Source organism: Jiella avicenniae, assembly GCF_021390325.1.
Lineage (GTDB): Bacteria > Pseudomonadota > Alphaproteobacteria > Rhizobiales > Rhizobiaceae > Jiella > Jiella avicenniae.
The window spans coordinates 1-57,671 of record NZ_JAJUWU010000019.1; the positions used below are offsets into that span (position 1 = coordinate 1).

At 68.0% G+C, this 57,671-nt stretch carries 46 protein-coding genes (1 of these 46 running past the window's edge); 32 read left to right on the forward strand and 14 right to left on the reverse strand.

What is annotated here, in order from left to right; all coding sequences use genetic code 11:
- Nucleotides 1-115 precede the first annotated feature (115 nt).
- Entirely contained in the window at nt 116-844 is a 729-nt protein-coding gene (locus LZD57_RS17840; RefSeq protein ID WP_233720843.1) for an IS30 family transposase, read from the forward strand.
- A gap of 1,003 nt (nt 845-1,847) precedes the next feature.
- Here LZD57_RS17840 and LZD57_RS17845 read toward each other — a convergent pair.
- Nucleotides 1,848-2,642 carry an SDR family NAD(P)-dependent oxidoreductase gene (locus LZD57_RS17845; RefSeq protein WP_233720844.1) on the reverse strand — a complete coding sequence of 265 codons (795 nt, stop codon included), beginning with the start codon at nt 2,640-2,642 and terminating at the stop codon, nt 1,848-1,850.
- A 328-nt stretch (nt 2,643-2,970) separates the two neighbouring features.
- Complete coding sequence (gene recQ, locus LZD57_RS17850; RefSeq protein ID WP_233720845.1) at nt 2,971-4,776, reverse strand: DNA helicase RecQ; 1,806 nt, start codon at nt 4,774-4,776, stop codon at nt 2,971-2,973.
- A gap of 258 nt (nt 4,777-5,034) precedes the next feature.
- Here recQ and LZD57_RS17855 point away from each other — a divergent pair, with 258 nt between their 5' ends.
- The 4 genes from LZD57_RS17855 (at nt 5,035) to LZD57_RS17870 (ending at nt 9,912) form a co-directional block, all read left to right on the forward strand.
- A complete protein-coding gene (locus LZD57_RS17855; protein ID WP_233720846.1) occupies nt 5,035-6,171 on the forward strand; it encodes an acyl-CoA dehydrogenase family protein in 1,137 nt (378 codons plus the stop codon).
- Between the two features lie 197 nt (nt 6,172-6,368).
- Nucleotides 6,369-7,805, forward strand: a complete 1,437-nt coding sequence (locus tag LZD57_RS17860; protein ID WP_233720847.1) for a ChaN family lipoprotein — start codon at nt 6,369-6,371, stop codon at nt 7,803-7,805.
- 312 nt (nt 7,806-8,117) lie between these two features.
- A complete protein-coding gene (gene dapD / locus LZD57_RS17865) occupies nt 8,118-8,972 on the forward strand; it encodes a 2,3,4,5-tetrahydropyridine-2,6-dicarboxylate N-succinyltransferase (protein WP_233720848.1) in 855 nt (284 codons plus the stop codon).
- A gap of 151 nt (nt 8,973-9,123) precedes the next feature.
- Nucleotides 9,124-9,912, forward strand: coding sequence for a phosphodiester glycosidase family protein (locus LZD57_RS17870; protein WP_233720849.1), 789 nt, complete (start codon nt 9,124-9,126; stop codon nt 9,910-9,912).
- Nucleotides 9,913-10,060: 148 nt separating this feature from the next.
- Here the strand turns inward: LZD57_RS17870 and LZD57_RS17875 are convergent, their stop codons facing one another.
- Nucleotides 10,061-11,107 (reverse strand): lytic transglycosylase domain-containing protein, encoded by a 1,047-nt coding sequence (locus LZD57_RS17875; RefSeq protein ID WP_233720850.1) that lies wholly within the window; start codon nt 11,105-11,107, stop codon nt 10,061-10,063.
- Between the two features lie 200 nt (nt 11,108-11,307).
- Between LZD57_RS17875 and dapE the strand changes: the two genes are divergently transcribed.
- Both dapE and LZD57_RS17885 read left to right on the forward strand, forming a co-directional pair.
- Nucleotides 11,308-12,516 carry a succinyl-diaminopimelate desuccinylase gene (dapE, locus tag LZD57_RS17880; protein WP_233720994.1) on the forward strand — a complete coding sequence of 403 codons (1,209 nt, stop codon included), beginning with the start codon at nt 11,308-11,310 and terminating at the stop codon, nt 12,514-12,516.
- 4 nt (nt 12,517-12,520) lie between these two features.
- Nucleotides 12,521-13,111: a hypothetical protein gene (locus LZD57_RS17885; protein ID WP_233720851.1), complete on the forward strand. Its 591-nt coding sequence runs from the start codon at nt 12,521-12,523 to the stop codon at nt 13,109-13,111.
- 48 nt (nt 13,112-13,159) lie between these two features.
- Here the strand turns inward: LZD57_RS17885 and LZD57_RS17890 are convergent, their stop codons facing one another.
- The gene (locus tag LZD57_RS17890) at nt 13,160-14,038 is read right to left on the reverse strand and encodes an aldo/keto reductase family oxidoreductase (RefSeq protein ID WP_233720852.1); all 879 of its coding nucleotides are present in this window, start codon (nt 14,036-14,038) and stop codon (nt 13,160-13,162) included.
- Nucleotides 14,039-14,133: 95 nt separating this feature from the next.
- Between LZD57_RS17890 and LZD57_RS17895 the strand changes: the two genes are divergently transcribed.
- Nucleotides 14,134-15,036 (forward strand): LysR family transcriptional regulator, encoded by a 903-nt coding sequence (locus tag LZD57_RS17895; RefSeq protein ID WP_233720853.1) that lies wholly within the window; start codon nt 14,134-14,136, stop codon nt 15,034-15,036.
- 15 nt (nt 15,037-15,051) lie between these two features.
- Here LZD57_RS17895 and truA read toward each other — a convergent pair whose 3' ends face one another.
- From truA to def, 3 genes are all read right to left on the reverse strand, one after another.
- Entirely contained in the window at nt 15,052-15,831 is a 780-nt protein-coding gene (truA, locus tag LZD57_RS17900) for a tRNA pseudouridine(38-40) synthase TruA (protein WP_233720854.1), read from the reverse strand.
- Between the two features lie 329 nt (nt 15,832-16,160).
- The gene (gene fmt / locus LZD57_RS17905) at nt 16,161-17,156 is read right to left on the reverse strand and encodes a methionyl-tRNA formyltransferase (protein WP_233720855.1); all 996 of its coding nucleotides are present in this window, start codon (nt 17,154-17,156) and stop codon (nt 16,161-16,163) included.
- 4 nt (nt 17,157-17,160) lie between these two features.
- Nucleotides 17,161-17,676, reverse strand: a complete 516-nt coding sequence (gene def / locus LZD57_RS17910; protein ID WP_233720996.1) for a peptide deformylase — start codon at nt 17,674-17,676, stop codon at nt 17,161-17,163.
- Between the two features lie 179 nt (nt 17,677-17,855).
- Between def and LZD57_RS17915 the strand changes: the two genes are divergently transcribed.
- From LZD57_RS17915 to LZD57_RS17925, 3 genes are all read left to right on the forward strand, one after another.
- On the forward strand, nt 17,856-19,022 hold the full coding sequence (locus tag LZD57_RS17915) for a DNA recombination protein RmuC (RefSeq protein WP_233720856.1): 1,167 nt from the start codon (nt 17,856-17,858) through the stop codon (nt 19,020-19,022).
- 461 nt (nt 19,023-19,483) lie between these two features.
- On the forward strand, nt 19,484-21,046 hold the full coding sequence (locus LZD57_RS17920; RefSeq protein ID WP_233720857.1) for a serine protease: 1,563 nt from the start codon (nt 19,484-19,486) through the stop codon (nt 21,044-21,046).
- 362 nt (nt 21,047-21,408) lie between these two features.
- Nucleotides 21,409-21,696 (forward strand): hypothetical protein, encoded by a 288-nt coding sequence (locus tag LZD57_RS17925; RefSeq protein ID WP_233720858.1) that lies wholly within the window; start codon nt 21,409-21,411, stop codon nt 21,694-21,696.
- 123 nt (nt 21,697-21,819) lie between these two features.
- Here LZD57_RS17925 and LZD57_RS17930 read toward each other — a convergent pair whose 3' ends face one another.
- Nucleotides 21,820-22,578: a pyrimidine 5'-nucleotidase gene (locus LZD57_RS17930; protein WP_233720859.1), complete on the reverse strand. Its 759-nt coding sequence runs from the start codon at nt 22,576-22,578 to the stop codon at nt 21,820-21,822.
- Nucleotides 22,579-22,627: 49 nt separating this feature from the next.
- Between LZD57_RS17930 and LZD57_RS17935 the strand changes: the two genes are divergently transcribed.
- Nucleotides 22,628-23,527 (forward strand): EamA family transporter, encoded by a 900-nt coding sequence (locus LZD57_RS17935; protein ID WP_233720860.1) that lies wholly within the window; start codon nt 22,628-22,630, stop codon nt 23,525-23,527.
- Between the two features lie 10 nt (nt 23,528-23,537).
- Here LZD57_RS17935 and LZD57_RS17940 read toward each other — a convergent pair whose 3' ends face one another.
- Nucleotides 23,538-24,020 carry a Pycsar system effector family protein gene (locus tag LZD57_RS17940; RefSeq protein ID WP_233720861.1) on the reverse strand — a complete coding sequence of 161 codons (483 nt, stop codon included), beginning with the start codon at nt 24,018-24,020 and terminating at the stop codon, nt 23,538-23,540.
- 205 nt (nt 24,021-24,225) lie between these two features.
- Between LZD57_RS17940 and LZD57_RS17945 the strand changes: the two genes are divergently transcribed.
- On the forward strand, nt 24,226-27,819 hold the full coding sequence (locus tag LZD57_RS17945) for a tetratricopeptide repeat protein (RefSeq protein ID WP_233720862.1): 3,594 nt from the start codon (nt 24,226-24,228) through the stop codon (nt 27,817-27,819).
- Complete coding sequence (locus LZD57_RS17950; RefSeq protein WP_233720863.1) at nt 27,820-29,814, forward strand: CHASE2 domain-containing protein; 1,995 nt, start codon at nt 27,820-27,822, stop codon at nt 29,812-29,814.
- 123 nt (nt 29,815-29,937) lie between these two features.
- On the opposite strand, the gene LZD57_RS17955 is transcribed toward LZD57_RS17950, so the two are convergent.
- The 3 genes from LZD57_RS17955 to LZD57_RS17965 form a co-directional block, all read right to left on the reverse strand.
- Nucleotides 29,938-32,445 carry a cation:proton antiporter gene (locus LZD57_RS17955; RefSeq protein ID WP_233720864.1) on the reverse strand — a complete coding sequence of 836 codons (2,508 nt, stop codon included), beginning with the start codon at nt 32,443-32,445 and terminating at the stop codon, nt 29,938-29,940.
- 115 nt (nt 32,446-32,560) lie between these two features.
- A complete protein-coding gene (locus tag LZD57_RS17960; protein ID WP_233720865.1) occupies nt 32,561-33,571 on the reverse strand; it encodes a P1 family peptidase in 1,011 nt (336 codons plus the stop codon).
- A 10-nt stretch (nt 33,572-33,581) separates the two neighbouring features.
- The gene (locus LZD57_RS17965) at nt 33,582-34,697 is read right to left on the reverse strand and encodes an ABC transporter substrate-binding protein (protein ID WP_233720866.1); all 1,116 of its coding nucleotides are present in this window, start codon (nt 34,695-34,697) and stop codon (nt 33,582-33,584) included.
- A gap of 205 nt (nt 34,698-34,902) precedes the next feature.
- Here LZD57_RS17965 and LZD57_RS17970 point away from each other — a divergent pair, with 205 nt between their 5' ends.
- The 9 genes from LZD57_RS17970 to LZD57_RS24180 all read left to right on the forward strand — a co-directional run bounded on the left by LZD57_RS17970 (nt 34,903) and on the right by LZD57_RS24180 (nt 43,109).
- Nucleotides 34,903-35,406, forward strand: coding sequence for a flavin reductase (locus tag LZD57_RS17970; protein ID WP_338034718.1), 504 nt, complete (start codon nt 34,903-34,905; stop codon nt 35,404-35,406).
- 32 nt (nt 35,407-35,438) lie between these two features.
- A complete protein-coding gene (locus tag LZD57_RS17975) occupies nt 35,439-36,353 on the forward strand; it encodes an AAA family ATPase (protein WP_233720867.1) in 915 nt (304 codons plus the stop codon).
- A 4-nt stretch (nt 36,354-36,357) separates the two neighbouring features.
- Nucleotides 36,358-37,617 (forward strand): vWA domain-containing protein, encoded by a 1,260-nt coding sequence (locus LZD57_RS17980; RefSeq protein ID WP_233720999.1) that lies wholly within the window; start codon nt 36,358-36,360, stop codon nt 37,615-37,617.
- Nucleotides 37,618-37,892: 275 nt separating this feature from the next.
- Nucleotides 37,893-38,222 (forward strand): XdhC family protein, encoded by a 330-nt coding sequence (locus LZD57_RS17985; protein WP_233720868.1) that lies wholly within the window; start codon nt 37,893-37,895, stop codon nt 38,220-38,222.
- Nucleotides 38,222-38,938: an XdhC family protein gene (locus tag LZD57_RS17990; protein WP_233720869.1), complete on the forward strand. Its 717-nt coding sequence runs from the start codon at nt 38,222-38,224 to the stop codon at nt 38,936-38,938. Before LZD57_RS17985 ends, LZD57_RS17990 begins: the two co-directional genes overlap by 1 nt.
- Complete coding sequence (locus LZD57_RS17995; RefSeq protein WP_233720870.1) at nt 38,935-40,545, forward strand: NTP transferase domain-containing protein; 1,611 nt, start codon at nt 38,935-38,937, stop codon at nt 40,543-40,545. Before LZD57_RS17990 ends, LZD57_RS17995 begins: the two co-directional genes overlap by 4 nt.
- Nucleotides 40,546-40,727: 182 nt before the next feature.
- On the forward strand, nt 40,728-41,363 hold the full coding sequence (locus LZD57_RS18000) for a DedA family protein (protein ID WP_233720871.1): 636 nt from the start codon (nt 40,728-40,730) through the stop codon (nt 41,361-41,363).
- 79 nt (nt 41,364-41,442) lie between these two features.
- On the forward strand, nt 41,443-42,054 hold the full coding sequence (locus LZD57_RS18005; RefSeq protein ID WP_233720872.1) for an MOSC domain-containing protein: 612 nt from the start codon (nt 41,443-41,445) through the stop codon (nt 42,052-42,054).
- Nucleotides 42,051-43,109 (forward strand): FUSC family protein, encoded by a 1,059-nt coding sequence (locus LZD57_RS24180; RefSeq protein WP_233720873.1) that lies wholly within the window; start codon nt 42,051-42,053, stop codon nt 43,107-43,109. The genes LZD57_RS18005 and LZD57_RS24180 overlap by 4 nt, the downstream gene beginning before the upstream one ends.
- A 27-nt stretch (nt 43,110-43,136) precedes the next feature.
- On the opposite strand, the gene LZD57_RS18015 is transcribed toward LZD57_RS24180, so the two are convergent.
- Nucleotides 43,137-44,699 carry a gamma-glutamyltransferase gene (locus tag LZD57_RS18015; RefSeq protein WP_233720874.1) on the reverse strand — a complete coding sequence of 521 codons (1,563 nt, stop codon included), beginning with the start codon at nt 44,697-44,699 and terminating at the stop codon, nt 43,137-43,139.
- Between the two features lie 76 nt (nt 44,700-44,775).
- On the reverse strand, nt 44,776-45,537 hold the full coding sequence (locus tag LZD57_RS18020; protein WP_233720875.1) for an IclR family transcriptional regulator: 762 nt from the start codon (nt 45,535-45,537) through the stop codon (nt 44,776-44,778).
- Between the two features lie 151 nt (nt 45,538-45,688).
- On the opposite strand from LZD57_RS18020, the gene LZD57_RS18025 reads away from it, so the two are divergent.
- From LZD57_RS18025 to LZD57_RS18065, 9 genes are all read left to right on the forward strand, one after another.
- Nucleotides 45,689-47,305 carry an ABC transporter substrate-binding protein gene (locus LZD57_RS18025; protein WP_233720876.1) on the forward strand — a complete coding sequence of 539 codons (1,617 nt, stop codon included), beginning with the start codon at nt 45,689-45,691 and terminating at the stop codon, nt 47,303-47,305.
- A gap of 92 nt (nt 47,306-47,397) precedes the next feature.
- Entirely contained in the window at nt 47,398-48,339 is a 942-nt protein-coding gene (locus LZD57_RS18030) for an ABC transporter permease (protein ID WP_233720877.1), read from the forward strand.
- Nucleotides 48,339-49,229, forward strand: coding sequence for an ABC transporter permease (locus tag LZD57_RS18035; protein ID WP_233720878.1), 891 nt, complete (start codon nt 48,339-48,341; stop codon nt 49,227-49,229). The genes LZD57_RS18030 and LZD57_RS18035 overlap by 1 nt, the downstream gene beginning before the upstream one ends.
- Nucleotides 49,229-50,914: an ABC transporter ATP-binding protein gene (locus LZD57_RS18040; RefSeq protein WP_233720879.1), complete on the forward strand. Its 1,686-nt coding sequence runs from the start codon at nt 49,229-49,231 to the stop codon at nt 50,912-50,914. The genes LZD57_RS18035 and LZD57_RS18040 overlap by 1 nt, the downstream gene beginning before the upstream one ends.
- On the forward strand, nt 50,911-52,431 hold the full coding sequence (locus tag LZD57_RS18045; protein WP_233720880.1) for a M81 family metallopeptidase: 1,521 nt from the start codon (nt 50,911-50,913) through the stop codon (nt 52,429-52,431). Before LZD57_RS18040 ends, LZD57_RS18045 begins: the two co-directional genes overlap by 4 nt.
- A 55-nt stretch (nt 52,432-52,486) precedes the next feature.
- Nucleotides 52,487-53,653, forward strand: a complete 1,167-nt coding sequence (locus LZD57_RS18050; protein WP_233720881.1) for a M20 aminoacylase family protein — start codon at nt 52,487-52,489, stop codon at nt 53,651-53,653.
- A 491-nt stretch (nt 53,654-54,144) separates the two neighbouring features.
- Entirely contained in the window at nt 54,145-55,284 is a 1,140-nt protein-coding gene (locus LZD57_RS18055; protein ID WP_255700032.1) for a M20/M25/M40 family metallo-hydrolase, read from the forward strand.
- Nucleotides 55,285-55,318: 34 nt separating this feature from the next.
- Entirely contained in the window at nt 55,319-56,812 is a 1,494-nt protein-coding gene (locus LZD57_RS18060) for an amidase (protein ID WP_233720882.1), read from the forward strand.
- Nucleotides 56,813-57,023: 211 nt separating this feature from the next.
- On the forward strand, nt 57,024-57,671 hold the 5' portion of the coding sequence (locus LZD57_RS18065) for an ABC transporter ATP-binding protein (RefSeq protein ID WP_233720883.1). It continues 345 nt past the right edge of the window; the window shows 648 of its 993 coding nt (coding positions 1-648); it begins with the start codon at nt 57,024-57,026; its stop codon lies off the right edge, out of view.

Below are 57,671 nucleotides of genomic sequence, written 5' to 3' on the forward strand. Positions count from 1 at the left end.
CCGAGGCTCCATTCCGGTTCTTCCCTTTGCCAAGGAGAACCGAATGCAGACCACAACGGACGATAGGATCATCGCCGAGCTGATGGAATAGCTGATCGAGACCGGTCCAGACGGCATGGCAGCCACTTTCGCCGCGATGCTCAATCTGGCCATGCGGATCGAACGCGAGCGCCATCTTGGCGCCCGCGCCTATGAGCGCGCACCCGAGTGGACCGGCTATGCCAACGGGACCAGGCCGAAGACGATCGACACGCCTGCCGGCAGGCTGTCCCTCAAGCTCCCCAAGAGCCGCGGCGGCAACCTCGTGCGTCGGCGCAGGACCTGGCGCCCGATGAAGGCGCGGACCTCTCGCGACACGATCAAGGATCGTCGTTCCATTCACGATCGCCCGGCCGAGATCGAGGATCGTCGCCAGGCAGGCCATTGGGAGGCCGATCTCGTCATCTGCCGGAAAGCCCGGCCAGTTCTCGTCCTCCACGAGCGAAAGACGAGGGTAACGCTCGCAACGCGCCTCACCGGGAAGACCGCGGCCGAGACGATTGCCGCGATGACCGCGGTCTTCCGCCACCTCGCGCCCGGTCTGCGATCCTTAATCACCTTCGACAATAATACGGCTTTCGCCCGCCAGGGGCTGCTGGGCGATCTCTTCAGCATGACGACATGGTTCTGCGACGCCTGTGCCTCCTGGCAGAAGGGTGGCGTCGAGAACGCCAATGGCCGATTGCGACGATGGATCCTGAGATCCCTCGATCTCGACATCATCTCGGATGCCGACCTGCAGGACGCTGTAATCACCCTGAACACGACACCGCGCAAATGCCTCGGCTTCGTTACGCCACTTTAGGCACTCCTCAAGGAGCTTGGCAAAGACGTCCGGATCTGCTTCTCATGAAACTGTTGCGCTTCGCGATGGAATCCACCGGCAGTTCCATAACAGCCTATGCCGCTTGAAACAATTGACTCATTCTTCAAATCTTTAAATCGGCTCGGTATTTCGGAGCTCTTGTCTAGCGAAGATGGCCTTTGCAAAATCGCAGTGGCAAATGTGAGCAACAGCTTGCCGATGGGTACAAAATGGTGGTACACGGAGATGACTGGTTGACGATTGCGGGTCTATATATATCAATGATTTAATGGTCAATTCTGGCGAATCCCTTCCTCTCCGCCACGTCAGATTACCTCGCGAAATCAACCTTTTTCGATAATCCGAAATAGGCTGTTGAACGCGGTTTCGCACACGTGTTCCGGGTGGGTGGGCTCGTCGTGGCAGGGGGCGCTCAGGGGAGGCGCAGCCTGAATCGTTGAAGAGCACGGGCGCCCGGCGACCGTCGGCGCTCGGGTCTCGACAGAGACGGCGGGACCGAGAAACGCCGAGAGCCGTCCGGCACTCGATCAGCTCGCCTGTGAGGACTATGCCCCTTGAATGCGGCAACGCCGATCGTCGCGGCGAGGGCGTTCAGGGCCCCCGGGTCGTTCTGGGGGAGGCGTGGCTTCGGGGTCGCCGGCGGTTGCGGCGCGCCGATCCGGTGCTCGGCTAAGAGATCCGTGGCGTCGCGGGTCCCGAAGGTCCGGCGTGGCGCTCGCAGCGTGAGCCGATGAAGTCGTGGCCGTCGCCGAAAAGCGCGAGGGCGGCGTCGAAGGCGCGAAAATATCGACCGCCGGCAGCCACGTGTCCCGCTCGCGGCGGTTGAAAGCCGCCGAATGACGCGACGCCGGCGGTTGAGGAGCACATCTCGCCCGGTCGCCTCGGCAACGGGACGCGTGCCCGGTCCAACCCCGCTTCCCGGCCGGTGAGGGCGCCCCGGCGCTGCAAGGTCTCGTGCCAGACTGTCGGGGGCGAGGAAGGATCAACCGCCCCGACCCGTCTCCGGTTCGGCCATCCGGCGGTGCATCTGTGCCAGAACGGCATCCGGAATGAGGCCGGAGAAGGTCGACTGGACCTTGTTCATGAAGCCGCTGGCGACCTGCCGTCTGCCCTTCTGCATCGCCTCGTAGCCGGTCTTGGCGACCGCCGCAGGGTCGTCTTTGGAATCGTCCCGACCGATGGAGGTATCGTCCATCTGGGCGCGATGGAAGAACTCCGTGGCGGTCGGCCCCGGCTCAAGGCAGGTGACCGTGACGCCGGTCTCCTTCAGTTCGTCGGCGAGCGCTTCGGAAAAGGAGTCGAGGAACGCCTTGGTGCCGTTGTAGACCGCCTGGAACGAGCCGGGAATGAAGCCGGCGATCGAGCCGGTGATCAGGATGCGGCCGGTATCGCGATCACGCATCTGCCGGCCGACCTTGTGGATCAGCGAGAGGGTGCCGGTGACGTTGACGTCGACGACATCCTTCGCCTCGCCGAAATCCTGTTCGAGGAAAGCCCCGCCGAGACCGCGGCCGGCATTGGCCATCAAAACGTCGACCCGGCGGCCCTCTAGGACCTGCCATAGCGCCGCCACGCCGTGTTCGGTGCCGAGGTCGGCCTTGACCGCCTGGACCCGCGTCCCGATCCGGCCGAGTTTCCGCCCGGCTTCCTCGATCTCGGCTTCGTCCGCGACGACGACGAGCTCGTAGCCGTCCTCTGCGGCGAGTTTGGCGAGTTCGAAGCCGATGCCGCTGGAGGCGCCGGTCACGACCGCGAGTTCTCCTTCATGGGCTGCCATTGTCCAAACTCCTGGCTCGAGTGCGATCGAAGCAATGCGGCGGACGCCGCCGACGATGGATCAACCGGAACCGGCCGGATTCGTTCGGATCGAAGGGATGGGGAAATGCCTAGGTCGGAAGGAGCCGGAGCGAACGGCAAGGCGTTCGAGCCGGCCGTGACCGCGATGGACGCTTCGATCCCGTCCCAGATGGGCATCCGGTTCCCGTGAGGTCGGGGATCGGAGAAGACGCCCGATGGGGTGGTCGATCGCGCGCCGGGGTTCGTCGGGCTTCGCAATCCGCCGAGGCGACGGGGCTTGGGATGCCGCCGTCGAACGACGTGAGCGGTCACTCCGCGTGTTTGGCGATGACCGAGAGGAAGGCCGGGCCGTAACGGTCGAGCTTGGCTTCGCCGACGCCGGGGATGTCGGCCATCTCGCTCCGCGAGCCGGGGCGCGCCGCCGCCAGTTCGATCAGCGTCTTGTCGTGGAAGATCACATAGGGCGGCACGTTCTGCAGACGGGCGATCTCCATGCGCTTCTGGCGCAGCGACTGGAACAGGGCGCGGTCCGCCTCGGGGACGGCGGATTGCTGCGGAGAGCTGCCCGCGACCTTGCCGCGCCGGGCACGGCGGGGCGGCGGCACGCGGAGCATCAGGTCGGGTTTGTCGCGCAGGAACTCGCGGCCGGCGGGCGCGATCGAAAGCCCGCCATGTCCGGCGTGGTCGACCTCGACGAGGCGCAGCGCGATCAGCTGGCGCAGGATCGCCCGCCACAGGCGGCCGTCGTGCTCGGTGCCGATGCCGAAGGTGGAGATCTTGTCGTGGCCGAACTGGGCGATGCGGTCGTTCTCGACGCCGAGGAGAACGTCGACGACATAGGCCTGGCCGAAGCGCTCGCCTGTCCGGTAGATGCAGGAGAGGGCCTTCTGCGCCGCGATCGTGCCGTCGAAGAGCTGCGGCGGCTCCAGGCAGGTGTCGCAATTGCCGCAGGGCTCGCAGTGGTCGCCGAAATAGGACAGCAGCACCTGCCGCCGGCAGCCTGCCGTCTCGGCGAGCCCCAGGAGCGAGTCGAGCTTCTGGCGCTCCGTGCGCTTGCGCTGTTCGGGCGCGTCGGATTCCTCGATGAAGCGGCTTCTGAGCGCGATGTCCTCATGGCCGTAGAGCATCAGCGTGTCGGAGGGCAGGCCGTCGCGACCGGCGCGGCCCGTCTCCTGGTAATAGGCCTCGAGGCTGCCCGGCAGGTCGAGATGGGCGACGAAGCGCACGTCCGGTTTGTCGATGCCCATGCCGAAGGCGATGGTGGCGACCATGACGACCGCCTCGCCATGCTGGAAGCGCAGCTGGTTCGCCTCCTTCTCCGCCTTGTCCATGCCGGCGTGATAGGCGAGCGCATCGTAACCCTCGGCGCGCAGCCAGGCGGCGGTCTCGTCGGTCTTGCGCTTGGAGAGGCAGTAGACGATGCCGCTCTCGCCCTCGTGGCGCCGCAAGAACTCCTTGAGCTGGGCGCGAGGATTGTCCTTTTCCGCGATGGCATAGCGGATGTTGGGGCGGTCGAAACCGGCGATGAAGGCATCGGCCTCGGCGATGCCGAGATGCGCCAGGATCTCGCCCCGCGTCGGCGCGTCGGCCGTCGCGGTCAGCGCCATGCGCGGCGTCGTCGGAAACGCGCGGGCGAGGATGTCGAGCTGGCGGTAGGAGGGGCGGAAATCATGGCCCCACTGGGACAGACAATGGGCCTCGTCGATGGCGATCAGCGACAGTCGCGCCCGGCCGAGCCGCTCGAGGACGCCGCCGCGCAGCAGCGTCTCCGGCGCGACGTAGAGGAGGTCGAGCCCGCCGGTCTCGATCGCCTCCCACAAGTCCCGCCGCTCCTCCGGCGGCAGGTCGGAATTGAGCGCCGCCGCCTTCACGCCGGCCTGCCGCAGGGCCGAAACCTGATCGGCCATCAGCGCCAGGAGCGGGGAGACGATCAGCCCCATGCCGGGCCGGGCGATGGCGGGGATCTGGTAGCAGAGCGACTTCCCGCCGCCCGTCGGCATCAGGACGAAGGCGTTGTTGCCGGCGATCAGGTGCTCGACGATGCGCGCCTGCGGCCCGCGGAACGCATCATAGCCGTAGACGGTCTTCAGGATTTCGAGGGCTTTGGCGGACATCGGGTTTCGCATCGGGAATCACGGGAGCGCCCTCCATATCAGCTACCGCCCGGCGTCGATCAATGGCCGCGATGTCGGCAAGTCGCCCCGGCCACTCCGGCAAGACCCTCAGACCGTCCCGACCGTCTGCTTGAATTTCTCGCGCCCACGCCGTCTGATGGCGGCGATCGTCGCGACGCAGCGAGGGACGAGGTGCAGATGCGGGCCTCGCATCCCGAGGCGAAAAAAAGCGGCGGCATGACAGGGAGGCAGCAGGTCATGGATTTTTCGCTCACCGAGGAGCAGGAGCAGATCTTCCAGATGGCGCGGGACTTCGCCGCCGAGAAGATGGCGCCCCACGCGGCCACGTGGGAAGAGGAGAAGCGCCTGCCGCGCGAGGTGCTGAACGAACTGGCGGCGCTCGGCATGGCGGCGATCAACGTTCGCGACGACCACGGCTCGGGCCTGTCGCGTCTCGACACGGTGCTGATCTTCGAGGCGCTGTCCTATGGCGACCCGTCGGTCTCGGCGTTCCTGTCGATCCACAACATGGTCGCCTGGATGGTCGACGGTTTCGGGTCCGACGGGCAGCGGGCCGAATGGCTGCCGAAGCTTGCTTCGATGCAGGCTGTCGCCAGCTACTGCCTGACCGAGCCCGGCGCGGGCTCGGACGCGGCCGCCCTTCGCACCAGCGCGAGACGAGATGGCGACGGCTACGTCCTCAACGGCACCAAGAGCTTCATCTCGGGTGCCGGCTTTTCCGATCTCTATCTCGTCATGGCGCGAACGGGCGAGGCCGGACCGAAGGGCATTTCCGCCTTTCTTGTCGAAAAGGGGACTCCCGGCCTCTCCTTCGGCGCACAGGAGAAGAAGATGGGCTGGATCGCCCAGCCGACTGCGGAGGTGCGGCTCGAGGACTGCCGGATCGCGGGCGGGAACCGCCTCGGCGAGGAGGGCAGCGGCTTCGTCTATGCCATGATGGGGCTCGACGGCGGCCGCTTGAGCATCTCCGCCTGCGCTCTCGGCGCGGCTCAGGCGGCGCTCGACAAGTCGGTCGCCTTCATGCGGGACCGGCAGGCCTTCGGAAAGTCGCTGACCGAGTTCCAGGCGCTGCAGTTCCGCCTCGCCGACATGGAGACCGAGCTGTCCGCCGCCCGGATCTTCCTGCGCCAGGCCGCCTGGAAGCTCGACCGGAAGGCGCCGGACGCGACGAAGTTCTGCGCCATGGCCAAGCGCTTCGTCACCGACGCGAGCTTTTCGGTCGCCAACATGGCCTTGCAGCTGCACGGCGGATACGGCTACCTCTCGGACTACGGCATCGAAAAGATCGTCCGCGATCTCCGGGTGCATCAGATTCTCGAGGGCACCAACGAGATCATGCGGACGATCGTGGCGAAGGCGCTTCTGGCGAAATGAGCGTGCCGCGCGCCTGCCGTTTCCGCCGAGCGAACGGCCGGACGTTTCGAAACGACGAGGACGAGCGATAAATTTCGCCCCGGTGGCGATTCTGCAATAGTTTTGCCACATGCTGGCGCAATTCGTAACGCTTCGCGACGCAGCGGCCGCAAGGGGAATGGGGCTGCTGCGAAAGCCGAGCTTGGGGGTCGTTCGACTTGAAACGCCAATACTGGATCGTTCCGTCGCTGGCAGCCGTCCTGGGTGGGATCGGCTACGGGGTTGCGCAGAACCTGCCGCCCCGCGATGCGGCCGATCTTCGCTCGTCCGTGCAGACGGCGCCGGCACCCGTGCCGGCCGCATCGGCGGACGAAGACTTTACGCCGCCGACGCTGTCGGACCGGGTTTCGCTCGGCTATCGCCGCAAGGGCGACGAGAATTTCGCCGAGGTGAGGGTGTCGACGGTCGAACCTTTCGTCGACGGCGTCGACCGGCGGCTTGTCGCCTCGGTGGCCGACGGCGCGGTTCCGCCGGTCGCCGCCGCCAGTGCCGCGCTGGCGCCCACGGCGTCCCGCAATCCGGGCTCGAACGGCGCGACGGCCTTTCTGACGAAGGTCGCTGCGGCCGGGGACGCCGCCGCTGCCGCCGACATGAACGCGGCGGAGACGGCCGATGCGATCTCTCCCGCCTTCGAGGCGACACCGCTGTCCAGCCGGCTTCTCGACGCCGACGAGCCGGCCTGGCAATCGCGCTTCTTCGCCGACAACCCGCTCGTCGGCGGCATTTTCCAGGGGGATGGCAACCGGGCGGACGCCGCGTCCCTGATCGGCGCCGCCAGGACGGCCCGCTACGTTCTTCTCGGCGAGACGCACGACAACCCGGATCATCACCGGCTGCAGAGCGACATCGTCGCCGATCTCGCCGACGCGACGGCGGATCTGTCGCTGGTATTCGAGATGATCCCGCCGCGGCTCGGCAGCGCCGTTTCGGCCTTCGGCACGCCGCGCGCCGGCGCCATCGACATGGATTCGCTGGCGGACCGGCTCGAATGGTCGGCAAGGGGCTGGCCGGATTTCTCCATGTACCGTCCGATGTTCGAAACGGCCAGGCGCGAGGGTCTCGCGGTCTTTCCCGGCAATCTCGACCGGGACGTCGTCAGCTCGATCGCCCAGAGCGGCATTTCGGCGCTTTCGCCCGAGATGCGGACGAGACTGTCGCTCGACGCGCCCGCCGATCCCGAGATCGTTGCCGATCTGACGGAAGAAGTTCGCAGCGCCCATTGCGGCCTGATGCCCGAGGGGGCGCTGGCGACCATGGCGGATGCCCAGCGCGCCCGCGACGGCGCGATGGCTGCGGCGATGATCGACGCCGCGCAATCGGGCGACAAGGCGGTTCTGATCGCCGGCTCCGGCCATGTCCGCGACGACCGGGGCGTGCCCTCGATCCTGCAGCGGACCGATCCCGAGGCCGAGACGATCTCCGTGCGGATGCTGGAAGTCGACGGCAAGGACGGCGACCCCGCCGATTACGGGCTCAAGGCCGAGATGCCGGCGCCCTACGACTTCACCATCTTCACCCCCCGCGCCGATCGCGACGATCCCTGCGAGGCGCTCCGCGCTCGCATGGAGAAAAAGGCGGGTACGGTCGCGAACTAGGCCATCGAGCCATCGACCGCCCGCCCATCTTCTTACGTGGTTCTCGCGACGGCGAAGAATCGCGGTCGGGACCGGGTTCCTTCGCTGCCTTCGAACGCGCCTCACCGCTACCCCGCGACAGAGCCGGCTCTGCGTTTTCGGGCTTCCATCGGTCCGAACCCCAGGGCCGCGCCTCCAAAAGCGCCTCGTTCGGCATTCGATTGACCTTGCAGAGCCCGGCAACTAGGGTCCGCGGCGATCCGGACGGCGGCGTTTTCGAGCGCCGACGGTTCCGAATATTCCCGACCTTTGACTGATCAAGGAGCCATGCCGATGACCGGGCAGGACCGCGCCGCCCTCGAACTGACGATCGAACGCGCCTTCGACGAGCGGGACGAGGTTTCCCCGACGACGACCGGCGAGGTGCGCGAGGCCGTCGATGCGGCGCTGGAGCTGCTCGACAGCGGCGAGGCGCGGGTGGCGAGCCGCGAGGCGGACGGTTCCTGGACGGTCCATCAGTGGCTGAAGAAGGCGGTGCTCCTGTCCTTCCGGCTCAACGACATGACGGTGATCGAAGGCGGGCCGGGCGGCGCCACCTGGTGGGACAAGGTGCCGTCGAAATTCGAGGGCTGGGGCGAGAACCGCTTCCGCGAGGCCGGGCTCCGGGCCGTGCCGAACGCCATCGTCCGCCGTTCCGCCCATATCGGCAAGGGCGTCGTCCTGATGCCGTCCTTCGTCAATCTCGGCGCCCGTGTCGACGAGGGCACGATGGTCGACACCTGGGCGACGGTCGGCTCCTGCGCGCAGATCGGCAAGAACGTCCACCTTTCCGGCGGCGTCGGCATCGGCGGCGTGCTGGAGCCGATGCAGGCCGGCCCGACGATCATCGAGGACAACTGCTTCATCGGCGCCCGCTCGGAGGTCGTCGAAGGCTGCATCGTCCGCGAGGGCTCGGTGCTCGGCATGGGCGTCTTCATCGGCCAGTCCACCAAGATCGTCGACCGCACCACCGGCGAAGTCCGCTACGGCGAAGTGCCGCCCTATTCGGTGGTCGTCGCCGGCACCATGCCCGGCAAGCCGATGGACAACGGCGCGCCGGGACCGAGCCTCTATTGCGCCGTCATCGTCAAGCGCGTCGACGAGAAGACGCGGTCGAAGACCTCGATCAACGAGTTGCTGCGGAGCTGATATTGCCGAGATCCTTGTCTCCTGCAGTCATGGTCGAGCCCGCAAGTCTGCCCAGCATCGTCGTTGGCGTGCCTCTGTCCGTCTTGATGATTTGTGGGCCCGGCTTCGTCAAATCGAAACATCATGTCGATCAGACGGAACCTGTCGCAGGATGACGGCTCGGCGGTTCAGATCTCCCAAGCTCTGTTCGATTGTCGCTCTTCCCCTCACCGCCGCCGCCGGCCTGCTCGGCTGGCTAACCTCCGTTCCCGCTCTGCCGAGCGCCCATGCCGGCCTCTGCCGCACCGAGACCGCGGCCGGCGTGGAATACATCGTCTGCGACGTCGCCCTCGACCGCTACGACCTCGCGCTGCGGGCGGTCGATAAGGAGGGCAGGCCCTACGAGACCTTCGAGGCGGCGAAGGCTTCGTTGCCCGGCCGTGAAGTCGCGCTGATCGTGAATGCCGGCATGTATCACGAGGATCGCCGGCCGGTCGGGCTGGCGGTACAGGACGGCAGGGAGCTGCACGGCGCGGTTCTCGGCACCGGCTCGGGCAATTATTCGCTGCGGCCGAACGGCGTCTTCTTCGTCGAGAACGGCCGGGCGGGGGTGATGGAATCGACCCGTTATCTGGACGGCGGGCACGATCCCGACCTCGCGACGCAGTCCGGCCCGATGCTCGTCGTCGACGGCAGGCTGCATCCGCGCTTCATCGAGAACTCCGACAGCCGGCACGTGCGCAACGGCGTCTGCGCGAGCGAGGACGGGCGGGTCGTCACCCTCGTCCTCTCGCGGTCGCCGGTGAATTTCTGGGATTTCGGCACGTTCTTCAAGGACGGGCTCGGCTGCAGGAACGCGCTGTTCTTCGACGGCACGGTGTCGAGCCTTTATTATCCGTCCGGCGGCATCGACTATCGCCGCGATCGGCTGGGACCGATGCTGGTCGTCACCGAGCAGTGACCGGCCATTGCCGGGACCGCGGCTCGCGATTCCGCCAACCTGTGAGCTGGTTCGAAAAGCATGACCGGCCGACAGCCTGGACGGCGGGTCTCCGTTCTCGACCGCCAACCGACGCGGCCTTTCGCGCGTCACCCGGTGGAAGGTTCGATCAGTCGGCGACCGAGGGGCGCAGGGCAGGTGCCGGGACGCTCGCATCGTCGTCGCCGAAGCGGGCGGCGAGATTGGCGTCCCGGGCTGTTTCTGCGTCCGTCTCGGCTTCCGGCGTCGTCTTCGCGCCCGCAACGCGGCCGCCGCGTGCGGCAGCCGCTTCGGACTTGGCCGCCATCTCGCGCATCGTTTTCGGGACGGCGTCGCCCGGGGTCGGGCGGTCGGCCCGCTGCGGGGCGAAGGCGACCGCCTCGACGATGGCGTCGGAGGCTTCGCGCCGCGGCTCGGCACTTCGTCTCGTCTCGAGCTTCGCCGTCTCGATGGTCGCCGGCACCGCGCGGCCGGGCGCGCGCCGGCTGAGGTCGAGTTCGGCCATGTGGGCCTTGACCTTCGAGCAGTAGCTGCGGGCCGCGGCGGTCATCCGGGTCGTGCGGTGGCCGCCCTTGTACTTCATCGCCGTGCCGCAGACGTCGTGGCCGCTCTGCTCCCAGGCGCCCTTCAGATATTTCATCCCGTAGGTGAGGTTGGTGTCGGCATCGAGGAGATCGCTCGCCGAGCCGGAAAAGCCGAGGCTGCGGGCCGTCGCCGGCTTGATCTGCGACAGGCCGTAGACGCCGCGGCCGCGGGCCCGCGGATTGTAGCGGCTTTCGACCCGCACGACGGCGAAGGCGAGGGCGGGTGGGATGCCGTTCTCCTCGGCGTGCGCGACGATCATCCTGTCGATCGCGGCGCTGCCGGAAATCGTCCCCGTTTCGGCCATCTGAGCGGCCTCGCGCCGGGCGATCGCCCGGTCGGCCTTCTCGACGCCCTTGGACGAGACGGCCACTGCAGCGATGGCCTGGCCGTCATCATCGCCATCCTGCGGAGCGGAAGCGTCCTCCTTGCCCGCAAAGGCGACGCCGAGCGGCGAACCGCCGGGGCCGTCGGCGATGCAGCCGGAAACCACCAGGAGACCGGCCAGGGCGGCGAGCGATGCCCCCCGCTGCAGCCAGGGCGAGCGCGTCCCGCGATCGGCCCTCGAACCTTTCCGCCCAATCAGCACAGACATCCCCGCTCGAAGTTTCCCCGTCTGCCGATCTCCCGCCCGATCGCGGCGCAATCGTGGCGCTCAGATGGCGGCTGCCTTACTTTCTTAACGAATCCTCACCGACCCGGCCGACTGTGGCGGGCCGGCATCAGATCGGCTATCTCCGCGCCATGACCGAAGCACAGCATCCTCGCCCCGAGCCTGCGGCGCTCGCCGCCACGATCGACCCGACCGACCCGGCCGCAGTATTGGCCGGCCTCATCCGTTGCCCCTCCGTGACGCCGCGGGACGGCGGCGCGCTGGCGCTACTCGAAGCGCTGTTGGCGGGGCAGGACTTCGCCGTCGATCGACCGGTGTTCTCCGAGGCGGGGACGGAGCCGGTCGAAAACCTCTTCGCAAGGCTGGGCGAGGCCGGGCCGCATCTGGTCTTTGCCGGGCACACCGACGTGGTGCCGCCGGGCGACGTTGCCGACTGGAGCCAGGATCCGTTCGCCGCCGCGATCGTCGGCGGCGAGATGATCGGCAGAGGTGCGGTCGACATGAAAGGCGGGATCGCCGCGTTCCTCGCCGCCGTCGCCAGACATCTGCGCAAGCATGGCGCCCCCCGCGGGCGGCTGTCCTTCCTGATCACCGGCGACGAGGAGGGGCCGGCGGTCAACGGCACGCAGAAGCTGCTCGACTGGGCGAGGGCGCGGGGCGAGCGCTTCGACGCCTGCCTCGTCGGCGAGCCGACCAATCCCGATGCGCTCGGCGACATGATCAAGATCGGCCGGCGCGGCTCGCTGTCCGGCGAGGTGCGGGTGGCGGGCGTCCAGGGCCACGTCGCCTATCCGCATCTCGCCGACAATCCGGTCCGCTCCGCCGTCCAGATCGCCGAAGCGCTGATGGCGACGCCCCTCGACGGGGGAACCGGGGTCTTCCAGCCCTCCAATCTCGAAATCACCGCGATCGAGACCGGCAACGCCTCCGTCAACGTCATCGGCGCCCGCTGCTCGATCTTCTTCAACGTCCGCTTCAACGATCTGTGGACCGTCGATGGCCTGAAGGCCGAGCTCGCCGAACGGGTTGCCGCAGGCGCGGCCTCCGCGCATCTGCGCCCGGGCCGGGAGGCCGCCGGCTATGACCTCGTCTGGCGCGAGCGGCCGTCCGAAGCCTTCTCGACCGGCGGCGGGACGGGCACGAAGGGGGCGGCCCTGACCGAGGCGCTGGTCGCCGCGATCACCGAAAAGACCGGCCGCCGGCCGCAGCTTTCCACCTCTGGCGGAACGTCGGATGCACGATTCATCAAGGATCATTGCCCGGTGATCGAATTCGGGCTTGTCGGAAAGACCATGCACATGTCCAATGAGCGGGTGGCATTGTCCGACCTCGAAGGACTGACGGAAATCTATGAAGCCTTCATCGCCCGCTGGTTCGCCGCCAACGCCTGACCTGATGCCGAGCCTCGACGACGTCGTACGGTTCTTCAACGGCGCCTTCCTGTTGATGGCGGGGAAAGCCGAGGGCCTGAAGCGGCTGGATCTGTCGGCGGACGGCTTCTGGCAGTCCTTTGCCGCCGTCATCGTCGCTTTGCCGCCGCTCGCCCTGTCCTGGCTCGCCTACGAGCTCGGCGGCCATCGTGTCCTCGCGGACGAGCGGAGCGGCATCGTCGTCTATGGCGCCCACGCCTTCGCCGACGTCCTCGCCTGGCTCCTGCCGGTGCTGATCCTGATGCTCGCGGCCAAACGCATCGGCTACTCGAAGAAGATCGTGCCCCTGGTCGTCGCCACCAACTGGGGCGGCGCGCTGCTCGCCTGGGCCGTGACGCCCTACTGGCTGATCGTCATCCTCTTCGGCGCCAGCGAGGTGACGGCCTTTGCCGGGCTGCTCGTCACCATCGCCACGGTCACCCTCACCATGCGCCTGATCTATTTCGCGCTCGCCAAGGACTTCGCCGCCGCCGTCGCCATCACCGTGATGATGATCATCGCCTCGCTGTTGAGCTACGGCGCGGTGATGGACGTGACGGGGGTGCCGCTGGTGTGAGGGCCGACCGACTCCGGTCGGCGTCACCCGCTTGCGCAGATTTCGACGCTAGCCCGCGTCAGCCGTCCCGATGCGATCGAGTTCGGCGATCGCCTCGGCTGGCAGTGCGAGATCGGCCGCAGCGAGATTCTCCCGCAGATGCTCGACCGACGACGTTCCCGGGATGAGCAGGATGTTCGGCGAGCGTTGCAGCAGCCAGGCGAGCGCCACCTGCATCGGCGTCCGCCCGAGCTTCGCCGCAACGGCCGAAAGCGTTTCCGACTGCAGCGGCGAAAAACCGCCGAGCGGGAAGAACGGCACATAGGCGATGCCGTCTTTCGCCAGATCGTCGATCAGCGCGTCGTCGCTGCGATGGGCGATGTTGTACTGGTTCTGGACGCAGACGATGTCGGCAATGCCCCGGCCCTCGGCGATCTGCGTCGGGGTGACGTTGGACAGGCCGATATGCTTCACCAGACCGGCGCGCTGCAGCTCCGCGAGGGCGGTCATCGGCGCCTCGATCGAGCCCTCGGCGGGGCCGTGGACGTCGAACATGATCCTGAGGTTGACGACGTCCATCGCATCGAGACCGAGATTTCTCAGGTTGTCCTCGACGGCCCCTCGCAGCTCGGCGGGCGAGTTGGCGAGCTCCCAGGATCCTTCCGGCCCGCGCTTCGCGCCGATCTTGGTCACGATGGTCAGGTCGTCCGGGTAGGGGGCGAGCGCCTCTCGGATGATCTGGTTGGTGACGTGGGGACCGTAGAAGTCGCTGGTGTCGATGTGATCCACGCCGGCCTCGACCGCTGCGCGCAGGACGGCGATGGCGCCCGCGCGATCCTTCGGCGGGCCGAAGACGCCCGGTCCGGCGAGCTGCATCGCGCCATAGCCCATGCGCTTCACGGTCCTGTCACCGAGCTGGAAGGTTCCTGCTTTGGAAAGGTCGGTCATTACTGAACTCCTCTGTGGTTCGGCCCGTAGCTAGACCACCGCAAGCTGTGCGATAACCGGCTGAAATCCGCACAGGTCGTGCGAAAGGACGAACGATGCCCGAACTCGCCGATCTGCCCGAGTTCCTCGCAGTGGTGCGCGCCGGTGGCTTCCGCGACGCGGCGCGCGTCACCGGAAAGAGCGCGTCGGGCCTGTCGGAGGCGGTCCGCCGGCTGGAGACGCGTCTCGGCGTCCGGCTGCTCAATCGGACGACCCGCAGCGTCGCGCCGACCGAGGCAGGGCGCCGGCTGATCGAGCGGCTCGGCCCGGCGCTGACGCAGGTCGAGGACGCTCTCGATGTCATCAATACGTTTCGCGATCGCACGGCGGGGACGTTGCGGCTCAACGTTCCGGTCTCCGCGGCCCGCCTCGTCCTGCCGAAGATCGTCCCGGATTTCCTCGCCGCCTTTCCCGACATCCGGCTGGAAGTCATCTGCGAGGACAGCTTCGTCGACGTTCTGGCGGAAGGCTGCGACGCCGGCATCCGCTATGACGAACGCCTCGAACAGGACATGATCGCCGTGCCGATCGGCCCGCGCGAGCAGAGGATGGCGGCGGCCGCCTCGCCGGCCTATCTCGACCGCGCCGGGCGGCCGGAGCATCCGCGCGACTTGTTGACCCATCGCTGCATTCTCGGCCGCTTTCGCGGCGGTGCGCTGACGACGCCCTGGGAGTTCGAAAAGGACGGCGAGATCGTCAAGGTGGAAGCCGGCGGCCCGCTCGTCACCTCCACCGGCGGCGGCATGGACCTCGCCGTCGAAGCCGCGATCGGGGGCGTCGGCATCCTCGGGCTGTTCGAGGAATGGCTGCGGCCGGCGCTGAGCGACGGGCGGCTGGAACCGGTGCTGGAAGACTGGTGGCAGAGCTTCTCGGGACCGTTTCTGTATTATCCGGGTCGGAAAAACCTGCCGGCGCCGCTGAGGGCGTTCGTGGATTTCGCGAAGGGGGTGCGGTGGTGAGAAGGGGGCGCTCCGTTACCCGTCATAGGCCGGCAGCGTCCGCTTCGGGGCGTTGCCGTATTCGACCTTCGTCAGATACAGCCCGTCCGGCGGCGCCACCGGACCGCAGCGCGTGCGGTCGTGGCTTTCGAGCGCGGCGACGACGTCGCCCGTCGTCCAGCGACCCTCGCCGACGAGCTTCAGCGTCCCGGCGAAGGAGCGGATCTGGTTGTGCAGGAAGGACTGGGCCATCGCGGTGATATGCACCTCCTCGCCGGGGCCCTTCACGACGGAGAGTTCCTCCAGCGTGCGGATCGGGTTCTTCGCCTGGCAGTGGGTGGAGCGGAAGGTGTTGAAGTCGTGGGTGCCGACGAGGGCCTGGGCGGCCTCGTGCATCGCCGCGACGTCGAGGTCGCGCGAGACCCACCAGACCCGGCCGCGGTCGATCGCCGGCGGCGCCCGGCGGTTGAAGATGCGGTAGAGATACCAGCGTTTGCGGGCCGAGAAGCGGGCGTCGAAATCGTCCGCCACGCGCTCGGCGGAAACGATCGAGACCGGCTCGTCGCGGATATGGGCGTTGAGCGCGTCGCGCACCGTGTCCGCCTGCCATTCGCGGGACAGATCGACATGGGCGACTTGGCCGGTGGCGTGAACACCGGCGTCGGTGCGCCCGGCGCCGAACAGCGTCGGGGCCTCGCCTGTGAAGCCGGCAAGCCCGGTCTCGATCACCTCCTGGACCGACAGGCCGTTCTCCTGCCGCTGCCAGCCGCGATAGGGGCCGCCGTCATATTCGATGGTGAGCTTGTAGCGGGGCATCAGGCGGGGGATGCGGGGGGCCGAGCGCAGCGAGGGCGGCGGGCAATTCGCGCAATCCGGAGAGGTGATTGTGGCTCCGGCCGAAGATCTCTTCGTACATTCTCGACAGGTCCCGGATGACGGCTCACAGCCCTCACCGCGGCGTCATCCTCGGGCCTGTCCCGAGGATCTCCTGTGATCTCCGCGGCAAAATCCTCGGTCGATGAAACCCACCCGTCATATTCCCTCGTCGGCCGACGGCAGTAGATCCTCGGGACAAGCCCGAGGATGACGCCGCGGGGAGGGCGGTTGCTTGTTTCTGTGGCGGTCGGCCCGGCAGACAGCATTACCTACTCCCCGCCCAAGACAGTTCCCGCCGCGACGGGCGCACCGCGCAGCAGCTCGGCCGCCGCCACGCGTTTGCCGCCGGCGCGCTGCAGTTCGAGGAGGCGCACGGCGCCGGAGCCGCAGGCGACGGTGAGGCCGGAGTCGAGGGTGGTTCCGGGGGACACGGACGCCATGTCGGCATCGGAGACGGCCTGACCGTGATCGCCATCGACCGCGACGGCCCGCAGCAGTTTCACCCGCTCGGGCGCGCCGGCAAAGGGGATCGTCGTCCAGGCCCCCGGCATCGGCGAAAAGCCGTTGATTCGGCCGGCGACGACCGCCGCCTCGGCCGTCCAGTCGATCCGGGTCTCGGCCTTGTCGATCTTCTTGGCATAGAGCGGAGCGCGACCGGTTCGCGCCTCGATCGCCGTCTGGTCCTCGAAGGGGAGGGTGCCCGCTTCCAGCTTCGCAAGGGCCTCGATCATCAGCTCGGCGGAAAGCCGCGACAGTCGCTCCTGAAGATCGCCCGCCGTTTCGTAGGGGGCGATCTCCGTCTCTGCGGTGAGCGCCACGGGGCCGGTGTCGAGCCCGGCTTCCATCCGCATCACCATCATGCCCGTCATGGCGTCGCCTGCCTCGATCGCCCGCTGGATCGGCGCGGCGCCCCGCCAGCGCGGCAACAGCGAGCCGTGGCCGTTGAGGCAGCCGAAGCGTGGCGCGTCGAGCACCGCCTGTGGCAGAAGCAGGCCGTAGGCGACGACCACCGCGACGTCGGCTTCGAGGGCGGCGAAGGCTTGGATCTCGGCCTGGTCCTTGAAGTTCAGCGGCGAGCGCACCGCGAGCCCGAGCCGCTCCGCTTCCACCTCGACCGGCGAGGGCGTCAGCTTCAGCCCGCGGCGGCCGGCCTTGCGCGGCGGCTGGGTGTAGACCGCAGGCACGCGGTGCCCGGCCGCGACGATGGCGGCGAGCGTCGGCACGGAGAAGGCCGGTGTGCCCATGAAGACGACGGAGAGCGCCATCGCCTCAGGCCGATTTCAGCCGCGCCTGCTTGGTGAACTTCTTGATCACCATGTCGCGCTTCAGCTTCGAGATGTGATCGATGAAGAGAACGCCGTCGAGATGGTCGATCTCGTGCTGCAGGCAGGTGGCGAAGATGCCCTCCGCCGTCTCCTCGTGCATCGCGCCGTCGAGCCCGAGATAGCGAACGGTCACCGTCGCCGGCCGCTCGACCTCGGCATAGTAGTCCGGGATCGACAGGCAGCCTTCCTCGTAGAGGCTGCGCTCGTCGGAGCGCGAGACGATCTCCGGGTTGAGAAACACCCGCGGCGCCTTTTCCTCGTCCTCCTTCGACACGTCGAGCACGAGCATGCGGAGCGGCTCGCCCACCTGGATCGAAGCAAGGCCGATGCCGGGCGCGTCGTACATCGTCTCCAGCATGTCGTCGGCGAATTTCCGCAACGGATCGTCGACTCGCTCGATCGGCCGGGAGACCTCGCGGAGCTTGGGATCGGGGAGAATGATGAGCGGCTTGATCGTCATGGCGCGGAGGTAGTGGCTGGCGATGAAGCGGTCAATCCGCTTCATGCGCGTGGGAGCGATGCTTTCGTATACTGCCGGCCGGCGCAGGAGCCGCCGGAATCCGGCCGTCTCGAAGTCTGCCGATGAATCCGTTCTTCTTTTGGTCCCATCGTTAAGGATTGCCTGCTATCGTCGCGCACATGATTCTCGACGTCGTCGCCCTTTTGAACCGTCCCGTCGTCGCGCTCGCCGGCGTCGAGGTGACGGGTCTTGCCGCCGCTCTCGCAGCGCTGTGTTTCGTCCTCGGCTTCGCCTGGCTTCGGGCGGCCGGTCGCGCCAGGAGGGGACGCGCCGCGCTCGACGCCGCCGAGCAGAACACCGCCCGGCTCGACCAGCTCGTTCGCAGCCAGGCCGAGATGTCCGGGCGCATGCAGACCATGACGGAGATCTTCGGCGCCCGGCAGGCCGATCTCACACGCTCCTTGTCGGACCGGATGGACGGTCTGACCAGCCGCATCGGCCAGTCGATCCTTTCGACCACCAGGGACACCAAGGCCTCGCTCTCCGCGCTGGCGGAGCGTCTCGCGGTCATCGATCAGGCGCAGGGCGAGATCCGCAGTCTCACCGGCGAGGTCGTGAGGCTGAAGGACGTCCTCGCCAACAAGCAGAGCCGCGGCGCCTTCGGCGAGGGGCGGATGCAGGCGATCGTCGCCGACGCCCTGCCGGCCTCCGTCTACGTCTTCCAGGCGACGCTTTCCAACGGCCGGCGGCCCGACTGCCTGATCAAGATGCCGAACGGCGCCCCCGGCCTCGTCATCGACGCGAAGTTTCCGCTCGAGGCCTATTCGGCCCTCGAGACATCGCCGGATGCCGAGGCGAGGGCCGCCGCCGCGTCGCGGCTGCGCCGCGACATGGAGGTGCACGTTCGGGCCGTCTCGGAAAAATACCTGATCCCCGGCGAGACCCAGGACACCGCCTTCCTGTTCGTGCCGTCGGAAAGCATCTTCGCGACGATCCACGAAAGCTTCGACGACGTCGTCCAGAAGGCCTACCGGGCCGGCGTCGTCATCGTCTCGCCCTCGCTCCTCAACCTGTCGATCCAGGTCGTCCAGGCGGTCCTGAAGGATGCGCGGCTGCGGGCCTCGGCGGGCCGGATCCAGTCCGAGGTGCGGCTCTTCGCCGAGGACCTGGAGCGCCTCGACGCACGGGTCGCCGCCCTCAAGGGCCACTTCGCCCACGCTTCGCGGGACATCGACCAGATCTCGCTGTCGAGCGACAAGCTGAAGCGGCGTGGCGACAGGATCGCCGGCATCGAACTCGGCGACGAGGCCGCGCATCCGCCCGCGGGGTCGCTGGCGCGGGGGTGAGGACAGCGCAGACGCTTCGAAGCCGGCCGGATAGCGCGATCGCTCGGCGACGAAGTCGAGCCCCTCGGCTCGGTCGAACCGATGGCGCGCCCGCAGCCGTCCCGGGGCGACACGCCGCGTGCTCACAAAGTTGTTATCGGATCGTTCGACGCCCGATGATCTGGCACGGTGGGCGCACCGTCTGAAAAGGGTCGCTGGCAGCATGGGCTGCTTCGGAGGTGGCGGATGCCGACCAAGGACAGGCTGTGCGGCAGGGCCCGACGGGTGCCAGCCAATGGCCGACCGGCGTCCCATCAACGCTGCGTGATCCGCTGTACTTTCCGCTGCGTCAGGGGTAAGTGGCGGCAGAAACCTTAAAAAAAGATTTACGCCAGGGCGGATCGAAAACGCTCGGGCTGCATTGTAGACTGCAGCATTCGGACACGCAGGGGGATCACATGCGTCGCGGACTGGGGGTCATCATGGCAGCTTGCTTGCTGGCGGTTTCGCCGGCGGCTGCGCGTGACCTTTCGAGCGGCATCACCCCTATCACGTCTTCGTCGGCCGAACTGTCACTCGCCTACAACACGCAGACGGACCTTTCATTCCGGCGCGGATTGCAGATCCGCCTCGCCTGGACGGGCGACTATGCCGGACCGTTCTCCGGTATGATCGCCGCGCCGACCCTGCGCGCCATCCGCGATTTTCAGGCCCGGCACGGCATGAAGGCCGATGGCGTGATCAGCGAAGCCATGCTGCAGAAGCTGATCGCGATGTCCGACGGTATCCAGTCCGATCTCGGCGTCGCGATGGTCGACGACGGCGCGACCGGTGCGCGCCTCGCGCTGCCGCTGAAGCTGGTGAGCGATCGCGGTCGGACCGAGGTGGGCAATCTTTGGCGTGCCGAGGGCAACGGTATCGAGGTCGAGACCGTTCGCATCGCCGAAACCGGCCAGACGCTCGGTGGGCTGTACGCCACCTTGAGCGAGCCCACCGCGCAGCGCTCGGTCAGCGACGCCCAGAAGGCGGAAGACTGGTTCACCGTCGCCGGCACCGAATCGGGGCGGCGCTACTTCATGCGGTTCTCCGGCTCGGGCTCCGACCTGCGGGGCTTTTCGATCTCTTACGCGGATGCGGAGGTCGACGCAGCGGAGATCGGCTCCTTCATCACCGTCGCCTCCAATCTGTTCGAGCCTTTCGCCGGCGAGCCGAATGCTCCGCTGGTCGCCGAAAATGGTGCCAATCCGTTTTCCGCGATGCTGGCGCGACGCCGCTCGACCTCCGACGGCGAGTCGGCCCGCTACGCGATGGCCGAACGTGGCGACGGCAATGCCCGCTCGCATCTCTTCGAGCTGCCGCGCAGCCGGCGCGGCGGAAGCGGTGCGATGGAGCCGGCACAAGGGGTGGCCCCCCAGCCGGGCAGCCCCGCTTTCGACATGGCCGGATCGGGCTTCGTCGTCGCCGACGGCTGGCTGCTGACCAATGCCCATGTCGTTCGCGGCTGCCGCAAGGTCGAGGTCGGCGAAAACGTTTCGACATCGGATATCCGTATCGACGACGGAAACGACCTGGCGCTGGTCCACGTGGATTCGAGCCTCGGAAAGCCGCTGGCGATTTCTGCCTCCAAGCCCCGGCTCGGCGAGGACGTCCTCGCGCTCGGCTTTCCGCTCCGTTCGATTCTCGCCGATTCGCTCAACGTCACCCGTGGCAACGTCTCTTCGCTGCTCGGCCTGATGAACGACCCGCGTTACCTGCAGATCTCGGCGCCGGTGCAGCCGGGCAATTCCGGCGGTCCGCTGGTCGACCTCGCCGGCCGGGTGGTGGGTGTCGTGACCGCAAAGCTCGATGCGGTCGCCGTTGCCGACGCGACCGGGGACATCCCCCAGTCGATCAACTTCGCCATCCGCCCGGACACGGTCGCAGCGTTCCTGCACAAGAACGAGATCGAGTTCCGCACCGCCGATGCGAAGGCTTCCCTCGAAAGCGTCCCGGACGCCACCGCGAGGGTGAAGGATGCGGTCTATCCGGTGGTCTGCACCGACTGACCCATCGCACGGGCGGCCCGGCATCGCCTTGCATGAGATGACGGCTCGAGGAAGGGTTCGAGGCAAGGGCGCAGGGCGCCGTTGCCTCGCTCGCTGTCTCGCCGTCCGTTACGGCCTCCTTCGCTCTGTATCCTCTCCAGTGGCGCGCCCGACACTCAGAACGAGCGGCGTTCCTCGCGCCGTCACGCAAATCGGGCGGCGTGGAACAGTCGAATGACGCGGCCTCCGCGTCGCCTGCAAGGAACCTCGTTCGAGCAAACGCCGTTCGCCTCACTTGGACGCTGCGATGCAAAACGCGATGCAGCCGATCACGACCGCCGCTTCGAAGCGGCCTCGAGCGCAGAGGCCAAGGGGATCTTTTCATGCCGGACTTCGACACCGACTCCAAGATGATGCGCGAGCAGCAGAACCGGGATACGCCGGAGGACGTCACCCGCGGCGACGCGCGACCCGAGGCTGCGGACAGCGACGACGCCAGCAGCCGCGAGCGCCGGGCGGCGATCTCCGGCGGAGGCGACGGCGAGGAGCAGATGGAAGCCATCCTGCGCCAGAACCGGCAGGAGACAGGGGCGAGCGAGGGCTCGACGGCAAAGGCCGGGCATCCGAAGAAAGGTCTCGTCCGGCGGGGCCGTTCGCTCCTCGGCGGGTGAACCGCCGTTGCCGCGACGTGCATGGAATGCGGCAACCACGCATGAGGACGCAGGGCTACCGTCGTCCCAGCGAAGCTTGAGGTTTGATGAGGCAGCTTTCGCCCCGTCCGCTCGCGGGCGGTGTCAGCCGATGCTGCGCAGAAAGGTCGCCAGGTCGTCGGTGACGTAGTCGATGTGCTCGCCTTCGCGGCCCTCGTGCTCCCACACGTCGCCGAAGGTGTCCTCGAAATTGGCCGGGACGATCAGGATCGTCCGCATGCCGAGCTTCTTCGGCACTTCGAGATTGCGCGCAAGATCCTCGAACATCGCCGCATGGGGGGCGTCGATGCGGTGCAGTCCGAGAAACTTGTCGTAAGTCTCCGCCGCGGGCTTCGGCACCAGGTCGGCCGCGACGAGATCGAAGATGTCCTCGAAATGATCGAGAATGCCCAATTGGCGGGCCGCCCGCTCGGCATGATTGCGGTCACCGTTGGTGAAGATGAACTTGCGGCCGGGCAGGTTCGCGATCACCTCGCCGAGGGCCGGATCGGGATCGATCCAGGAATAGTCGATGTCGTGGACATATTGCAGAAACGCGTCCGGATCGACGGAATGCTCCAGCATCAGCCCGCGCAGCGTCGTCCCGTGGCGCCGGTAGAAGTCCTTCTGGACGATCCGGGCCTCGTCCTTGGGCAGTTGCAGGAACTGCGCCACGAAGGCGGTCATCCGCTGATCGATCTGCGAGAACAGGTTCGTGTGGCGCGGATAGAGCGTGTTGTCGAGATCGAAGACCCAGTCGCGAATACCGGCGAAATCGCCCGGCCGCACCTCGGCGGTCTTGCGGATGCCGGGTTCGGTGGGGGCGAGCTTTCGCTCTTCGGCTTTTGTCGGTTTCTGAAGCATCGGGGGATGATAGACGTCGGACCTTGCGAAAAACAGGACGATTCGCGAAATGCCCCTCTGGATCCCGATCACGATCGCGGCTGCCTTCTTCCAGAACCTGAGATCGGGGCTGCAGAAACGCCTCAGGGGCAGCATGGGGACGACCGGCGCGACCTTCGTCAGGTTCGGCTTCGGGTTGCCCTTCGCGCTGATCTACCTTTTCGCGGTCGTGACGATCGGCGGCGAGCCGATGCCGGCGCTCAACGCCGCGATGATCGTTGCCGCGGTCTGCGGCGGCCTTCTGCAAATCGGGGCGACCTTCCTCCTCGTCTATCTCTTCGGCCTGCGCAATTTCATGGTCGGGACGGCCTATTCGAAGACGGAGCCGGTGCAGGCGGCGCTGTTCGGTTTCCTGATCCTCGGTGAGACGGTTTCGCCGCTCGCTTTGCTTGCGGTCGTCGCAGGCGTCGTCGGCGTCGTCCTCATCTCGCTCGGCAATGGCACCAGCCGCAACCTCGTGAATGGGCTCGCCTCCCGCGCCGCCCTCATCGGGATCGCATCCGGGGCGCTGTTCGGCGCGTCGGCAGTCGGGTTCCGCGCCGCCGCCCTGGCGCTTCCCGAGGGCTCGGCGGCGCTGCGCGCGGCGCTGACCCTCGTCGTGGCGCTGACGATCCAGACGGCGGCGATGCTCGCCTGGATGGCAGCAAAGGACCGCGCCGAACTCTCTCGCGTCGCCCGCGCCTGGGCGCCCGGCCTCATCGTCGGCCTTGCCGGCGCCGGCGCCTCGGCCGGCTGGTTCACGGCGATGACCCTGCAGAAGGTCGCCTATGTCCGCGCCCTCGGCCAGATCGAGCTGGTGTTCACTTTCGCCACCTCGGTCTTCTGGTTCCGCGAGAAGGTCCGCCCTTTGGAACTACTCGGCTCGGCCGTCATCGTCCTGGCGATCCTGGCCCTGCTCTCCGGGATGTGACGGCAAGGCCTCATGCCGTCGCGAGCAGGACCAGATAGCTCGCGACGACGACGAGCATGGCGCGGAAGGCGAAGGCGACGAGCCGGTACTTCGCCTTGCAGATCGCCGCGAGCGTCGCGGTATTCTGCAGATAGTCTTCATAGAGGAAATCGGTGTCCCCGCGTTGCCGGGCATCCTCGAGCGTCCGGCTGGCGTCGGGCCATGCACCCCAGAAGAGGATGCTCGTGCCCGGCCGCGAGCGCGGCAGAACCACGCAGATGGCACAGACCAGTGCGAAGCCGACGGCCAGCATCAGCACCAGACTGGCCACGACGTTGACGATCCCCGCGGAGGCGAGATGCTCCAGCGAGAACGATCGCCGGGTCTCGGCCGACCAGACGACCAGCGCCAGGATGAAAGTGAAGATGTAGGCCGCCTTCTGGTCGGCCGTTCTGATCTGATCGGCGAAGATGCGGTTGGCTTCGACGAGATGGGTGAGATGCCGCTCGGACATCGTATGCTCCAGCCTGTGTGGTTCGGAGGAAGGGCCTCGGCGCGGGCGCGATCCGATCGATGCCCGTGCCCCCGGGTCTGTGGCGGTGCCGACACGGCACCGGGGATTCGACTTGACCCAGCGTCTCAACCGCAGATCCGTCGATTGACAGTCGCGTTGCGGCAAATGATTGATGCCCTATCGTCATATTCGAAGCCCTCCGTCAATGCGCCAGACGCTTTGCCATCTCACGATTTCCATCTGCTGCGGCCTTTCGACGACGTCGGCCCTCGCTGAGCCGATTCCGCGCTCCGCCCCGGCCGCGGGCGCGGTGATCGCGGCCAAGCTCGGCGAGGAGATCGAATTCGTCGAGGCGCCGAGCTGGCGCGGCGTCGAGGTATTGCAGGAGGTCAAGACCGGCGACGTCCTGAGGACGAATGCGACGGGCCAGCTCGCCATCCTGTTCTCCGACCAGACCCAGGTGCGCGTCGGTCGCAACTCGACACTCCTCGTCAAGGAGCGGATCCCCGGCGGCGATACGCGACTGGTGCTTCAGAGCGGCCAGATCTTCGGTCGCGCGGCTCGCGGCGGATCGGGCGTCTTCGTCGAAACGGCCGCCGCGACGGCGGCCATCCGCGGGACGGACTGGTCGATGCAGGCCGACGGTTCCCGCACGACGCTGACGGTCCTCGACGGCGAGGTCGAGTTCTCCAACCCGCAGGGTTCGGTGACGGTCCGCCAGGGGGAAGGGGCCGCCGCGACGCTCGGTCAGGCACCGGCAAAGATCGTCATTGTCGCCGACGACGTTCACGAGCAGATGCTGGTCAACCTGTCGATCCGGGCGGCGTTCGAGTCTTTTCCCGCCACCTCGCTGCCCAATCGTGCGCTCCTCGGCGAGCGCGCCCGCCTTTCCCAGCTCCCGCTCGCCTCCCGCGGCGCCGAGGACCGGGTGCTGGCGGCCGAGATCGCCGCCGACCGGGACGGCCGGCAGGCGGCGGAGGCCGCGATCGGCGAGGCGAGAACCCTCTCGCTGACGCCCGGACAAGCGGCCCGGCTGGATCTGCTCGAAGCCAACATCGCCGCGGGAAGGCAGAACTACCGGCGTGCCGTCAGCCTCTACGAGGGCGCGCTTCCGCATCTTTCCGGCGAGCAGAAGACCACCGCCACCTATTTCCTCTACTTCGCTCGCTCGCTGGCCGATCCGCAGCATGCACCGACCCCTCCGCGGCCGGATCCGAACGACCGCATCTCCGTCGTCGGCGAGGCCTTCGTCGCCGCGATGCTGGACACGCCGCGCGCGGCGCTGAAGATTTTGAAGGACGCCGAGCCGCGGTTTCGGGACGACCCGCAATATCAGGCGGTGCTTTCCCAGGTCGCGGTGCTTTCCAGCGACTACGAGACGGCGCGGCGGGCCGCCGACCGGGCCTATCAGCTCGACCCGAACGATCCCGATGCGCTGTCGGCCCGCGCCTATTACCGGGCGAACGGCATATCCGACGTCAAAGGCGCGATCGCCGACCTCGAAAAGGCGCTGGCGGTCGCTCCCGGCGATACGGAACTCCTCAACGACTATGCCCTTGCGCTGTCCGACCGAGGCGCCGACAAGGAAGCGGAGGCCGCTCTCCTGCGCGCCATCGCGATCGATCCGGAAGAGCCGGTCACCCGGGCCAATCTCGCCATGCTCTACATCTCCCAGGGCCGAGTCGCCGAAGCCCGGCAGATGACCGACGAGATCTTCAAAGCGGATCCATCCTTCACCCTCGCTCATCTGACCCGCGGTCAGCAGCAGATGCTGGAAGGAAAGGAAGCCGAGGCGCTCGACAGCCTGCTCAAGGCCTCGACGGCCAATCCGGCCTATTCGGACGGACTGCTCGCGCTCGGCGAAGCCTATGCGGCGACGGGCGACATCGAACACGCCAAACAGGCCTTCGACGACGCCGATCGGCTCGATCCGAACAGCTCGCTGGCGGCGCAGTATCTGTCGGCGCTGGCGATCGATCAGTACCAGGCCGACGCCGGCGTCGAATATGCCCGGGAGGCGGTGAAACGCATCCGGGCCAAGGGCGGCGACTATGAATCGATCCATGCGACCCGCGATTCCGGCTCGGTGCTGTCTGCCGCCTACGGGTTTCTGTCGCTCGATGCGTGGGGCGCCTATTGGAGTGACGTCGTCTTCGATCCGTTCGAGGCGGCCGGATACTTCGATCGGGCGCTGCAGGGCAGTGCCGCACCCTTCTATCTCAGCCGCGACGACGAGATCGTCGGGCCTGATCCGGTCGTCGACGGGCGCGGTCTCTCGCTCCTGACGAAGGGCATTCTGGGAGATGCCCTGAGCCTTGCCGGCTCGAACCTCCGCCCGTCCTTCGTGACGACGCCCTTCAGCGAAGTCTCGCTGACCGGCGGGTTTCTCAACGCGGGCGGCGAGTTCGGCGGCAGCTTCGGCGCCTCGTTCCAGTCGCTCGGCTACGACCCGCTGCCCTATTCGATGCTCATCCAGGCGAGTGGCGAGACCGTCTCGCCGGACTATGCCAGTCAGGAAGAGGAGAACTATCAGGTCATCGGCGGCTTCGGCCTGCAGGTCACCCCCTACGACCGGCTGGCCGGGTTCGTCACGGTGAACCGCTCGACGGGCGGGCTGAGCGTGGAGTCTATCCCCTTCACGCGCTTCGACAACACGCGCGATGACTCTTTCACGGGTGTCCTCGGTCTGTCCCACACCTTCGGCTACGAGAACGTCCTCAACGTCGCCGTCTTCGGATCGCAGAACGATGGCACGCAGGAGAGCGTGCCGCTGGAGTTCCTCATCAGCGACGTCTTCGGCGCCTACTCCGCCAAGGCGAGACAGGATAGTTTCAAGGCGAGCGCCTCGCACATCGTCGGATTCGAGCCGCTGACCATCGAGTACGGCGGCGAGTATGGGAGCCTGCGTTCAAGGGCCGACAGCGAACTCTACGCCGTCTATCCCAATGGACCGGTCCAGGTCGCGCAGAACGACTCGGACAGCCGCTCGAGCTTTGGCCGCGCCTGGATCGACGCGACCTTCGAGGCGACCGAGGAACTGCGCTTCGAGGCCGGACTGTTCGGCACGACAACCGAAGGCGAGGGCGCCGACGACGACCTCCTGGCGCCGCGCTTCGGTGCCGCCTTCATGCCGGTCGACGGCCAATGGCTGCGGGCGGCCTTCATGCGAGAGCGGCCGGAGGAGGACGCCTACACGCTGGCGCCCATCGGAGTCCTCGGCCTCAGATCCAGCTCGGTCGCCGCCGACGTCGACCACGTCGATACCACCATCGTCCGTCTCGACAGCGAATGGTCCCGCCGGTTCTTCACCTCGCTGGATTATCAGCATCAGGACTTCGACGCCCTCAGCTACGCGATCCCCGGCTACATCGACGGCGTCGGCGTCGACGACGCCAGGCTCGATCGTCTCGCTTTGACCGCCAATCTCTGGCTCGGCGGCGGCCTCGGCGCCTCGGCGACGGTGGCGCGCTCATGGTCGAAGGGGACGATCGACGAGGAGACGGGCGATTTGCCCTATGTTCCTAACTGGAGCGGACAGTTCGCCCTGACCTACGTCGATCCGAGCCGGGTGAAGGTGACCGCGCGGGAAACCTATCTCGGCAGCCGCGGCTCCCATCTGGATGGTTACCGCCTCGAAGACGCCTTCGTCACCGACGTGTTCGGAAGCTGGGAAAGCGAGGATCGGCACCTCGCGGTCGATGCCGGCGTCTACAACCTCTTCGACGACACCGTCGAGGTCGCGCCGCTGGTCCCGACGGCGCAGCGGACCATCCGCGTGAGCATGCAGGCGCGGTTCTAGATGGAGCGAGCGAAGCGACGTCGCCTGGCCGAGACGGCGCTCTGCGTCGCCGCGGCGATCATGCTCGGTCTCGCCTTGTCGACGTGGCAGCCGTTTCGGCTGGCCGAAGCGCGTGTCTTCGATTTTCTCGCAACCCTGTCTCCGCCTCCGATGCAGTCCCTGGCGGAAGCCGACGGCGGCATCGTCGTGGTGGCGATCGACGAACCCTCCTTTGCCGAGATCGGCCTGCAATGGCCCTGGCCGCGCACTCTCCACGCCGAACTGGTGGCGGCGCTGAGGAAGGCCGGGGTGAAGGCGATCGGCCTCGATCTCGTCTTCGCCGAACCGTCCAGCCCGGTTGCGGACCAGGCCCTCGCTGCGGCCCTCGGACCAGACGTGGTGCTCGCGGCCGACGAGAGCCTCATCGAGACGCCGCATATGAGCCAGCTGATCCGGACCGAACCGCTGCCGGAATTCATCGAGGCGGGTGCGCGGGTCGGGCTCGCCTCGGTCACGCTCGACGCCGACAACGTGCTGCGACGGATGCCGACGGCGCCGGACATCTTCGCCGCCGAGCTTCTCGAGGCGGCCGGCGGCGGAGATCGCGGCGAGAAACCGGAAGAGGCTGCGGCCGGCCGGCTGATCGCGCCGATGGGTCCGGCCAGGACATATCCGACCGTATCCTACTATCAGGCGCTCGATCCGGAAAACTTCCTTCCGCCGGGTTATCTCAAAGGCAAGATCGCCGTCGTCGGCCGCAGCCTGCAGATGGCGATCCCTGCGGAGACCGGGGGCGCAGACAGTTTCGCCACCGCCTTCACCGCGTCGACGGGCCTGCTGGTGCCGGGCGTCGAGATCCAGGCGACGATCGCCGACAATCTGCGCCACGCCCTGTCGTCGCGATGGGCGGGCCTGCCGCTGCTCGGTCTTGCGGTCGCCGCCGCAGCGCTCCTCGCCGGCGTCGCCGCCTTCCGGCCGGCGGGCCTGTGGACGCTCGGCGCGGGCCTCGGGCTCGTGGCGCTGATCCTTGCAGTCAGTGCCGTATCGTTCTTTTTCCTCCGGATGTTCCTGCCGCCGATCGCGCCGTCGCTCGCCGTCACCGCGGTGCTGGTGCCGCTCGCCGCCCGCGACATCACCCAGGAGCGGGCGATGCGGCGCGAAGTGACCAGAGCCTTCGGCCATTATCTCGCGCCGGCTCTCGTCGAGCGGCTGGCGCGGGACCCGTCGGCCCTGAAATTGGGGGGCGAACGGCGCGAACTGACGATCCTCTTCAGCGACATCCGCAACTTCACCACCTTGGCGGAATCGATGAAGGACGAGCCGGAACGGCTGACCCAGCTGATCAACCGGCTGCTGACGCCGCTGTCGGCCGCGGTGCTGGAGCGGGGCGGGACGATCGACAAGTTCATCGGCGACTGCATCATGGCGTTCTGGAACGCGCCGCTCGACGATCCGGACCATGCCGTCCACGCCGTCGAGGCCGGCCTTGCGATGCTGGCAGCCGTCGACGCCTTGAACGAGGAGCTTCGCGCCGAACTCGGCGAGACGGCGCCGAAGCTCGCGGTCGGCGTCGGCATCAACACCGGCGCCTGCGTCGTCGGCAACATGGGCTCGGCGACGCGCTTCGACTATTCGGTGCTGGGCGATGCGGTGAACTACGCCTCCCGCCTCGAAGGGGCGTCGAAGGAATGCCGCGTGCCGCTGCTGCTCGGTGCCGGGACGGCGGCGAAGATCGGAGGCAGGCTGGGGCCGCTGCTCGTGGCTCGAATTGCAGTGAAGGGTCGCAGCGGTGTTTCGCCGGTCTATACGGTCGCCTCCATCGAGCCGGTCGAGGAAGCAACGCGCAAACGCTTCGACGCGGCGGTGGAGGGCCTTCTCGTCGGCGCCGAACCGGTGGCCGCCTCCTTCGAGGTGCCTGCGCTCGAGCACCTCTACGCCACCATCGCGGCGCGCGAGGCGCACAGGCATCCGAGCCCGATCCCCGGCGCGAGCGAGGTGCGGGCGGAAACCGTCTGAACGACCCGCCGTCCGGTGGTCGACTTGCGCGACCGGCCACACCTTGGCGCGTCGCGCATTCCGAAGTCCGCCGCGCCGGACGGCGTCATCGCGACGTAAACGCGAAAATCTGCGTCGGCCGCCTCAGACCGTCTCTCTGCCGACGGAGGCGACCTCGGGGCCGGTCATCTGGTTCTCGTCCATCCGCGCCCGGGCGACCGCCTCGATCTTGGCCCGCAGATCCGGGTGGCGGGCGAGGAACTGGGCGAAATCCTGGGCCGAAAGACGCAAGAGCGACGAATAGGCGATGGCCCGGACGTCCGCCTGCCGGCGGATGTCGAAGATCAGCGCCAGTTCGCCGAAGATGTCGCCGCTGCCGAGCCGCACCTTCACCGCTCCGCGTTCGACTTCCACCGCGCCCGAAGCGATGAAATAGGCGGCGTCGCCGATCTGGCCGGTCCTGATCAGGGGCATGCCCGGCGGCGCGAAATGCGGCCTCAGATGCCGGGCCAGCTCGGCCTTGTTGCGATCGTCGAGATCGGCGAAGAGGTCGCAGCGGGCGATGAGGCTCGTGGTGTCGAGCCCGAGGTCGAGCTCGGGGCGCACCGTTTCGGCCGCTCGCCGTCGGTCGAGCCCTTTCAGGACGTGGCTTTCGACCTCGGCGTTGATGACGCCCGAGCTGCGCAGCCGCTCGATCTCGCTTGCCTTGAAGGCATGGATCGAGCGGGCGATGATCGTTCGCTCCAGCCTGGCGACATAGGCGGGATATTGCAGCCGGATCGCCGCGATCTCCCGCTCGACGATGCTCTGGCGATCCTTCAGCGCGGCGATCGCCTCGTCGGTGGGGTGCGCGCCGAGCACCGGCCGCAACTCGGCTTCGGCGAAGGGGATCAGCCGGTCGATGACGAGAGAAATCTCCGCCAGCCGCTCGAACCGGTCGGCGAGGCGCTTCGACAGGAGACGGCTGGAGCCGAGCCTGCGCTGCAGGAAGAGGCTGAGCCGGTCGAGCCGGTCAAAACCGACCTCGGCCCTGTTGGCCTGCGCATAGCCGGCTCTGCCGTCGGCGCGGATCAGGTCGAGCCGCCGCCGCGCCTCCGCCGCCAGTTCGCGGGCGATCGCCGGGGAAATCTTGCCCTCGGTGAAATGGGCGAGCACGATCTCCCGCTGGCGGTTCGACAGGGTGATCAGCGCCAGTCGCAGCTTTTCCTCCTCGACGAGGTTCGACGTCGAGGTGACCGGGTCGACTGCGAGTTCCAGGCCGTCGTCGATGCCTTCCTTCTGCGCTGCCGTGCGGAAGCGGCGCGCCATCGAATGGGCGAGCCTCTGGACCTTCTCGGACGTCGCCGACAGGGCGAGATCGCGGATCGCCCGATCGACGCGGGAGAGGACGTCGAGCCGCAGCCGTTGGATGAGCGGTCGTAGGGTGGTGCCCTGAACGAACAGCGTCATCAGCGTGTAGCCCGTCGCGATCGTCGCGACGAAGGCTGCGACCGGCCGCGGGATCGCCGGGTTCTCGGTCACCGCGAGGGCGAGAGCGAGCGTCATCGAGCCGCGCAGACCGCCCCAGATCATCACCACCGCATAAGAGCGCGAGACACCGTCATAGAGCCCGAACCGCGCGAGCAGCGGGAAGCAACCGAAGATCACGACGGCGCGTGCCACCAGCGTCGCGACGAAGACGACGAGGAGCAGCAAGAGGTCGTAGGGCGTCGCATCGGCGACGAGGCGCGGCACCAGGAGCGACGTCATCACGAAGATGAGGATCGCCGAGCAGGAGGCGAGCTGTTCCCAGGTGTCGTTGAGGTGCCGCCAGGTGCCGCCGGCGATCCGCCCGGGGGCAAAGGTCGCCAGCGTCACGCCCGCCGAGACGACGGCGATGACACCGGAGACCTCGAAGGCTTCCTCGGCCAGCCAGTAGGCGAGATAGGGCACGGCGAGGCTGAGCGAGACGAAGGCGATGCGGTCGTCGGCCAGGGATCGGGACAAGGCCAGAAAGGCCTGCGCCACCAGCCAGCCGACGACCGCGCCGCCGAGCGGCAGGAGGACGAGGCTGGCGGCGATGCCGAAAGCCGACAGCGAGCCGGGAGCCGTCAGCGCCATGGTGAAGATCAGGAACAGCGAGATCGCCGCCGCGTCGTTGAACAGGCTTTCGCCCTCGACGAGCCTCGTCAGCCGCTCCGGCGCGCCGACTTCGCGGAAGATCGCGATGACGGCGACGGGGTCGGTCGTCGCGATCAGCGAGGCGACGAGCAGGCAGGCCAGCAGCGGCATGCCGGCGAGCGGCCAGAGCGCCAGAGCGGCGCCGAAGGTGGCGACGACGACGGCGCCGAGGGCGAGGATGAGGATCGGGACGAAATCCTCCCGGATCCGATGCATGTCGACGCCGAGGGAGCCCTGAAAAATCAGCGTCGGCAGGAAGACGTAGAGGAAGAGATGCGAGCCGATCGGGAGATTGAGCACCTGCTCGGAGAATTCTTCCGGAAACAGCGAGCCGGGATTGGCGAGCGAGTAGAGGCAGAGGCTGCCGAGCGCCAGGCCGCCACCGGCGAGCACGATCGACATCGGCAATCGCAGCCAGCGCGCGACCGGCCGGGCGAGCGATCCGAGGGCGATGACGATCGCGACGAGCGCGACGATGGTGGTAATCGACATGGCAACGACGCTTCAGACGGGCACGATCACCTGCTTTGGCGGGAAGTCGGCCGAAAGACAATGCTTCGTCGGCATGAGTTTGAAGCAAAAGCCATGCAGGGCGCCCGAAGGTCGGTCAGTCGTCGGGAGCGCTCCAGACCGGCAGCAGGTCTCCCGGCTCTGACCTTGCGGCATGAACGCCCCGGGCGATCGCCCGCGCCACGACCGCGGCGGCGGCGGCCCCGAGATCGATCGCGTCCGGGCCGGCCGGATCGACGGCGACGCCGGAACGGCCCGTCGCGACGGCGAAGACGAGGTCGCCGTCGAAATTGGTGTGCGACGGCCAGATCGCCCGAGCGAACCCGTCATGGCCGGCGACGGCGAGGCGTCTGGCCGCCGCCTTGTCGACGACCGCGTCGGTGGCGACGATGCCGATCGTGGTGTTCGTCCCGGGCTTGGGGCCCAATTTCGTCTTCGGCTGGCTCGCGTCGGCGGGCAAAGGCGAGGGCAGGCCGAGGCCGCCGAATTCGCCGTCGATTTCGAAGGGCGCCGCCCAGAAATGCCGGGTATCGCCGATCGTGACCGAACCGACGGCGTTGACGGCGACCAGCGCCCCGACGGTGACGCCGTTTTCGAGCCGGACCGAGGCCGAGCCGATGCCGCCCTTCAGCGTCGCCGTCGTGCAGCCGATCCCGGCGCCGGCGGTGCCGAGGGCGAAGTCTTCCGCGGCGGCCTCCGCGGCCGCGAAGCCGAAGTCGCGATAGGGCGGGTGCAGCCCCCAGTCCTTGTCGCCGCCATTGGCGAGGTCGAAGAGGATCGCGGCCGGAACGATCGGCACGGCGAAGCCCGCGACGGCAAAGCCCCGACCTTGGCGGCGCAGGAAGGACTGGACGCCGGACGCCGCATCGAGGCCGAAGGCCGAGCCGCCGGAGAGGACGAGCGCGTCGACGCCGGAAACGAGCCTGTCGGGCGCGAGAAGATCCGTCTCGCGCGTGCCCGGCGCGCCGCCGAGGACCGCGACGGAGGCCGTCGACGCTTCGTCCAGGAGAAGGACGGTCGCGCCGCTCTTCAGCTTCGCATCACCGGCATGACCGACCTTGACGCCGCCAACGTCGGTGATGAGGTTTCGCGGTCCAGGGCGCGACATCGTCACCGGCTCAGCCGCCGGTCTCGTCGACGAATTCGTCGCCGCGCCACTCGTAGACGCGGAAGAGGTCGAGGTCCCCGTCGCCCTCGGCGTCGAACGTCACCGGTCCGAGGCCGGTCTGGAAGGTCGTCGTGGAGAGGACCTGGCCGAGCGGCTCGCCCGTCTGCTTCGCGTCGTCGATCGCGGTGGCGGCGATCTGGCCCGCCACATAGGCCGCGCCGAAATGGCCTTGCGGCGGCAGATGACCCGCGTCCGCGTCGCCTTCCTTTCCCTCGGCCGGCGGACCTTGCGGCTCGAGTTCGGGAAAGCTCGTCTTCGGGCCGATGGCGACGATCCCTGCCGGCAGCGGTGCGTCGGTGCTGGCTTCGTCGAACAGCGTTTCCGAGCCGACGATCGAAAGGTCGAGGCCGAGTTCCCTGGCGTCCCGGGCGATGATCGCGATGTCCGGCCGGTCGCCGGCGATGAAGAAGCGGGTGACGCCGGTGCGCTCGAGCCGCCTTGCGAGGCCGAACTGCTTTTCCTCGGCCGGTCGGAAGTTGTCGGCGGTCTGGGGCTGCAGCCCCTCGTCGCCGAGCCGGCGGCGCACGGCGTCCGTCAGGCCGCGCGCGGCGATCGTGCCGTCGTCGACGAGACCGAAGGGCTGGTCGGCCCAGCGGGCGGCGATGTAGAGCGCGACGGCCGCCGCCTCGGCCTCCGATCGCGGCGCCAGCCGGTAGACCAGAAAGCCCGTGCGCTCCTTGTCGTCGGTGAGGCGACTGGCCCTGACGCCGACGTCGATCGTCGGGATGTTCGCGTCCTTCAGGATCGGCAGGGCGGCTTCGATCGCCTCGACGCAGAGAAAGCCGACCACCACGTTTGCCTTCTCGGCGACGAACTTCTGCGCTGCCGCCGCACCCCCCTCGGCCGAACAGGACGTGTCGGAGAGGACGGTTCTCGGCGCACCGTTTCGCTCGCCGAGCGCCGCGGCGATACCATCGGCCACCTGCCGACCGAGGATCTCCTGAGAATCCGACAGCGGCGCGGCGATGCCGATCACCGGTTCCGCCGTCGGGGCGGGTGCGCCATCCTGCGCCATGGCCGGCAGGGCTGCGAGAAGGAGCGGGGCGAAGACTGCGAGTGCGCGCATGGCGGTCTCATAACGATTTCGTTCGAGGTTGGAAATGATGCCGCGGCCGTGCCAGACTTCAAACGAGCGACTCCCTCCGGCGGGCGGTCCACCGGATTGCCTTTCGATCTGCGAAGAGCCGAGGCTGCGCTCCGGCGGCATCCACCCTATGTATCGGCCCATGAACTTCAACCGTGCCCTTCCGATGACCGAGGATCGACGATCGTTGCAGTCCGGCCGGACCGACCCCGGCGCGTTTCGCGAGGCGATGACGCGCTTTGCCGCCGCGGTGAACGTGGTCACGACCGACGGCGCGTCCGGCCGGCGCGGCGTGACGGTGACGTCCGCCTGTTCGGTCTCCGACGATCCGGCGACCCTGCTCGTCTGCCTCAACCTGTCGAGCCCGGACAATGCCTGGTTCGAGGAGAACGGCGTGTTTGCCGTCAATCTGCTTTCGGCCGGCGACGAGGCGCTGGCGCGGGCGTTTGCCGGCGAAGACAAGCTCTCGCAGCCCGAGCGCTTCGCCCGCGGCGAATGGTCGAAGGGCGAGACCGGCGCGCCGCTGCTCGATACGGCCCTCGTCAGCTTCGACTGCCGGCTGATCGACGCCCGGGTGATCGCCACCCACAAGGTGCTGATCGGCGAGGTTGCCGGCTTGAGGGCCAGCGACGCGGGCTCGGGGCTGATTTATCTCGGCCGCGGTTTCCGCACGCTCGGCGGCGGAGAGTAAGCCGGTGCGATTGCCAGCGTGAAAGGACGACCGTGACGAAACTTCCTGCCTCGATCGACGAGACGGCAACGCTTCTCGACCGCGCCGACTATCTGGCGGACCGGCCGTTGGCGACCGTGCTGTTCCTCGCGCTCAAGATGGGGCGGCCTCTGTTCCTCGAGGGCGAGGCCGGCGTCGGCAAGACGGAGATCGCCAAGGTCCTTGCGCAGGCCCTCGACCGGCCGTTGATCCGCCTGCAGTGTTACGAGGGGCTCGACGTCTCCTCGGCACTCTACGAATGGAACTATGCGGCGCAGATGATCGAGATCCGCCTCGCCGAGGCGAGCGGCGATACGGCGCGCGACGCCATGCGCTCGGAGATCTTCTCCGAACGCTTCCTGATCCGCCGGCCGATCCTCCAGGCGCTGGAGGCCGTGCCCGGCCGCACGCCGGTGCTGCTGATCGACGAACTCGACCGCACCGACGAAGCCTTCGAGGCGTTTCTTCTGGAGATTCTCTCGGACAACCAGGTGACGATCCCCGAACTCGGCACGGTCAAGGCCGAGGAGCCGCCGATCGTCATCATCACCACCAACCGCACGCGCGAGATCCACGACGCCTTGAAACGCCGCTGCCTCTATCACTGGGTGGACTATCCGAAAGCGGAGCGCGAACTCGCCATCGTCCGGCGCAAGGCGCCGCGCGCCAACGAAGACCTCGCGGCCGAGCTCGTCGGCTTCGTCCAGAAGCTTCGGTCGATCGACCTCTTCAAGGCGCCGGGCGTCGCCGAGACGATCGACTGGGCGAATGCCCTGACCGAACTCAATGCCGTCGCCCTCGACCCGGCCCATATTTCCGACACGCTCGGCGTTCTGCTGAAATATCAGGACGACATCGAGCGGCTGCAGACCGGCGAGAGCAAGAAGATCCTCGACGAGGTGAAGCGTGAGCTTCGCGCGGCCGGCTGAACCGATGGCGGGCGACGTCGAGGCACCGGCGAAGGCCGACCCGCAGGGGCGGCTCGCCGACAACATCGCCTATTTCGCGCGGGCGCTGCGCCGCGCCGGGCTGAAGCTCGGCCCCTCCGCCACCCTCGACGCCATCGCCGCGGTGAAGGTCGCCGGACTGACTTCCCGCGACGACTTCTACTGGACGCTGCATGCGACGCTCGTCTCGCGGCGCGAGGACGAGGCGGTGTTTGCCGAGGCCTTCCGGCTGTTCTGGCGCTCGCGCGAACTGATCGAGAAGATGATCGCGATGTTCTCGCCGACGGCGCCGCCGCGCGAGAGCGAGCGGGAGAAGAAACGGGCCGGCGAGGACCGGGCGGCCGAGGGCCTGTTCGAAGGCGCCGGAAACCGCGTGACGCGGCAGGAGCGGCCGATCGTCGAGATCGACGCGAGCCTGACGGTTTCCGGCGACGAGGTGTTCCGGCAGAAGGATTTCGCCCAGATGTCGGTCGCCGAGCTCGCCGAGGCGAGGCGCGCCATCGCCGCGCTCCGGCTTCCCCAGGACGAGGTGAAGACCCGCCGCTTCAGGCTCGATGCCCGCGGCCGAAGGATCGACGCGCGCGCGACCATGCGGGCCTCGATGAGGACCGGCGGCGATCTCGTCCTGCCGAAGTTCTCCTCGCCGAGAACGCGTCACCCGCCGGTGGTGGTGATCGCCGACATTTCCGGCTCGATGAGCCAGTACACGCGGATATTTTTGCACTTTCTGCACGCGCTGACCGACGAACGGCGGCGGGTGCACACGTTTCTCTTCGGGACGCGGCTGACCAACGTCACCCGGCAGATGCGCCGCAAGGACCCGGACGAAGCGCTGGAGGAATGCGCCGGCGCGGTGAAGGACTGGTCCGGCGGCACCCGCATCGGCGAGGCGATCGGCGCCTTCAACCGGGTCTGGTCTCGGCGGGTGCTCGGGCAGGGGGCGATCGTCATCCTCATCACCGACGGGCTGGAGCGCGACAGCGTCGAGGATCTCGAAAAGCAGATGGAGCGGCTGCACAAATCCTGCCGCCGGCTGGTCTGGCTGAATCCGCTGCTGCGCTACGATGGATTTTCGGCCAAGGCGCGGGGTGTCCGGGCGATGCTGCCCCATGTCGACGAGTTCCGCTCCGTCCATTCCCTGGATGCGATGCGGGCGCTCTGCGAGGCGCTTTCCAGCGCCCGTCCGGCGGCCGAAACCGACCCGCGGCTCTGGCTGAAGGACGATCGGATCGTCGCGGCGGCGTGAGGCCTTGCCGAGGCCGGGGCTGGGGGCGACATATGGGCTGAATGGGAGCGCCCCGTCGACCCCCCTCTGCCTGCCGGCATCTCCCCCACAAGGGGGGAGATCGATTATCGGAGCCGTCCTCGCCTTCTTTGTCGTTGACCGATCAAAGACTGGCGGCGTCGTTGAACAAGTTCCGATCTCCCCCCTTGTGGGGGAGATGTCCGGTAGGACAGAGGGGGCGCGAAGGGCGCAGAGCGTACCGAGCGATACGCCGCAACGAGATTGCGAGGATTGCCATGTCCGAAACTGTCACCGAACTCGACGTCCTGAAGACGGCTGAACGCTGGGCAGGCGAGGGCCGCTCGATGGCGCTCGCCACCGTCGTGGAAACCTGGGGTTCGGCCCCGCGCCCGACCGGCAGCCACCTCGTCATCGACGCGGAGGGGAACTTCGAAGGCTCGGTCTCCGGCGGCTGTGTCGAGGGGGCGGTCGTGTCCGAGGCGATCGACGTCATCGAGGCCGGCGAGCCACGGATGCTAGAATTCGGCGTCGCCGACGAGACGGCCTGGCGGGTGGGGCTTTCCTGCGGCGGGCGCATCCGCGTCTATGTCGAAAAGGTGAACTGATGGACCGCAGCCTTCTCGCCGCGCTGAACGCGGAGCGGGCCGCCCGCCGCGCGGCCGTGGTGGTGACCGACTTCGCCTCCGGCCGGCAGCGTCTGGTGCGCGAGGCCGAGGTCGGCGCCGATCCGCTGGCCGCCGAGGTGGAAAAGGCGATCCGCTCCGGCAAGTCCGGCATCGCCGCGACGAGCGAGGGCGAAGTCTTTCTCAACGCCCATCTGCCGCCGGCCCGGATCGTCTCGATCGGCGCCGTCCACATCAGCCAGGCACTGGCGCCGATGGCGAAGATCGCCGGCTTCGACTTCGAGATCATCGACCCGCGCACGGCTTTCGCCAGCGAGGAGCGCTTTCCGGGCGCGATCCTTCATGCCGAGTGGCCCGAGACCGTCCTGACGGCGCGACCCTTCGATCCCTACACCGCCGTCTGCGTCATCACCCACGACCCGAAGATCGACGACTTTCCGCTGATCTCGGCCCTGAAGACGGGGTGCTTCTACGTCGGCGCGCTCGGCAGCCGGAAGACCCATGCGAAGCGGGTCGAGCGGCTGCAGGAGGCCGGCATTCCGCAATCGTCGATCGACCGGATCGAGGCACCGATCGGCGCCGACATCGGCGCGGCGACGCCGGGCGAGATCGCCGTCGCCATCCTCGCCTCGGTGATCGCCGCCTTCCGCAAGCGCAAGATGTTCGCCGATCGTCGCGGAGAGACGGAGCCTTCATGAGATTTGGCGCGGTTCCGACGAGGGAAGCAGAAGGGACGCTGCTCGCCCATTCCAAGAGTGTCGAGGGCGGCAAGATCGCCAAGGGCACCAGGCTGACGCGTGACGAGGTCGCGGCGCTGCTCGCGGCCGGCGTCGAGGAACTCGTCGTCGCCCGCCTCGACGCCGGCGATCTCACCGAGGACGAGGCGGCCGCCCGGATCGGCGGGGGGCTGGGCGGCTCGCATCTCGTCGTCGCCGACGCCGCAACCGGGCGCGTCAACGTCTTCGGCGGAGCCGCCGGGCTCTTCGTGCCCGATCGCGAGACGATCGACCGGGTGAACGCCGTCGACCCGGCGATCACGCTGGCGACCCTCGGTGAGTTCGAGCCGGTGGCGGGGGGCCGGATGGTCGCGACGGTGAAGATCATTCCGCTCGCCGTTGCGGGTGCCTCGGTGGAGAGGGTGCTCGCGATCCTCGCCGAGAAGCCGGCCTTTCGCCTGTCGCCGTTCCGTCCGCGCAAGGTCGCGCTGATCCAGACCGAACTTCCCGGCACGCGCTCCAAGATGCTGGACAAGACCCGGCGGGTGACCGAGGCGCGGCTCGCCCCGACGGGATCGGAACTCGCCGCCGAGATGCGCTGCCCGCACGAGGCGGCGGCGCTGGCCGAAGCGCTCGGCAAGACCGGCGAGGACGATCTCGTGCTGGTTTTCGGCGCCTCCGCCGTGATCGACGGAGACGACGTCATTCCCGCCGCGATCCGGATGGCCGGCGGTACGGTGGATCATCTCGGCATGCCGGTCGATCCGGGCAATCTCCTGCTGCTCGGCCGGCTGAACGGGCGGCCCGTGCTCGGTGCACCGGGCTGCGCCAGAAGTCCGAAGGAGAACGGTTTCGACTGGGTTCTCAATCGCCTGCTCGCAGATCTCGACGTATCGGGTGAAGACATCCGCAAGATGGGGGTGGGCGGGTTGTTGATGGAGATCGCTTCGCGGCCGCGGCCCCGAGAAGGCAAGCGCGACGATGCGGACGGCGACGAGCTTTCCGTCGACGTCGTGGTGCTCGCCGCCGGCCGGTCGAGCCGCATGGGCGGTCCGAACAAGCTGCTCGCCGAATTCGACGGCAAGCCGTTGATCCGCCGGACGGTGGAGACGGCGCTCGGCGCACGCAACGCCGATGCGGTCCGCGTCGTCGTCGGACACATGCGGGCGGACGTCATCGCAGCGCTGGATGGTCTGGACGTGGAGATCGTCGGAAATCCGCATTACACGGAAGGTCTCTCGTCCTCGCTGAAGGCGGGGTTCATCGCCTCGAAGGAGGCCGACGGCGTCCTCGTCATGCTGGCCGACCAGCCGCAGTTGACCTCGCAGGACGTCGACCGCCTCATCGCCTCGTTCACCGGCGAGGGCAAGGGCGCCATCGTCGCCGCCTGCGACCGGGGCGAACGCCGCAATCCCGTCGTCCTGGCAAGCCACTTCGCCCCGGCGATCGAGGCGCTGATCGGCGACGTCGGTGCGGCGCGGATCATCGCCGCCAATCCGGAGGCCCTGGTCGAGGTCGAGATCGGCTCCGCGGCGAGCCTCGACGTCGATACGCCCGAAGCGCTGGAGGCCGCGGGCGGACGGATCTGAGCCGCCTGACGATGCTGCCGATCGCGGGTGCGAGCGGCGGCCCGCCGGCGGCGGCGCGGCCGCGTTGTTCCGATCGCCCGGTCTCGATCATTCGAGAGGGAACGATGTCGCGGGGCATCGCCTTGTCGAAACGCGTCGGCTGACCGGCGCGAGGTGACAGTCGAAATGAGGAAAGCGACCCGATGGACGAATTCGTCCGCATCGTCATGGACAATCTCGGCGTGTTCGGCATCGGCCTTCTGATGCTGCTCGAAAACGTCTTTCCGCCGATCCCGTCCGAGCTGATCATGCCGCTCGCCGGCTACGAGGCCTCGACCGGGCGGATGTCGCTGTTCGCGGTCATCGCGTCCGGCACCGTCGGCTCGCTGCTCGGCGTCGTCCCCTGGTACTATGCGGGCCACTATCTCGGGGAGCGGCGGATGAAGCGGCTGGCCCTGCGATACGGGCGCTGGCTGACGCTTTCCCCCGCCGACGTCGACAAGGCCAATTCCTGGTTCCGTCGTCGTGGCGCCAGCGCCGTCCTGCTCGGTCGACTCGTGCCGACCGTGCGAACGTTGATTTCCGTACCGGCGGGGATCGCTCACATGCCGATGCCGACGTTTCTCCTGTATTCGGCCATTGGCGGGGCGATCTGGACGGCGCTCCTGACCATCGTCGGCTTTCTGCTCGGCCAGCAGTACGAACTGGTGGAGGGCTACGTCGGACCCGTCTCCAACGCCATCATCATCGCCATCGCCGCCTTCTATGTCTATCGTGTCGCGACCTTCGACACCGGCCGTCTCGAGGAGCAGCGCCGGGCGATGGAAGAAGACGGCTGACGAGGCAGATCTCCGGCCGGACTTGTTCCTTTCGGCCGCATCGGCGAAAGATTTCATCGCCTTCACCTGGAGACGCTCCATGAGCCAGACGACGCTGCCCTTCTTCGAACTGCCGGCGATGACACGGGCAAGGCGGCTGGAGGGGCGGATCGGCGGGCTCTTTCGCACCCGGGGCGAGGACTTCGAGACGGTGCGCGTGGAAAGCCTCGACCTCGGCTTCGACGGCATCGCCGGGGATCGCCACGGCGGCTTCACGCGCCGCTCCGGCGGTCGCGAGCCCTGGTACGAGCGGGGAACGGAGATGCGCAACGAGCGCCAGCTGTCGCTGCTCGCCTCCGACGAACTGGCTGCCGTCGCCGCTGCCATGGACATCGCCGAGATCAGGCCCGAATGGATCGGCGGCAATCTGCTGGTCGAGGGTATCGCCCAGCTCTCGCTGCTGCCGCCGCGAACGCTGCTGTTCTTCCGGGGCGGCGTGACGCTGAAGGTCGACGGCGACAACGCGCCCTGCCGCTTCGCCGGCCGCTCGATCGCCGAGAAGGTCGGTGGCGGCACCGACGTCGAACTCGGTTTCGTGCGGGCGGCGAGGAAGCGGCGCGGCCTGGTCGCATGGGTGGAAAAGCCCGGGACGATCGGAGAGGGCGAGGGCTTCGAGGCCCACATTCCCGAACAATGGATCTATCCGGCGTGAAAGCGCCGGCCCGGCCGAACTCTGGGCCGCCGGGCGAACCGGACGGAAGGAGCGGCGCCAAGCCCACGGCGTCGCGGCGTTTCGCCGAGGTGGTGCGGGGCACCGTCCGGGTTTCGGGGGAACCGATGCCGTGGCTTTCGGTGGCGGCGACCCTCGCTGCGGCTGCGCTTCCGCCCGTCGTCTGCGGATTTTTCTTCGGCAAGCTCGCCATCGCCGCCCTGATCGCGGCGATGTCGGCGCATCTCGCCTCGAAGGACGTGCGCTCCGGCACGGCCGGGCTGATCGTCTTTTCGACCGGACTTGCCGGTTTCGTCTGCCTCGGCAGACCGGACATGACGCTGCTCGTCGCGCCGATGGTCGGGATCGCTGCGGCCACGGCCGGGCATTACGGCTTTGCCCGCCCGGTGGTTCGCGGGCTGATCTTCTGGACGATCTTCACGAGTTCCCTGATGCCGGCCGACCGGCCCGAGGCGCTGTTTCTCGTCTATTGCCTGTCGATGATCTGGAGCCTCCTGGTCACACGTTTTGCCGGCCTCGCCGCGACGCTGCCGCCGGAAGAGGCGGCGTCGAGCCAGTATTCGGCGGTATTCGGCGCGGTTTTCGCGGTCGGCCTGGCGATCTCGGTCTATGTCGGCCAACGCCACTTCGGTGCTCACGGTTTCTGGTTTCCGCTGACCTTCGTGGCGCTCTGCCTGCCGCCGCACGGCCAGTTGTTCTCGCGCACCTTCCAGCGCGGCGTCGGGACCGTCGTCGGGACGCTGCTGCTGTTCGGCCTCGGGCAGTTGACGGCCGAGCCCTGGTGGCTCGCCCCGATCGGCGCCGTCGCGCTGCCGCTCGGCTTCCGCATCCTGCCGCAGAGCTATACCGGCTTCATCACCTGCCTGACGATCACCGTGCTGGCTTTCCTGAACATCGCCACCGACATCGACACGCTGGCCTTCGAACGGCTGGCGACGATGGCAGCGGCGGCGGTGATGATGGCTCCGCTCGCGGCGCTCGGTGCCCTGGCGCTGTGGCTGATCAAGCCGGAGGCGTTGCGGGCGCTGCAGGACTGAGGGTCCCGGGAGGCCTCGCCTCGGGCGTCAGCTCGTCGCGGCGACGGCGTCGCCCCAGGGCGAGGACGGCTCGCTCGCGCCGGAATTCACCGTGCCCTCGCGCATCACTCCGGCCGGGCAGGCGAAGGCGTAAGGAAAGGGCAGGCGCTCGGCGGTGCGGACCCGAAACTTCGCCGCAAGATGCCCCAGCGCCTCGCCCGGCACTGCCTCGTCGGCGATGATCGCCGCGCCGCCGGAGACGTCGATCCGCGGCGCATGGAAGGCGGTGTCGATGTCGTCGCCGAGCGCCAGCAGCCGGTGGGACAACTGCGCGACGGCGGGCAGGATCTTGCGCCCGCCCGACGCCCCGACCGCAAAGCGCCGGTCGCCGACCTCGCCGATCACCGGGCAGACGTTCATCAGGCAGCGGCTGCCGGGCCGGAGCGAATTCGGCCGCCCCTGTTCGGGGTCGAACCACATGATGCCGTTGTTGAGGAGAAGGCCGGTCGAGGGCGACACCACCTTCGAGCCGAAGACCGACAGGAGCGTCTGGGTCATCGCCACCATGTTGCCGTCCCGGTCGACGATCGAGAAATGGGTGGTCGAGCCGGGGGCCGCCGGGCTTTCGTGATCGCCCATCCGGACGAGGCGGTTCGCATAGGCGCCGGACAGCGCGGTCGCCATGGCGACGAGGCGCTCGCCTTCGCCGTCCGCCGGGCCGAGCGCTTCCAGGCGGGAAAACGTGTCGGCGAAGGTGGGGCCGGCGGTCAGCGTCGGGGTGACGTGGAATCGGCCGCCGAAGGCGCTGAAGGACAGCGGTTCGTCGATGGTCGCGCGATAGGCGGAGAGATCCTCGTGGCGGAGCGATCCGCCCTTGGCGGCGACGTCGGCGGCCAGCGCGCGGGCGACGTCGCCGTCATGCATTTCGCGCGGACCGTTGGCCGCGATCATCTCCAGCGTGTCGGCCATGCGGGCAAAGGGCAGCCGGACCTCGGTGAGCGCCGTCCAGGCGCCGACCGGCGGCCAGACGCCATCCTCCAGGAACAGCGCCGCCGCATCCGGATCGCGGGCGAGCGAGCGGGCCGCGGAGGCGATGACGAGGCCGGCATACCAGTCGACGGAAAGTCCCTCGCGGGCGAGGGCGGCAGCCGGCCGAACCAGGTCACGCCAGGGCATGCGTCCCCACCGTTCGTGCGCAATGCCGATGCCGTCGACGAGGCCGGGGACGGCGACGGCGGTGGCGCCTTCGAGATTGCGGTCCTCCACCACCCGCTTCCATGGAAAGAGGTCGCCGGCGACGCCATCGCCGGACAGCGGAAAGTCGTTCGGGTCGAGGGCCTGCGGCGCCCGCATGCCGTAGGAGACCGCGTAGGGCCGGGCTTCCTCCGCCCGCCAGACCATCATCGCCCCGCCGCCGGCCGGCCCGCTCATCCAGGGTTCGAGAACCCCGATGGCGAAGGAGACGGCCGTCGCGGCATCGAGAGCGTCACCACCGGCTGCCAGCACCTCGGCGCCGATCTCGGCGGCGCGGCGATGCTGCGCCGCGACGATGCCGTGCTTCGAGATCGCGGCAGGTTTGCGAACGGTCCGGGCTTTGGAAAAATTGCTCAAGGCAGGCGCTCTTCGCTCGATGGTTTCGGATGGAGCAGTTCGCTCGCGGCGGTGCCTTGCGGATCGGGACGGCGGCTCATCCGATGCCGTTGGCAGCGTCGCGCAGCCGCGGGATCACCTCTCGTTTCAGCCGGTCGCGGCTCCACAGGGTGGCGCTCACCGAGCAGTGAATGGCCCCCTCGCCGGAGCGGTCGACCGCCACGGCGACGGCGAGTTCGTTCATCTGAAGTTCGTTCTCGGCGATCGAATAGCCGGTCTCGGCGGCCTCTTCGACGAGGTCGCGCACCGTGTCGCGGCACATCACGGTATCGGGGGTGAATCTCTGCATCGGCCACTCGCGAATGCAGGCGAGCCGCTCTTCCGGGCCGCGCTGGGCGAGCATCACCCGGCCGCTCGAGGTGTTCAAAGCCGGCACCCGGCGGCCGGCGATCATCGCCGCGTAGCTCGTGCGGGCGCTCGGCAGGCGGACGGTGTAGACGATGTCGGAGCCGCTGAGGCGCGAGAAGTTGATCGTCTCGCCCAGGGTCTGCCGGAGATCGATCAGCCGGGCCATCGCCCGCTGCACGAGTTCGTCGGACCACAGATAGGCGTTGGCGAGTTCGGTCATGCGGATCGACGGGCTGAAGCGGCGCGTCGCGGAATCCTTGTCGAGATAGCCGAGCCGGTGAAAGGTCGTGGTCACCCGCTGGACGCTGCTGCGATCGAGGCCCGTCGCATGGGCGAGTTCGGTCAGTCCCATGCGCGGCCGCTCCGAGCCGAACGCCTCCAGGACCCGCATCGCCTTTTCCAGCGACGCGACGAAATGGGTGTCGCTTCGCTTGCTCGTTTCAGCCGCCATTTCGTACTGCACACTATTTGGTCATTCAAAACGGTTGACTGAATCCTAGTCGTGTTCCTACCATATCTCAATCCACAAATGATGAGCGCAATGCGCTAATCATCGCCGCTTCTTCCTGGAGCCCTTCGCTCGCTCAACCGGAGACGCTTGCATGTCCTTCCTTGCCAATGCCGCCGCCTTCCGACCGTCCCGGCTCGTCCGATCGGCCCTGCTCGCTTCCGTGGTCGCCCTGTCCGGCTTCGCCGCCGCGCCGGTCGACGCGCAGGAGATCCGCGCCGTCATGCATTCGGGCATCCGTGTGCTCGATCCGGTGATCACCACGGCGCACATCACCCGCAACCACGGCTACATGATCTACGACACGCTGCTCGGCATGGACGAGAACCTGAAGCCGCAGCCGCAGATGGCGTCGTGGGAGGTGTCCGACGACGGCCTCACCTACACCTTCACGCTGCGCGACGGGCTGAAGTGGCATGATGGCGCGCCGGTCACCTCCGCCGATGCGGTCGCCTCGCTGAAGCGCTGGGGCGAGCGCGACGGTGGCGCGCAGATGATGTTCAAGTCGGTGGAGAGTCTCGAGCCGAAGGACGACAAGACCTTCGTCCTGAAGCTGAAGGAGCCGTTCTCCTACGTGCTCGAACTGATGGCCAAGCCCTCCGGGCTTCCGACCTTCATCATGCCGGAGCGCGTCGCCAAAACGCCGGCGGGGGAGTCGATCACCGACTACACCGGTTCCGGTCCGTTCAAGTTCGTCGAGGCCGAATTCGAGCCGGGCGTGCGGGCCGTCTACGAAAAGAACGAGGACTACGTGCCGCGCGACGAGCCGCCGAGCTGGACCGCCGGCGGCAAGGTGGTCAACGTCGACCGCGTGACCTGGGTCGTCATGCCCGACATCCAGACCGCCGTGAACGCCATCAATGGCGGCGAGATCGACTTCCTCGAACAGACGCCGATCGACCTGTTGCCGCTGCTCCAGGCCAATCCGGATCTGACGGTCGAGGTCCTCAGCCCGCTCGGCTACCAGACCATGGCGCGGCTCAACTGGCTGAACCCGCCCTTCGACGACGTCAAGATCCGCCAGGCCGCGATGACCGCCCTCGGCCAGGAGCCGATCCTCGCAGCCCTCGTCGGCAATCCGGAATACATGAAGAGCTGCGGCTCGATGTATGGCTGCGGGACGCCCTTCGCGACCGATGCCGGCTCCGAGCCGATCATGTCCGGCCCGCAGCCCGAGAAGGCCAAGGCGATGCTGGAGGAAGCCGGCTACGACGGCACGCCGATCGTCCTGATGCAGCCGACCGACGTGCCTTCGATCGCCCCGCAGCCGGTCGTTGGGGCGCAGCTTCTCCGCCAGGCCGGATTCTCCGTCGACATGCAGCCGATGGACTGGCAGACGCTCGTCACCCGCCGCGCCAGTCAGGCGCCGGTCAAGGACGGCGGCTGGAACATGTTCTTCACCAACTGGATCATTCCCGAGGTCTGGAGCCCGATCAACAATCCGATGCTCAACGGCGGCGGCAAGGAAGCGGCGTGGTTCGGCTGGCCGGACGATCCGGAACTCGACGAGATGCGCACGAAGTTCGCCCAGGCAAGCGACGACGAGACGCGCAAAGAGATCGCCGCCGACATCCAGGCCCATGCCTTCGAGGTGGTGAACTACATTCCGGTCGGCGAGTACACGATCCCTTCGACCTCCCGCAAATCGCTGAGCGGCATGCTGAAAATGCCGGTGCCGGTGTTCTGGAACGTCGAGAAGGCGGCCGACTGACCGCCCGCGCCTGACCTTCGCCTCGGCCGTCCGGCGGCCGGGGCGCCTTTCCGTCGGCGCCGTGCCGACACGCCTGCCGCGAGGCTCGACCCATGCTCGCCTACATCGCACGCCGCATCCTCGCCTCGATCCCCGTGATGATCGTCGTCGCGCTCTTCGTCTTCCTGCTGTTGCGGCTGACGCCCGGCGACCCGGCGGCGATCATCGCCGGCGACATGGCGACCCCCGCGCAGCTCGATCAGATCCGCCAGAGCCTCGGCCTCAACGAGCCGCTCGTCACCCAGTTCGTCACCTGGAGCGGGCAGCTCCTCAGTGGCGACTTCGGCCGCTCGCTGATCTCGAAGACCCCGGTCCTCAGGCTGATCGGCCAGCGGCTCGAGCCGACGCTGAGCCTCGCCATCGTCACCATGCTGATCACCCTTCTCCTGTCGATCCCGATGGGCGTCCTCGCCGCCTGGCGTCACGGCAGCCTGACCGACAGCGCGGTGATGGCGATCTCGGTCCTCGGCTTCTCGATCCCGGTCTTCGTCACCGGCTACATCTTCATCCAGATCTTCGCCATCGATCTCAGGATCTTCCCGGTGCAGGGCTTCAAGAGCATCGGGGAGGGGTTCTGGCCGTTCTTCTCGCGCATCTTCCTGCCGGCCCTGACGCTGGCGACGATCTACATCGCGCTGATCGCCCGCATGACCCGGGCCGCCATGCTCGACGTTCTCGGCGAGGACTACGTGCGCACGGCCCGCGCCAAGGGCCTGTCCGAGCGCGTCGTCCTGTTCCGCCACGCGTTGCGCAACGCCGCGGTGCCGATCCTCACCGTCGTCGGCACGGGCTTCGCGCTGATGATCTCCGGCGTCGTCGTCACCGAGAGCGTCTTCAACATTCCCGGCCTCGGGCGGCTGACCGTCGACGCGATCCTGGCGCGCGACTACCCCGTCATCCAGGCCCTCATCCTTTTGACCAGCGGCATCTACGTCGTCATCAACCTGCTGATCGACATTTCCTACGCCTTCATGGACCCGAGGATCCGCTACTGATGGCCGACAAAGCGACCCTTGCTTCGGCCGAACCGGTCATCCGGCGGAGGTTCCTGCCGCAGATCGCGGTCTCGCGCCTGCGCTTTGCGCCGACGCTGGCGGCGATCTGCCTCGCCCTCATCGTCGTCGCCGCGGTCTTCGCGCCGCTGATCGCGCCCTACGATCCGATCGCGATGAACCCGATGGAGCGGCTGGCGCCGGCGAGCTGGGCGCATCCCTTCGGCACCGATCCTTACGGCCGGGACGTCTTCTCGCGGACGCTTTACGGCGCGCAGATCTCGTTGATCGTCGGGCTCGGGGCGGCCTTCGTCGCCGTCCTCGTCGGCCTGCCGCTCGGGCTTCTCGCCGGTTTCTTCCGCTGGATCGACGCGGTGCTGATGCGGATCATGGACGGGCTGATGGCGATCCCGTCGATCCTCCTCGCCATCGCCATCGTCTCGCTCGCCGGCTCCAGCCTCTGGACCGTCCTCGTCGCCATCACCATTCCGGAGATCCCGCGGGTGGTCCGGCTGGTGCGCTCCGTCGTCCTGTCGGCGCGCGAGGAGCCCTATGTGGAGGCGGCGATCGCCGTCGGCTCCAGCCTTTTCAAGATCATGTGGCGGCATCTGACGCCGAACACCATCGCACCGCTGATCGTCCAGGGCACCTATGTCTGCGCCTCGGCGATCCTGACGGAGGCGATCCTGTCCTTCCTCGGTGCCGGCATCGGCACCGAGACGCCGTCCTGGGGCAACATCATGTCCGAGGGGCGGCTCTACTTCCAGCTGAAGCCCGGCCTCGTCTTCTGGCCCGGCCTGTTCCTGTCGCTCTGCATCCTGTCGATCAACATCCTCGGCGACACGGCGCGCGACGTCATGGACCCGCGGCTCGGCAAGGGGAGGGCCGGCTGATGGACGCATCGAGAATGCCCGAGGCGAAGACCGAGGACGTCCTCGTCGTCGAAGATCTCGTCGTCGAGACGGCGGGCCGCAATTCGGCGAAGATCCTCTCCGGCGTATCGCTGCGCGTGGCGCCCGGCGAGACGGTGTGCCTCGTCGGCGAGAGCGGCTCCGGCAAGTCGGTGACCTCGCTCGCGACGATGGGGCTGTTGCCCAAAGGCGCGCTCATGGCGCGGTCGGGCCGCATCCTGGTCGAGGGCGAGGACGTCCTGACCGCCAGGCCGGCTCGGCTCCGGCAGCTGCGGGCGACGCGCATGTCGATGATCTTCCAGGAGCCGATGACCGCCCTGAACCCCGTTCTGACGATCGAGCGGCAATTGGAGGAGGTTCTGAGCGCCCATTCGCAGATGAGCGCGAAGGAGCGGCGGGACCGGATCCGCGGCATTCTGGAACTCGTCCGCCTGCCCGACGTCGAGCGCATGTGCCGGTCCCATCCGCACCAGCTTTCCGGCGGCCAGCGCCAGCGGGTGATGATCGCCATGGCCCTCGTGCTCGAACCGAAGCTCCTCATCGCCGACGAGCCGACGACGGCGCTCGACGTCACCACCCAGAAGGAGATCCTGAGGCTCATCGCCGAGATCCAGGAGAGGCTCGGCACCTCGGTCCTGTTCATCACCCACGACATGGGCGTCGTCGCCGACATCGCGACGCGGGTCTATGTCATGCGCCACGGCGCGATCGTCGAGGAGGGGCCGATCCAGCGGATTCTCGAAAAGCCGGAACGGGACTACACCCGCGATCTCCTCGCCGCGGTGCCGGCGCTGCATCCGCGCGAGGGGCGGGCGGCGGCCTCCCGCGAGGTGGTCCTGTCGACTTCGGAACTCGGCATGGTCTATCGCCAGCCGTCGCTGTTTCGGAAGCGTCAGGGCACCGTCGCGGCCAAGGACGTCAACATCAAGCTCAAGCGCGGGCGCACCCTCGGGGTCGTCGGCGAGAGCGGCTCCGGCAAGTCTACGGTGGCGCGCTGCGTGATGCGGCTGATCGATCCGACCGAGGGATCGATCCGCCTGCGCGGCGAGGAGATCGTCGGGCTTTCACGCGGGGCGCTGCGGCCGATGCGCAAGCGCATCCAGATGATCTTCCAGGATCCGAACCGCTCGCTCAATCCGCGCCTCACCGTCGGCGACAGCATCACCGAGGGCCCGATCAACTACGGCAGCGAGCCGAGGGCGGCGCGGGAGCGGGCGATGGAACTGCTCGAACTCGTCGGCCTGCCCGCCGACGCCGTCGACCGCCATCCGCATCAGTTCTCCGGCGGCCAGCGCCAACGCATTGCCATCGCCCGGGCGCTCGCGATGGAGCCGGACGTCCTCGTCGCCGACGAGGCGGTCTCGGCCCTCGACGTCTCGGTGCAGGCACAGGTGCTCGACCTCCTCGACGAGATCCAGACGCGACTCGGCATCGCGCTGCTCTTCATCACCCACGATCTCAGGGTCGCCGCCCAGATCTGCGACGAGGTGGTGGTGATGCAGAACGGCCGGGTGGTCGAATACGGGCCGACCGCCGAGGTGCTCGGCAATCCGCGCGAAGCCTATACGCGTCAGCTGATCGAGGCGGCGCCCGGCCGGCACTGGGATTTCCCGAATTTCCGGCCGCTCGCTCCCGGCGGTCCCGGCAGCATCGAGGCGACGGCATGACGGATATCGTCGAACGCGAAGGTGCGCCGCGCATCGCGGTGGGCGGCTTCATGCACGAAACCAACACCTTCGCCCCGACCAAGGCGGCGCTCGACGCCTTCCGGCAAGGCGGCGGCTGGCCGGCGCTCGTGGAAGGGCCCGCCGTCTTCGGGGCGCTGCGAAACGTCAACATGGGCCTTTGCGGTTTCATCGAGGAAGCCGAGCGGCGGGGCTGGGCGCTCCAGCCGACGCTCTGGTGCGCGGCGAGCCCTTCGGCCCACGTCACCGAGGAGGCCTTCGAGACGATTTCGGCCCGCATCCTCGAAGCGATCGAGGCCGCGCTTCCCCTCGACGGCGTCTATCTCGACCTCCACGGCGCGATGGTCACGGAGCATTGCGACGACGGGGAGGGCGAACTGCTGCAAAGGGTGCGAGACCTTATCGGCCCCGACGTGCCGCTGGTCGCCAGCCTCGATCTGCACGGCAACGTCACCGCCCGGATGGTCGAGGCGGCCGACGCCCTCGTCGCCTATCGGACATACCCCCATGTCGACATGGCCGAGACCGGCCGGCGCACGGCGGTCCATCTCGAAAGGCTCCTGTCCGGCGAACGCCACGCGAAAGCCTTCCGTCAGATCCCGTTCCTGATCCCGATCGCCTGGCAGTCGACGGTCATGGAACCGAAGCGTTCGATCTATGCCGAGATCGGAGCGGCCGAGACTGGCCCGGTCGCCTCGCTGTCGTTTCTCTGCGGCTTTCCGGCCGCCGACATCGCCGACTGCGGCCCCTCCGTCCTCGCCTATGGCGAGACGCAGGCGGCCGCCGACAGGGCCGCCGACGACATCGTCCGGCGGATCGAGGCGGCGCGGCCGGCTTTCGCCGGCAAGTCCTACGAGCCGCGCGATGCGGTGCGCGAGGCGATGCGGATTTCAGCCGGTGCCACGAAACCCGTGGTCATCGCCGACACCCAGGACAATCCCGGCGCCGGCGGCGATTCCGACACGACCGGCATGCTGCGGGCATTGGTCGAGGCAGGGGCGGAGCGCGCCGCGATCGGCGTCATCGTCGATCCGGCCGCCGCGAAGGCCGCGCATGAGGCAGGAACCGGCGCTCGCCTGCGGCTGAAACTCGGCGGCGGCTCGCATATCCCCGGCGACGCGCCCTTCGAAGGCGAGTTCGAGGTCGCCGCCCTCTCGGAGGGCGCCTTCGTCGCGCCCGGCGCCTTCTATGGCGGCGCGCGCATGCGGCTGGGGCTGTCGGCCTGCCTGAAGATCGGCGGCGTCCGCGTCGTCGTCGCCTCGCAGAAGGCGCAGATGGCCGATCGCGAAATGTTCCGCTTCGTCGGCATCGAGCCCGAAGCCCAGGCGGTTCTCGTGGTCAAGAGTTCGGTGCATTTCCGCGCCGACTTCGCGCCGATCGCCGAGACGATCCTGGTGGCGACGGCGCCGGGGCCGATGCCGCTGTCTCCCGCATCCCTCCCATTCACGAAGCTTAGGCGAGGTGTCGCCCTCAGCCCCGACGGGCCGGCCCTCCCTTGAACTCATCCGATCGACCGATAACGATGCCGGGCGCGGCGCCCGCAAGGAGACCATGATGACCATCATTCCCGAGATCGCGAGCTTCGCCACCGACCTGACGGCGATCCGCCGCGATCTCCATGCCCATCCGGAGATCGGCTTCGAGGAGGTCCGCACCGCCGGCATCGTCGCCGAGGCGCTGCAATCCTACGGCTTCGACGAGGTCCATACGGGCGTCGGCGGGACCGGCGTCGTCGGCATCCTGAAGGGGACCGGCGGGCAGGGCCGGACGATCGGCCTTCGGGCCGACATGGACGCCCTGCCGATGGACGAGCTGACGAACCTTCCCTACCGCTCGACCAATGCCGGGCGCTTCCATGGCTGCGGCCATGACGGGCACACGACGATGCTCCTCGGTGCGGCGCGGTATCTGGCGGCAAAGCGCGATTTCAAGGGTACGGTGACCTTCGTGTTCCAGCCGGCGGAGGAGGGGCTCGGCGGCGCCCGGGCGATGATCGCCGACCGGCTGTTCGAGCGCTTCCCCTGCGACGAGATCTACGGCATCCACAACAGTCCGATGCTCGCTCTCGGCGAGGTCGGGATCTTTCCGGGCAAGGCGATGGCCGGCGCCAGCTTCTTCGATATCACCGTCAAGGGCCGCGGCAGTCACGGCGCACGGCCGCACGACTCGAAAGACCCGATCGTCATCGCGACGTCGCTGTCCCAGAGTCTGCAGAGCATCGTCAGCCGCAATGTCGATCCGATGCTCCCCGCCGTTCTGTCGATCACCAAGATCCATGCCGGCTCGGCCTACAATGTCGTGCCGGAAAGCGCCGAACTCGGCGGTACCGTCCGGTTCTTCGACGATGCGGTCGGCGACCTCGTCGCCCGCCGCATGCGCGAGATCTGCGCCGGTGCCGCGGCGATGTATCAGTGCGAGATCGACATCGACATCCGCAACGTCTTTTCGGTGCTCGAGAACCACCCGGCCGAGACGGAGGCCATGCGCCTTGCCGCCGTCGACGTCGTCGGCGACGCAGGCGTCCTGACCGAGCCCGCTCCGATGATGGGCAGCGAGGACTTCGCCGACATGCTGCAGGCCGTGCCGGGCGCCTATTGCTGGGTCGGCCACGGCGGGACGATGCCGCTGCACAATCCCGGCTTCATCCTCGACGACGAGATCCTGCCCATCGGCGCCAGCCTGCTCGCCCGGGTGGCCGAGATGCGGCTGGCGGCGGGATGAGAGAGCCGGAGCCTTGCGAATGCACCCATCCGTGGAAGCGTGGCGCGAAGTGACCAGTCCCCCTCATCCTGAGGTGCCGCCAAAGGTGGCCTCGAAGGGCGAGGGGGCCGCGCGGACGGGAACATGCGGCCGGTGGGGTGACAGTACCACACCTAGTCCGGTTTGGCCTGCAGTCGCATGTCACCGACCCCGGTGTGTCACCGCCCCCGGCGTGGAAGAACGCTCGCGGAAATCGAAGCTTCGTCATCCCGGCCCCCGAGCCGGGATCTATTCCAAATCGTCGAACCGGTTTTTCACCGTAGAGGAAACCGGCGTGTTGCCAACGCTTGGCTACAACGATTTCAACGGTTTGGAATGGATCCCGGGTCAAGCCCGGGATGACGAAGGCTTGATGCTGGCGCCCATTCTGCAGCGTCGATACCCGCTTCGACCCGCGAGATCGCACCCCACACCTTGCACAGCCGGCCTGAATCGACGAAACGAGGACCGAAATGACGATCGACGTGAATGCCGTGCCGCTCGATGCGGAGGCGATGCTGAATGGCCTGAAGCGCTGGGTCGAGCTGGAGAGCCCGACCTACGACAAGCCGTCAGTGGACAAGATGACGGCGATGGCGGCGCAGGACATGGAGGATCTCGGCTTTTCGGTCGAGATGATCCCTGGACCAGAGGGTCTTGGCGATTGCGCCAGAGCCGCCTTTCCGCATGAAAACTCTGGCGAGCCCGGCGTTCTGATCATCGGTCATCTCGACACGGTGCATCCGCTGGGAACGCTGGAGAAGCTGCCGTTCCGGCGCGAGGGCAATCGCTGTTGGGGGCCGGGCATCTGCGACATGAAGGGCGGCAACTACGCCGCGATCGGCGCGGTGAAGGCGCTGGCCGACATGGGGGTGAAGACGCCGCTGCCGGTGCACGTGCTTTTGACCTCCGACGAGGAGATCGGCACGCCCGGCACGAGGGCGCTGATCGAGGCGGAAGCGGCCAAGCACAAATACGTCCTCGTTCCCGAACCCGCCTGGGGCCGCAACACCGTCGTCACCGGCCGCTATGCCATCGCCCGCTACCACCTCACCGCCATGGGCCGGCCGAGCCATGCCGGTGCGGCGCTGAAAGCCGGGCAGTCGGCGGTGAAGATGATGGCGAAGGAACTCCTCGCCATCGAGGACATGACCGACGACGACTGCACCTTCTCCGTCTCGGTCGTCCATGGCGGGCAGTGGGTGAACTGCGTGCCGACGGTCTGCCGGGCCGAATGCCTGTCGATGGCCAAGCGCCAGGACGATCTCGACCGCGGCGCGGCGCGGCTGATGGCCTTCGACCGGAGAGAGGCGGACGGCACCGGCTTCTTCGTCGAAAAGAGCGTCGTTCGGCCGGTCTGGGAGGCGAGCGCAGGGACGATGGATCTGTTCGAACGGGCAAAACGCATCGCCGGCGATCTCGGCTTTCCGCTCGCCCATGCTTCGGAGGGCGGCGGCTCGGACGGAAACTTCACCGGCGCGATGGGCCTGCCGACCCTCGACGGCCTCGGCGTCGTCGGCGCCGACGTCCATACGCTGAACGAGCACATCGAGGTGGGCAGCCTCGCCTCGCGCGGCCGGCTGATCGCCGGGCTTCTGGCGGAGCTCGACTGATGGGCGCTCTTCCTCTCCTCGCCGGGGCGCGGCCGTGACGCTTCCGGGCGGCACGTCGGAGGAGAACGCAGCGAAGGGCGGCGTCGTGTCGCCCTTCGCTGCCGCTCATTCGCTGCGGGCGCCGGAGGGCGACATCCCCGCCCTCTGCGCGATGTCCGCCGGCGACCTCGTCGGCGCGATCACGGCAGGGGAGGTTTCGGTCGTCGAGGTCGTTACGGCCTTTCTCGACCGGATCGACGCGATCAACCCCGTCCACAACGCCATCGTCTCCCTCCGACCGCGGGCGGAAGTTCTCGCGGACGCGGCGCGCAAGGACGCCGTGCGCGGAGCGGGGGCCGAAATCGGCCCGCTCTTCGGCCTGCCCGTCGCGATCAAGGACCTCGCCCCGACGAAGGGGCTGACGACCACCTTCGGCTCGCCGATCTTCCGCGACCACGTGCCGGACGAGGACGGGATCTCCACGGCCCGCATCCGCGCTGCCGGCGCGATCGTCATCGGCAAGACCAACACGCCGGAATTCGGTCTCGGCTCCCACACCTTCAACGAGGTGTTCGGCGCGACGGGCAACGCCTTCGACCCGAGCCGCTCGGCCGGCGGATCGAGCGGCGGGGCCGCTGTGGCGCTGGCGACGCGCATGGTGCCCATCGCCGACGGCTCGGACATGGGCGGATCTTTGCGCAATCCCGCCGCCTTCAACAACGTCTACGGCCTGCGCCCCTCCTTCGGGCGGGTGCCGAGCCTGCCGGCCGGCAACGTCTTCGAGGCGCAGCTGGCGACCGACGGCCCGATGGCGCGGAGCGCCGAGGATCTTGCCCTCCTGCTTTCGGTGCAGTCCGGCGCCGATCCGCGCCAGCCGCTGTCTTCTCGCCTCGAAAGCCTGGGCACTTCGCGCTTTTCGCAGGACCGGCCGGTACGCATCGGCTGGCTCGGCGATCTCGGCGGCCATCTCGCCATGGAAGACGGCATCACCGACACCGGCCTCGCAGCTCTCGCGCGGCTACAGGGTGCCGAGACGATGCCATGCGACCTCGGCTTCGACCCCGAGCGGCTGTGGCAGGGCTTCGTCGTCCAGCGGCAGGCGGCGCTCGCCATGCGCTACGGGCCGCTCTTCGACGACCCGACAAAGCGCGACCTGCTGAAGCCCGAGATGCAGTGGGAGATCGAGAATGGTCGCACCCGGTCCGCCCTCGACCTGCACCATGCATTCGAGACCCGCACGGTCCTGCATCTGCGGCTGCTCGATCTGTTCCGCCGCTTCGACGTCCTGGCTCTGCCCGCAGCACAGGTCTGGCCGTTCCCGGTCGACTGGCGTTGGCCGCAGGAGATAGCCGGCCGGAAGATGGACAGCTATCACCGCTGGATGGAATGCGTCGCCTTGGGAACCCTGTCCGGCTGCCCGGTCCTGGCCCTTCCTGCCGGCTTTCGCGACGGGCTCTCCACCGGCGTGCAGATCATCGCGCCGCTCGGCCGCGAGGCGGATCTGATCGACCTCGCCCGGGCCTACGAGGGCCGATCGCCGGCAGTGTGACGTCCTCCGGAGCGGTCTTTCGCCCTGGCGGCTCGTTTCGCCTCGCGTCCTGGTGTTTGCCGGCTTTTTCCTCGCAATGCCGCAGTTTTGAGCATCTTCGCTCGAAATAGGGCGGCCGGCATTGCGGAGAAATGCGGCACCGCCCGGTCTTCGCGAGTTGGCACGGCCGTTGCATTGATCGGCGCGTAACGCCTCATGCGAAAGTCATGCCTTGCCGAACCAAGCCGCCGATCTCGAACTTGCCGCCGTCACCAAGGCCTATGGCGAGACGGTCGCCGTCGACGCCGTCTCCCTGAAGATTCCCGCCGGCACCTATTGCTGCCTGCTCGGGCCGTCCGGTTGCGGCAAGTCCTCGACGCTGCGGATGATCGCCGGCCACGAATTCATCTCCGACGGCGACGTGATGATCGGCGACACGGTGGTCAACGACCTGCCGCCGGCCAAGCGCGGCACGGCGATGATGTTTCAGAACTACGCGCTGTTTCCGCACCTGTCGGTGCGCGAGAACGTCGCCTTCTCGCTGAAGATGGCGGGCGTCGGCAAGACCGAGCGGTTGCGCCGGGCCGACGAACTGCTCGACCTCGTCGACATGACGAAATACGGAGGCCGGCTGCCGAGCCAGCTCTCCGGCGGACAGCAGCAGCGCGTCGCTCTGGCGCGGGCGCTGGTCACCAACCCCACGGTGCTGCTGCTCGACGAGCCGCTGTCCGCGCTCGACCCGTTCCTCAGGATCCGCATGCGGGCCGAGCTGAAGCGCTACCAGCGCGAGTTCGGCATTTCCTTCATCCACGTCACCCACAGCCAGGAGGAGGCGATGGCGCTCGCCGACATGGTGGTGGTGATGAACGACGGCCGGATC

Excerpts from the sequence above, each read along its gene's own strand:
- dapD (WP_233720848.1), top strand. The coding sequence starts at position 8,118 with ATGACCGGGCAGGACCGCGCCGCCCTCGAACTGACGATCGAACGCGCC.
- LZD57_RS17965 (WP_233720866.1), bottom strand. The coding sequence starts at position 34,697 with ATGCGCGCACTCGCAGTCTTCGCCCCGCTCCTTCTCGCAGCCCTGCCG.
- truA (WP_233720854.1), bottom strand. The coding sequence starts at position 15,831 with ATGCCCCGCTACAAGCTCACCATCGAATATGACGGCGGCCCCTATCGC.
- LZD57_RS17855 (WP_233720846.1), top strand. The coding sequence starts at position 5,035 with ATGGATTTTTCGCTCACCGAGGAGCAGGAGCAGATCTTCCAGATGGCG.
- LZD57_RS17875 (WP_233720850.1), bottom strand. The coding sequence starts at position 11,107 with ATGTCTGTGCTGATTGGGCGGAAAGGTTCGAGGGCCGATCGCGGGACG.
- LZD57_RS17890 (WP_233720852.1), bottom strand. The coding sequence starts at position 14,038 with ATGACCGACCTTTCCAAAGCAGGAACCTTCCAGCTCGGTGACAGGACC.
- LZD57_RS17980 (WP_233720999.1), top strand. The coding sequence starts at position 36,358 with ATGGCGGGCGACGTCGAGGCACCGGCGAAGGCCGACCCGCAGGGGCGG.
- LZD57_RS17930 (WP_233720859.1), bottom strand. The coding sequence starts at position 22,578 with ATGCTTCAGAAACCGACAAAAGCCGAAGAGCGAAAGCTCGCCCCCACC.
- LZD57_RS17915 (WP_233720856.1), top strand. The coding sequence starts at position 17,856 with ATGATTCTCGACGTCGTCGCCCTTTTGAACCGTCCCGTCGTCGCGCTC.
- LZD57_RS17990 (WP_233720869.1), top strand. The coding sequence starts at position 38,222 with ATGGACCGCAGCCTTCTCGCCGCGCTGAACGCGGAGCGGGCCGCCCGC.
- LZD57_RS18050 (WP_233720881.1), top strand. The coding sequence starts at position 52,487 with ATGACCATCATTCCCGAGATCGCGAGCTTCGCCACCGACCTGACGGCG.
- LZD57_RS18000 (WP_233720871.1), top strand. The coding sequence starts at position 40,728 with ATGGACGAATTCGTCCGCATCGTCATGGACAATCTCGGCGTGTTCGGC.
- LZD57_RS17955 (WP_233720864.1), bottom strand. The coding sequence starts at position 32,445 with ATGTCGATTACCACCATCGTCGCGCTCGTCGCGATCGTCATCGCCCTC.
- def (WP_233720996.1), bottom strand. The coding sequence starts at position 17,676 with ATGACGATCAAGCCGCTCATCATTCTCCCCGATCCCAAGCTCCGCGAG.
- LZD57_RS17935 (WP_233720860.1), top strand. The coding sequence starts at position 22,628 with ATGCCCCTCTGGATCCCGATCACGATCGCGGCTGCCTTCTTCCAGAAC.
- LZD57_RS17870 (WP_233720849.1), top strand. The coding sequence starts at position 9,124 with ATGACGGCTCGGCGGTTCAGATCTCCCAAGCTCTGTTCGATTGTCGCT.
- LZD57_RS18055 (WP_255700032.1), top strand. The coding sequence starts at position 54,145 with ATGACGATCGACGTGAATGCCGTGCCGCTCGATGCGGAGGCGATGCTG.
- recQ (WP_233720845.1), bottom strand. The coding sequence starts at position 4,776 with ATGTCCGCCAAAGCCCTCGAAATCCTGAAGACCGTCTACGGCTATGAT.
- LZD57_RS17940 (WP_233720861.1), bottom strand. The coding sequence starts at position 24,020 with ATGTCCGAGCGGCATCTCACCCATCTCGTCGAAGCCAACCGCATCTTC.
- LZD57_RS17985 (WP_233720868.1), top strand. The coding sequence starts at position 37,893 with ATGTCCGAAACTGTCACCGAACTCGACGTCCTGAAGACGGCTGAACGC.
- LZD57_RS18045 (WP_233720880.1), top strand. The coding sequence starts at position 50,911 with ATGACGGATATCGTCGAACGCGAAGGTGCGCCGCGCATCGCGGTGGGC.
- LZD57_RS17960 (WP_233720865.1), bottom strand. The coding sequence starts at position 33,571 with ATGTCGCGCCCTGGACCGCGAAACCTCATCACCGACGTTGGCGGCGTC.
- LZD57_RS18005 (WP_233720872.1), top strand. The coding sequence starts at position 41,443 with ATGAGCCAGACGACGCTGCCCTTCTTCGAACTGCCGGCGATGACACGG.
- LZD57_RS18020 (WP_233720875.1), bottom strand. The coding sequence starts at position 45,537 with ATGGCGGCTGAAACGAGCAAGCGAAGCGACACCCATTTCGTCGCGTCG.
- LZD57_RS17925 (WP_233720858.1), top strand. The coding sequence starts at position 21,409 with ATGCCGGACTTCGACACCGACTCCAAGATGATGCGCGAGCAGCAGAAC.
- LZD57_RS18025 (WP_233720876.1), top strand. The coding sequence starts at position 45,689 with ATGTCCTTCCTTGCCAATGCCGCCGCCTTCCGACCGTCCCGGCTCGTC.
- LZD57_RS17950 (WP_233720863.1), top strand. The coding sequence starts at position 27,820 with ATGGAGCGAGCGAAGCGACGTCGCCTGGCCGAGACGGCGCTCTGCGTC.
- LZD57_RS18030 (WP_233720877.1), top strand. The coding sequence starts at position 47,398 with ATGCTCGCCTACATCGCACGCCGCATCCTCGCCTCGATCCCCGTGATG.
- LZD57_RS17920 (WP_233720857.1), top strand. The coding sequence starts at position 19,484 with ATGGCAGCTTGCTTGCTGGCGGTTTCGCCGGCGGCTGCGCGTGACCTT.
- LZD57_RS17840 (WP_233720843.1), top strand. The coding sequence starts at position 116 with ATGGCAGCCACTTTCGCCGCGATGCTCAATCTGGCCATGCGGATCGAA.
- LZD57_RS17995 (WP_233720870.1), top strand. The coding sequence starts at position 38,935 with ATGAGATTTGGCGCGGTTCCGACGAGGGAAGCAGAAGGGACGCTGCTC.
- LZD57_RS17945 (WP_233720862.1), top strand. The coding sequence starts at position 24,226 with ATGCGCCAGACGCTTTGCCATCTCACGATTTCCATCTGCTGCGGCCTT.
- fmt (WP_233720855.1), bottom strand. The coding sequence starts at position 17,156 with ATGGCGCTCTCCGTCGTCTTCATGGGCACACCGGCCTTCTCCGTGCCG.
- LZD57_RS18035 (WP_233720878.1), top strand. The coding sequence starts at position 48,339 with ATGGCCGACAAAGCGACCCTTGCTTCGGCCGAACCGGTCATCCGGCGG.
- LZD57_RS18040 (WP_233720879.1), top strand. The coding sequence starts at position 49,229 with ATGGACGCATCGAGAATGCCCGAGGCGAAGACCGAGGACGTCCTCGTC.
- LZD57_RS17845 (WP_233720844.1), bottom strand. The coding sequence starts at position 2,642 with ATGGCAGCCCATGAAGGAGAACTCGCGGTCGTGACCGGCGCCTCCAGC.
- LZD57_RS17885 (WP_233720851.1), top strand. The coding sequence starts at position 12,521 with ATGCCGAGCCTCGACGACGTCGTACGGTTCTTCAACGGCGCCTTCCTG.
- LZD57_RS17895 (WP_233720853.1), top strand. The coding sequence starts at position 14,134 with ATGCCCGAACTCGCCGATCTGCCCGAGTTCCTCGCAGTGGTGCGCGCC.